The following is a 55,673-nucleotide window of genomic DNA, read 5'->3' as shown; positions in this document are numbered from 1 at the left end:
GCCATGAACAGGATAAAATGCGCGAGCAGATACAGCGCCGAGGCGACACCGGTCATGCGGCGGAGCATGGCCATGCGGTTCCAGCGCGTGAGTTGGCGCAGCGGCGTGACGCTGAGCGCGACCAGCAGGATGCGAACGCCCCAGGTGCCGGTCTGCAAGGTGAGTTCGGTGATCGGGCGCGGCCCCAGATCGTTGCTGCCGGTCCGCCACAGCAGCCACAGCGCCGGCAGCAGCAGCAGGCCAAGCACCACGGCCTTGAAGGGGACGAAGCGCCCGCCCTTGTCCTGCCAGGGCCAGCCACGGCTCCAGGACGAAACAGGTGCGCGGCCAGTGGTCGGAGCTGTGGCGGGACGTTCCAAACTGCGATCAGTCATGGTCGGTGATATAGCTCAAGATGTTGCGTCCTGTGGGAAACTTATCGTGAAGCGGCTGCCCTCGCCCAGCCGGCTGGACACCGCGATGGTACCGCCCAGCACCTGACTGACGAGATTGTAAACGATATGCAACCCCAGGCCGGTGCCACCGGTGCCGCGCCGGGTGGTGAAGAAGGGATCGAAGACGCGCGGCAGGTCCTCGGCTGCGATGCCGTTTCCGTTGTCGCGGAAATCCACGACGACGCGGCCCTCACGCGGCTTGCTGATCTGGATTTCCAGCAGGCCGGGCTGTTCGCGGCCCTCGAAGCCATGCTGTAACGCGTTCATCACCAGGTTGGTGACGATCTGGCCCAATGCACCCGGGCGGTTGCGGATCATCAGCTTGTCGCCGCCCTGGATCACAACCTTGTGCGGCGTGTGGCGCAGGGCCGGCGCGAGACTGAGCATGATCTCCTGCAGATATTCGCCAATGTCGAAATCGCGCAACTCGTCGGTGGTCTGGTCAGCCGACACCTGCTTGAAGGCCTGAATCAGGCGGGCCGCGCGGGTCAGGTTGCCCTGCATGATGCGCGTGGCTTCCGTGGCGGTTTCGAGGAAATCCTCCATGTCGCTGCGCTTGAGCTGACCCTCCTTGAAGCGCGCCGTCAGCTGCTCGACTTCTTCGGACAAATGCGAGGCCGCCGAGACACCGATACCCAGCGGCGTGGAGATTTCGTGGCTCATGCCGGCCACCAGCGACCCCAGCGACGCCATTTTTTCGGCCAGGATCAGGCTGGCCTGCGCGCCACGCAGTTCGGCCAGCGCGCGTTCGGCTTCTTCCTTGGCGCGACGCAGCTCGTCTTCCATGCGGCGGCGCGCCGTAATGTTGGTGCGCACCACGACAAGATCGCCCGACGGCGTCAGACGTTCGTGCACTAGGAACCATTCGCCGGCCACGGTGCGAACCTCGATCATCCGTTCGGGGATATGGCGGCGCTCCTGGCTGACAGTCTCGGTATTGCCGGCCTCACGTTCGTCATGCACGAAGATATTCTGCTGGACGCTGCGCTCGAGCAGTTCGGCAAAGGATTTGCCTATGGCCTGTTCCGCCGACAGTCCATAGAGCTCGGCAAACCGGCTTGAGCAGATCGAGATACGGTCGCTGGCGTCATAGATGGCAAAGCCATCGCCCGCCACTTCCACAGCATGCCGCAGGCGACGATGCAGGGCATAGCGCTCGGATGCATCGCTGATGGTGACGGCCACCGAGCGATCGGGCAGCCGATTCAGGGTGAATTCCAGCACATTGCCGGTAGCGGCGTGGCGTATAGCCGCCAGTTGTCCGGCGCCACGCAGCAGGCGGTCGATGTGGTATTTCACATCGCTGATCTCCATATCGCCGAAATCGCGACGGTCGATCATGAAACGGATCATCAGTTCATGGCTGTCGCCCGGATTGATCATGCCGGGCGGCAGCGCCAACAACTCGGCGGCGCGACGATTGATGGTATGGATCACACCGCCGGGATGAAACAAGATGACGCCGACCTGCAGCGCATCCAGCGCCCAGGCCTGGTATTCATTGCGCCGACGCCCTTCCAGCCGCGCCAGCGTCAGCGCCTCGGTGACCCGCCGCGCCTCTTCAGCCGCCATATAGTTGCGCCGGCGTTCCAGCTTGAACTGACGCATGCCGACAAAGCCGAGCCCGTTGCCGGCCAACACGAACAGCAGCATGACCACGATGCCTTCGGGCCGCATATGCAGCCAGCTCAGCCCCATCATAATCATGCCGATGGACAGATAGGCGGCGTTGAGGATCACCGCGCGTGAACTGATCGGCATCAGCAGGAAGAAAACCAGCAGATAGGCAAAGGTCAGTGGACCGGAATTGAGCGTCGTCGGCGGGCTGATGAGCCACGTCATGAAGGTCAGCGTGGTCAGCGAGGCCATGCCGAGGCCGCCGATGACATCCATCTGGACATGGCTGGCAGTCCGCCGGACCATGATCTGGTACCCGATACCAACGACCAGGGCGGTCATGCGGACGGCCAGAAGCTGCAGGAAAAGCTGGGTGGGGCCGGCGACCAGATAGTCGCGCACCGCCAGCAAGGCAAAGACGGTGGTGCCGGCGATGCCGCAAGCCTGCAGCATATGACGGACGGCTTCACGCCGCTGTTCACGGAACAGACGCTCGGCCCGGCGATCACGGAACTCGCCCGTCCAGTGGAAGAGCCGCTGCTCGTCCGGCGTTTGCAGCAATGATGAGAATGGCGTGTGCAGCATCAGCGCAATCGACCCCCGGCACATTATGACCACCATGGCCAGCGCCGGAAAGCCAGCCGGCAATTCTTGCCTAGTGCCGACGGCTTGGCCTGCAGCATACCCCCAGTGTTTTCAAATGGATAGCGGGAATTCGCTGGCCGGCACGGCCTTTGCTTCTACGGCGGTGAGAGACTCTATCCGATCCGGACCAGGAGGTCCCGCCATGTCGTTCAATGCGTTCAATACAGGCGTTCTGGGCATCACCGCCCAGGCCACTGCCATTGGCCATATCTCCGATAACGTCGCGAATGCCACGACCATCGGCTACAAGACCGTCAACACGCTGTTCTCCGACCTGGTGTTCAACAAGGTGGCGGGCGACAGCCCGGTGATCGACTCCAATCGCAACATGGGCGTGCTGGCGACCGCTGACTTCGCCAACCGCAAGCAGGGCACGCTGCTCAAGAGCACCAGCCTTTCCTCGGTTGCCATTACCGGCAACGGCTTTTTCCCGGTCTCGAAGCCGACAGGCTTTACCCAGGCAACCGAAACCGATCCCGAGACCGGGCTTCCCACCCGCTTCCAGGATCCTCAATTCAACGACCAGACCACCTTCTTCACCCGCGCTGGCGATTTCGTCATGGATTCATCCCGCCGGCTGGCGAATTCGTCCGGTTACTATCTGATGGCCGTCCCTCTTCAGCCTGGTGAAGTCACAACGATGGCCGAGGTTGAGGCCCGCGAACCGGAAGTTTTCCGTGTCGATACCTCTCCCATCGCGCCGGTGCCGACCTCGCTGGTCAATTACAAGATCAACCTGCCTGGCAATGCCCTGTCCGGCAGGCAGATCACCAACGGCATCGACCTCGTCGAGGCGGATCCGGACAATAACGGACGCGGCCTGCAGGTCACCTGGACCAAGACCTCCACGGACAACTGGAGCTTGACGATCAATAGCCCAGGCAGCACCCCTGCCTCATTCGGCCCGGTCAATGTGACCTTCGAAGCTAATGGCACCATTGACACCGTCACGAACACCGACCCCAACATCACCCCGCCAGCCCTCCCTCTGACCAATTTCGACCTCACATTTTCCCTGGACTTTGGATCGGGGCCTCAGCAACTCCGGCTGGATATGGGGCCGACACTCGCCTTCGAGCCGAATTCACCCTCCCAGGTCACGCAGTTCGGTGGTGAAACAAACGAGCCCACGAATTTCAACATCAGCCAGAATGGCCTCAAGGGCGGTGCATTCGATTACATCACCTTCGCCGAGGATGGTCAGATTATTGCCAACTACGCCAATGGCCGCAGCGCCACTCGTGGCGTTGTGCTGCTCGCGCAGTTCAACGAACCCGACCGCCTCGATCGCGTCGACGGCACGGCCTTTGTCCTCAGCGATGAAGAACTCTCTGGCCAGCTCAGGTATGGCGCACCCGGTCTGAACGGGGCCGGCGGCCTCACCGGCGGTGCCCTGGAACAGTCGACCGTCGATGTGGCCGAGCAGATGACCAAGCTGATCGTGGCGCAGCAGGCTTACGGCATGAACAGCCAGATCATCACGACGGCCGACCAGATGTGGTCCAAAGCCATCGACATGAAGCGCTGATCAGCCCGGCACGCAGCGAATCTGTTTGTCCGGTATGGTGTAACGGCAGGTCAGGTCGCGGCCCTTGTTGGGTTGCGCCACCTTGAAGATGTCGCCTTCCATGCGGCGCACGGCATAGCCGTTGGAGAATTGCAGCCAGCCGAAGCTGTCGAAATGAGACGTGATGCCGTTGGAGAAAACTAGCTCGCGGCGTCGCCCCTTCTTCACCGTATATTTCGCACCAAATTCCAGCGTACCGTCGGCGAATTCCTTGATCACCAGATCATTGCTGCACAGCGCCTGTTTCGGATCGTCAGTCAGACGGCAGGAAAAGCCCGGCGGCTGGGTCACTCCATTCTGAGTCACCGTAGGCTGGTCTACAGCCGGCGTGCTGATCAGGATCGCGAATATGGTGGCTTCCATCAGGTTCATGCGGCACTCCGAATCCGGACGAAGCCTAGCATAGGTTTTCCCGCCGATTCCGCGTAAAAAAACATCCGGTGAACAGGCCGCTGCAGTAGGCTTGTGACCATGCCATGGCCTTCCTCACGGCTACGGTTGCACCTGCCTCACCAGCCCCCACATGCCACCCACGGCGTTCAATCGCCGGGAAATCAGTGCGTAGATGGAGGATGCAATGCGTGTGAATGAAGCCATGAGCCGGGAAGTGCGGATCGCCTCTCCCAACCAGACCATTGCCGATGCGGCCCAGATCATGGCCGAAATGGATATCGGCAGCCTGCCTGTGGGCGAAGGTGACCGGCTGGTGGGAATGATCACCGATCGCGACATCGCCATCCGCGGCGTGGGTCGTGGCTGCGCGCCCGACACCAAGGTCAGCAGCGTGATGAGCAAGGATGTAAAATACTGTTTCGAGGATGAAGACCTGGCCCATGTCGCCAAGAACATGGGCGACATCCAAGTTCGCCGCCTGCCGGTGGTGAATCGTCAGAAACGCCTGGTTGGCATCGTCTCGCTGGCTGATGTCGCCACCGAGGCGCAGCCGCGCCACTCCGTGGAAACGCTGCGCAAGGTCTCAGAGCCGGGCGGCGCGCATGGCCAGAGCGTTTCCGGCATGCGTTGAAACCTGATCCTGCTCTGATCGCATGATCAGGGCAGCCCGAACGGATCGGATCAGGTTTGAATAATCAGGGCGTGAAGTAATTCTGGATGCGCTGGTTGACCGTGGCGTCGCTGCAGACGTAACGCGCCGCGACCACGCCATCGACCACGCGCAGGATTTCAGCATCGGCGACGAAATCCAGGCTGATCAGGCTGCCTCGGATTTCGACGCCGATGCGCAGCTTTTCACCCACGGAAATCTTTTCCAGCAGCGTCGGCGGACAGGGCCCAAACAAGATGCCGACCGGACTCCAGTTCTTCAGCGGCAGACGCAGCGCCCGCACGATCACCGCATCCTTGGCCGTGCCGACGCCACGCTGGGCAATGCGCTGGCCGCTGGGCCTCACCACCGTGGACAACTGATTGCGATACTGCTCGAGCAGGCGCGTCTTGCGCGGTTCCGGGATATCGGCCTGCATCAGGGCCTTGGAAATCTCGGCCGACAGCATGGCGAAATCGTCCTTGCTCGACAGCGGCCCGATGAACTGCGTCTTGAACTCGCGGTGTTCCATGTAATGGCTGATGATGCCCTGCAGCTCGAAGCGGGCATTGCCTTCCTCGATCTCGCGATAGAGCCGCAGCAGGGTCAGCAGCTTGCGCGACAGTTCGGCATCGCGGCCGATCAGCGGATTCAGCAGCTCGGGCGTGGCGAAACGGGTGAAGCGCCGGGTCAGGCTGCCCGCGACATTTTCATCCACGGCCAGCATCGGCAGCGCCGTGATGCGCTCCTTCAGATTGAGCAGCGCCACCCATTCGTCATAGACGTCATGACTGTACAGCGACAGCGTGCCGCCCAGCATTTCGGCCAGACGTTCGCGCACGGCGGCCTGACAGCGCTCCAGGCTGCCGCCAGCCAGGCCGGTACGCAGCCGCGGCAAAGCTGCCGGCACCTCGCCCGGATTCACCTCGGCGCCCGCCAGCCACAGGCAGAGCTCGATCATGCGGCGGCGATTGGCGTTGCCGAACAGCGCCGTCGCAGCCGGCTTGAGACGCAGGATTTCCGACAGCGTCTGGTCAGCCATGGTATGGGCTTCGCTGCCGGCATCGCTCTCGATCAGATCGAGGCAGAGCCCGGCCTTGGCCTGCCAGTCCGCATCCGCCGACAGCAGGCTGGCCAGCACCACGCCGCCCAGCACCCATGCATTCAGGCTGGTGCCGTTGAACAGTCCCGTCTGCAGCGCCTGCGGCAGCGCAATGCCCGCCGGCAGCATGGCAGCCTGCTTCTCGACCCGCTTCATGGCGGCTTCGGCCATGGCGGTCAGCTCGCGCATCCGCTCGGCAACCGGACGTTTGGTATGTTGGCCCTGCAGCAGGGCGATGCGCTGGGCCAGTTCCTGGAACCGCGCGCCGTCGTTCAGCAGCACCTGATGCTGGGCCGGGCTGAACACCAGTTCGGTCGCCGTTATGCCGGCCCGCTCGAGATACGCCCGCGCGACCTGAAAAATCAGCTCGCGGGCCGGATCGCCATAAGTCTCGGCTTCGGTTTCACAAAACATGGGTTTTCAGGTGTTTTCACGAACTGGTGATGCTGGCTTAGCCCGCACCTGCCCCCTACGCAACCGTCTCCCCTGTTGCAATTGTAAATGCTACCCAAGCCTGCTTTGAACCGCTCAAAACACAAGTACACGCTGATCGCTGCCACCGGCATCGATGCCCCTGTGCGGGTCAGTCGCCGATCCATTCCTTCTTGTCTTCCTCGGGCATCAGATCGGTGGTGCTCCAGGAGAAGAAGATCAGGAAGGTCCAGTCGCGCCGGTTGGAGAAGGCATAGACGGGATCGAGCGACTGCACCATCAGGCCGGTCTTGGGGTCATAGGTGGTTGCCGCGAGTTTGACGACACCCTGCTGATAGCTGCGCTTGAAGATCGCGATCTCGGGTACCTCGAGGCCGACCACCGGCACCGGGACGGCCGGCGTGCCGAACAGGGTGCGGTCGCGATCCACCGAGAGCGCGCCCAGGCGCGGCTCGATGATCAGATCTGCCTTGCCCTTCTCGTCCATCAGGTCGCCGCCCTTGCGGGCCACGCGGTCGCGGATGGCGCTGATCAGGTATTTGCTGTCGATGCCCTCGACATAGCTGATGTCAATAAAGACCTTGGTGCCGGGCTGCATGTTGAAGGTCAGCTTATCGGCGGCGCGGTCTGACGCCGTCGAGAACAGCAGCTGTTCGCTGGCCGAGCGCGGCGGGTCGGTTTCGCGGCGCGAGGTGCAGCCGGCCAGGACCAGCAGCAGGGCGGTGCAGAGCACAAAGGGGCGGACGGTCATCGGGATTCCTCGTCTGGGGCGTAAGCTCAACGACGCAGATCGCGAATAATCCCGCAAAACTGTCAGAAAAAAGGCCGGGGTCAATCAACCCCGGCCTTGTTCCGTATGCTGTTTACAGCTTGATCACGAGGACTTACCCCGCCAGCTTCTTCTTCAGCAGCTCGTTGACCGCTGCCGGGTTGGCCCTGCCGCCCGAGAGTTTCATGGTCTGGCCGACGAAGAAGCCGAACAGCTTGTCCTTGCCCGAGCGATACTCGGCCACCTTGTCCTGATTGGCCGCCATCACCTCGTCGATCACCTTCTCGATTGCACCGGTATCGGTGACCTGCTTCATGCCCTTCTCTTCCACGATGGTGGCGGCATCCTTGCCGCTTTCCACCATGAGGGCGAAGACATCCTTGGCCAGACGGGTCGAGATGGTGTTGTCGGCGATCAGATCAATCAGGCCACCGAGCTTTTCAGCAGTGATGACGAAATCTTCCATCGACTGGCCCGACTTGTTGAGCAGGCCGAAATAATCGCCGATCACCCAGTTAGCAGCGAGCTTGCCGTCGCGCCCCTTGGCCACCTTCTCGTAGAAATCAGCCGACTCCTTCTCGGCCACCAGCACGGAGGCGTCATAGGGGCTGAGGCCCAGCTTCTCGATGAAGCGTGCCTTCTTCTCGTCGGGCAGTTCGGGCAGCGTGGCCTTGATGCCATCGACCCAGCTCTGCTCGAATTCCAGCGGCAGCAGGTCGGGATCGGGGAAGTAGCGATAGTCATGCGCTTCTTCCTTCGAGCGCATGCTGCGGGTCACGCCCTTGCCGGTATCGAACAGGCGGGTTTCCTGATCGATCTTGCCGCCATCTTCCAGCACTTCGATCTGGCGGCGAGCTTCGTATTCGATGGCCTGCTGCACGAAGCGCACGGAATTGACGTTCTTGATCTCGCAGCGCGTGCCTAGCGGACCGCCCGGCTTGCGCACGGACACGTTGACGTCGGCGCGCATCGAGCCTTCGTCCATGTTGCCGTCGCAGGTGCCAAGATAACGCACGATGGTGCGCAGCTTCTTCAGATAGAGGCCAGCCTCTTCCGAGTTCCGCATATCAGGCTCGGAAACGATTTCCATCAGTGCGACGCCGGAGCGGTTCAGGTCGATGAAGCTCTCGCGCGGGCTCTGGTCATGCAGGCTCTTACCCGCATCCTGTTCCAGATGCAGACGCGTGATGCCGATCTCACGGATCGAACCATCAGGCATGTCGAGCAGCAGCTTGCCTTCGCCCACGATCGGCTGCTTGAACTGGCTGATCTGATAGCCCTGCGGCAGATCGGCATAGAAGTAGTTCTTGCGGTCGAAGATCGAGTGCAGGTTGATCTGCGCCTTCAGGCCGAGGCCCGTGCGCACCGCCTGTTCGACGCAATACTTGTTGATCACCGGCAGCATGCCGGGCATTGCCGCATCGACGAGGCTGACCTGATGGTTCGGCTCGGCGCCAAAGGTGGTGTCGGCGCCGGAGAACAGCTTGGACTTGGACGAGACCTGGGCATGGACTTCCATGCCGATCACGATCTCCCACGGACCCGTGGCGCCCTGGATATAATCTTTCTCAGCCATCTTAGGACCTCCACCATGCAGTGGGCTTGGCGGTGAAATTCGCAGCCTTCTCGAGCGTGCGGCCGACGCGCAACAGCTGCGCCTCTTCGAACGGCTTGCCGATGAGCTGCAGGCCGAGCGGCAGGCCTTCGCTGTTCAGGCCGGCAGGCAGCGACATGCCGGGCAGACCAGCCAGGCTGGTCGGCACGGTGAACACGTCGTTCAGATACATGGTCACCGGATCATCCGACTTGGAACCGAGCGCGAAAGCCGCATTCGGTGCAGTCGGGGTGAGGATCGCATCGACACGCTGGAAGGCCTGGTCGAAATCCTTCTGGATCAGCGTGCGTACCTTCTGCGCCTTGGTGTAATAGGCGTCGTAATAGCCGGCCGACAGCACATACGTGCCGATCATGATGCGGCGCTGCACCTCGCGGCCAAAGCCTTCGCCGCGGGTATTCTCGTACATCTCGCTCAGGTCCTTGCCCGGCACGCGCAGGCCGTAACGCACGCCATCATAGCGGGCGAGATTCGACGAGGCTTCCGCCGGCGCAACGATGTAATAGGTCGCCAGTGCGTAATGGGTATGCGGCAGGCTGATATCCATGATCTCGGCACCGGCATCTTTCAGCCACTGCTTGCCCTGCTCCCATAGGGCCACGATCTCAGGGTTCATGCCATCCATGCGGTATTCACGCGGGATACCGATGCGCATGCCCTTCACGCCGCCTTCCAGATTGGCGGCATAGTCCGGCACCGGGCGATCGACCGAGGTGCTGTCCTTGGGATCGAAGCCGGCCATGGCCTGCAGCATCAATGCTGAATCGCGAACGGTGCGGGTCATCGGGCCGGCCTGGTCCAGCGACGAGGCGAAAGCGACGATGCCCCAGCGCGAAACGCGACCATAAGTCGGCTTGATGCCGGTGATGCCGCACAGCGCGGCCGGCTGGCGGATCGAGCCGCCGGTATCGGTGCCGGTTGCGCCGAGTGCGAAGCCGGCGGAGACGGCAGCCGCCGAACCGCCCGACGAACCGCCCGGCACCAGCTTGGTGCCGTCCTTCGCGCGCCAGGGATTCACGACCGGGCCGTAATAACTGGTCTCGTTCGACGAGCCCATGGCGAATTCATCGAGGTTCAGCTTGCCCAGCATCACCGCGCCCGCATTCCACAGGTTGGTGGTGGCGGTGGACTCATACTCAGGATGGAAGCCGTCGAGGATATGGCTGGCCGCCGTGGTCAGCACGCCCTTGGTGGCGAACAGGTCCTTGATGGCGAGCGGAATGCCCTCCAGCAGGCCGGCCTCGCCCTTGGCGCGCCGCGCATCGGCCGCCTTGGCCATCTCGCGCGCCTTGTCGGGCGTCTCGGTGATCATGGCGTTCAGCGGCTTGGCCGCCTGCATGGCACTGATGCAGGAATCCGTCAGCTCCAGGGACGTGAACTGCTTCTTGGCCAGCCCGTCCAGGGCATCGGCAATGGTCAGCGTGCTCGGGTCGATGGACATTATTCCACCACCTTCGGCACGGTGTAGAAGTCGCCCTGGCGCTGCGGGGCGTTCTTCAGCACGGCTTCCGGGTTGCCGCCATCGGTGACGGCATCTTCCCGGTGGCGCAGCTTCATCGGCGTCACTGAGGTCATCGGGGTGACGTTGTCAGTCGGAACCGCCTGCAGCTCTTCCACAAAGGACAGAATCTGGTTCAGCTCCGAGGCCAGCGCCTCGGCACGATCTGGGTCCATCCTGAGGCGGGCCAGCTTGGCGATCTTCGCCACGGCTGCTCTATCCAATGACATGCGCGGTCCGTTCGCTATAGTACCGGGGAGAATCCCCTTGAAATGGCGGCGGAAAGTATCATCCGGCATGTCCACCGGCAACCCTGCACCCCCGGCTGAAACCAGCCCGAAACCAGCCCCGTTCCGGCCCGCCGATGGCCCTATCCGTCTGGAATCCGGCCGCCGCTACCTCGGGCTCGACCTGGGCACCAAGACCATCGGCTTGGCGCTGTCGGATACCGGCCATCATATCGCCAGTCCCTATCTGACGCTGGCCCGGAAAAAATTCACCCAGGACGCCGCCGAGCTGGTCAAAATCGCCGCCAAGGAGAATGTCGGCGCCATGGTGCTGGGCCTGCCGGTCAACATGGACGGCACCGAAGGTCCGCGCTGCCAGGCCACCCGTGCTTTCGCCCGGAATATCTCTTTGCAGATTCCGGTGCCCATCGCGCTGTGGGACGAGCGCCTGAGCACCGTGGCCGTGCAACGCATGATGACCGAGGAAGCCGATCTGAGCCGGGCTCGCCGTGCCGAACTGGTCGACAAGCTGGCCGCCAGCTACATCCTGCAATCCTATCTGGATTGGGTCCGGCAACAGCCGGTCTGACCTAAACCACCAGATCGCTGAATTCGCGGTGGCGGCGCAGCCAGGCGCTGGCATAGCCGCAGAGCGGCAGCACCTTTTGTTGTTGTTGTCGCATCTGCTCCATCAGGCCCTGCATGAAACGGCCGGCAGCACCGGTGCCGCGCAACGCGACTGGCGCTTCCACATGGGTGATGGCAAGCACGTCGCCCTGCCGGCGATAATTCGCGAAGACGGTCTGGCCGTCGACATCGAGTTCGAAGCGGCAGCGGGCGGGATTGTCATGGACGGCGTTTTCCATACCAACAATGTGATACGGCCGCCGGAAATTTCAAGCCGGTTTATTCCATGCCCAGCAGGCGGTAGATCCGCTTCGTATACGTGCCGAAAGCTTCCGAGGCCTTCATCTCGAGCGTGCGCGGGAATGGCAGGTCGATGGTGAAGCAGTCCGCCATGCGTGCCGGGCCGGCGGTGAGCACCGCGCAGCGCGAGCCGAGGAAGACCGCTTCCTGGATGCTGTGGGTGACAAAGATGATGGTCTTGCGGCTCTCCTGCCAGATGCGCAGCATCTCCAGGTTCATCTTCTCGCGCGTCAGCGCATCCAGTGCACCGAAGGGCTCGTCCATCAGGATCAGCTTGGGGTCATGCACCAACGCGCGGGCGATGGCGGCGCGCTGCTGCATGCCGCCCGAAAGCTCGTAGGGATATTTGTTCTCGAAACCGGCCAGGCCGACCATGGCCAGCAGGCCGCGCGCGCGCTCCTTCGCGGCCTTGCGCGGCAGGCCGAGGATATCGGCCGGCAGCAGCACGTTGTCGAGGATGGTGCGCCATTTCAGCAGCAGCGCCTGCTGAAACACCATGCCGACATCGCGGCCGGGCGTGAATGGCGTGCCGCCGCCGATCTCCACCGTGCCGCCATCGTCGGCCGTGTGCAGGTCGGCCAGAATCTTCAGGACCGTCGTCTTGCCACAGCCGGACGGCCCGACCAGCGAGACAAGATCACCCTCCTCCACATCGAAGGTGACATCGGAGACGGCGATGAAATCCTTGCCGCGCCCGCGATAGGTCTTGCGGACATTCTGAAGATGAATGAGCGGCGCTTCTGTCATGCGAGCCACCGCGCCAGATTGGCCTTCACGAAGACATCGTCGGACAGATCGCCATGCTCCTTGCTGACGCGATCCAGCAGCGCGGCCTGACCGGGGCTCAAGCCCTCCTTCGGATCGAGACACCAGATACCCTCCAGCAGACCCTGGCGGCGCAGGATTTCATGGCAGCCGGCGATACAGCCGTGAAAATCGTTGGCCACGTCGAAGAAGGCCGCATTGCAGTCGGTGACGCGGGCATCCAGCCCCAGCAGGTCTGGCGTGACGCTGCCGGCCGCCACGGCCGCATGGGCCTTCTCCAGCAGCCTGACCGCCTGCTGGGTCCAGACCGACCAGTGACCGAGCAGGCCGCCGACGAAGCGCAGGTTCACAGTCTCGTCGCCGCGCTTCACCGTGAAGGGAATGGTGAGGTCGAGTACAATATGATCGTCATTACCGGTATAGAGCGAGATGCGCTTCTCGGCGCGAGCCGCCGCCACGCCGCGCATCACGTCCAGCGTGCGATAGCGATGGAAGGGCGCGACCTTGATGGCGATCACGTTGTCGATGGAAGCAAAGCGACGCCAGAACTCGGCATCCAGCACCACGCCGCCGACAGCGGGCTGCAGGTAGAACCCGACCAGCGGGATTTCGGCGGCCACCGCCTCGCAATGGGCGATGATGGCATCGACGCCGGCGTCTTTCATGGCAGCCAGGCTGAGCAGGCCGGCATGATAGCCGAGCTTTACGGCAGTCTGCGCTTCCTTCACGGCCTGCACGGTCTTGCCAGCCAGGCCACCGACCATGACCAGCGGACGATCGGTCCAGGCTTTGGCGTCTTCCATGGCGGCCGACAGCACCGGTTCATAGAGGCCAACGTCGCGAATGGCGAACTGCGTGGTATGCACGCCGACGGCCAGGCCGCCCACACCGGCATCGACATAATAGCGCGTCAGCACGCGCTGGCGCTTGCGATCGAAATCGCGATTGGCATCCAGCGCCAGCGGATGCGCCGGAATCACCGTGCCCTTGCGCAGGCTGCTGAGAACATCGGCCGGAAGCTTGGAATGATGCAAACCCATGATCTGTCCTCTTATCCGAATTGCGTCTAGCCGAATTCCGGGCCGGCAATGACGAAGCTGCGCGCCGGGTCACCATTGGGCGCAGTGCTGCCTAGTGCCATGCGACGGAAGTTACGCTGCACGATGAAGCCGCGCTGTTTGAGTTCATCGCTCAGGCCCGTCCAGCGATCCGGCACATCGAGGAAAACCGGGCCGATGGCGCGGTCCAGTGCGGCGGTCATCAGCTTCAGTGCGTCTGCTTCATTGCCGGCAGCCAGCGGTCCGATCTGGGTGGCGAGCCGTCCGTTGCGTGCAATCACGAAGCCGTCGTCCCTGCGCAGCGCCATCACCGGCATGCGGTTTGTGAACGAGTGCAGCAGCACATCGCGCTCGGCGCCGAAAGACTCCGTATCAAGGCGCAGGCAGGCATCGAGATCGACGGCGGCGACCAGGCCGTCTTTCAGGCTGCCGTGCCCCTGCCAGCGTGTGATGCCGAAGATCGGCGTGAAGCCGAGCGGCAGATAGACTTTCTCGCCAGCCGGCGTCGCATCCAGATAGGGCGTGCGACCGGCGCGCTGCAATTCGGCGATGCAATGCTGTAGTAGTTTGCTGCCCAGGCCCTGCTGGCGGTGGCTGGCGGTCACCAGCACCATGCTGATCCAGGCGAAGCGGCCATAGGGCAGGATCGCGGCGGTGGCGATAACCTTGCCGTTTGTCTCGCGGATAGCGAAGACGCGGCCCTGGTTGAAGAAGATGCGCCAGTCAGCCTCTGTCTGGTTCCAGCCGGCTTCAGCCGACAGGCCGAGCGCCGCCGGGATGGCGGCCTCTTCAAGACGATCGATATCGAGCGTCCTAGTATGTGCCATCACGCACCTCGAAATGCGTCGGCTTGCCCAGGCTGCGGCCGCTGCGCGACACCCAGTCGGCGATCCAGTCCATCATGCTGGCCAGCGGAATGCGCGGATAGCCGAACAGCCGCGCGGCCTCGGCCGCATTGTTCAGCCATGCCGTCGGCGCTTCCTGGCCGGTGATGACGGCCTTTTTGCCGAAGCGCTGCGCGAAGCTCTCGGCCAGCCAGCGCACGGCGATGGTCTCGGGCCCGGTGACGTTCAGCGGCGCGGTCGGCACGGTGGCGGCCTTCAGGCAACGCAGCGCCTGCGCATTGGCATCGCCCTGCCAGATCACATTGACATGGCCCATGGTCACATCAACCGGCTCGCCATTCAGCACCAGCCTGGCGATGTCATGCAGTACACCGTAGCGCGCATCGATGGCGTAATTCAGGCGGAACAGCCGGCCCGGGGTTTTGTGGACCTGCGAAAAATGCTCGAACATGCGCTCGCGGCCGATGCAGGACATCGCATATTCACCAGGTGGATTGGGCGCCATCTCCTCGGTGGCACCCTGGCTGTCGACGGGCACGAAGGGATAAACGCAACCGGTCGAGAAGGCGACGATGCGTGCCGCCTTGAAATGCTCGGCTACCAGTGCGGGCACATGCGCATTCATTGCCCAGGTCAGTGCCTGATTGCCGCTGGCCCCGAACTTGCGGCCAGCCATGAAGATGACATTGGCAGCCGCCGGCAGTCTGGCGATGGCGTCGCGATCCATCAGCTCGGCGGTAATGGTTTCGACGCCATGGCTTTCCAGGCCTTCGCGCAGGCCCTTCTCGCTGAAACGGGCGACGCCGATCACGCGCTTGTTCGGTGCGGCGCGCTTGGCCAGACGCGCCATGGTCGGGCCCATCTTGCCGCCGACGCCCAGGATCATGATGTCGCCATCGACCGCTTCCAGATCGGCGGCCAGTGCGCGGCTGGGCCGCGTCATGAATTCTTCCAGCGCCGCCTCGTCGGCAAAGCCCTTGGGCAGCGCGCTGTCGTCCAGCCAGGTCTCGGTCTTGCCGTGCTTGGTCATGACGTAATCCTCGCATCCTTGCGGATCAGCAGATGTTCGAGCAGCAGCACCAGCAGATAGAGCGCGATGCCGAGCAGGGTGATGACGATGACGGCCATGAACATGGCCGGGGTATCCAGTGAGGCCTGCACCTGGATCATCAGGTAGCCGAGCCCCTTGTCGGACGAGATGAACTCACCCACCACCGCGCCGGCGACAGCCAGGATCGCGGCAACCTTCATGCCGGAGAAGATGTAGGGCAACGAGCCGGGAAGCTGGATGTAGATGAAGGTCTGCCAGCGCGAGCCTTTCAGCGACTTCACCAGATCGAGCAGGTCGGGCTCCACTTCCTTCAGGCCGCGCACCGTGGTGAGCAGGATCGGGAAGAAGCACAGCGACAGCGTGATCAGGATGTTGGTCCCGATGCCGTAGGAAAACCACACGATGATCAGCGGGCCGAGCGCCACCTTGGGAATCATGTTCAGCGTGATGAACAGCGGGAAGACCAGCAGCGTGAGCACGCGCGACCAGGTGAACATCAGCGCCAGCACCACACCGGCAACGACGGACACGAGATAGCCGCCATAGATTTCGGCGGCAGTGACGGCGGTGTTGGAGAGCCAGCTGTAATTGGTTTTGGACAGCGTGGCGAAAATGGCACTGGGCGCGGGCAGGATAAAGGCCGGCAGCTTGGTCGCCCGCACCAGTACTTCCCAGAGGATCACGGCGACCACATGGATCGCGGCAATGGTCAGCCAGCGCAGCCAATGGCTGCTTTTCGGCTTGTCCTCAGGCTGCGCGTTCGGCTCGCTGGCGGCCATGCTCACTCCCCTGTCCCTGACTCGGAAGACTAGCGGGCCTTTTTGATACAATCAACCAAATAGTTGATTGATTAATGTCAAGATCGCAGCGCGCTCATGGCGAAGGCAATGACATGCCGGCGGCGCTCGGCCACGGCTTTGGGCGTATCGAGAGGGCGTCCGAAAATGGCCGATAACGTACGATTATTGGAGAAGAAGAAGTAGGACAGCCCCGCAATCGAGATATAGAGCTGCACCGGCTCAAGGTCACGGCGGAATACGCCCTCCTCGGCCCCGCGCTCCAGGGTTTCCTTCAGCAGGGTGACCAGCGGCGAATGCATCTCCTCCAGTCGTTCGGAGCCACGGATATGCCGTGCCTCCTGGCGGTTTTCGTCATTGAGGAGCGCAAGGAATTCCGGATGCTCGGCCAGATAGTCGAACGAGAATCCGATCAGCCGCTCCATCGCCGCCTGCGGTGGCAGGTCGCCCAGATGCAGCGCCTTCTCGCGTTCGCGGATCTCCGCATAAACCAGCTCCAGCGCGGCTCCGTAGAGTTCATCCTTGCTGCCGAAGTAGTGATAGACCAACTGCTTGTTGACGCCCGCGCGCTGCGCGATCTCGTCGATGCGCGCGCCAGCCAGACCCTTGGCGGCGAATTCCCCCACGGCGGCCTTGAGCAGCGCAGCCTTGGTCGCCACCGGGTCGCGGCGACGCTCGGTTACGCTGTCTTCCCTGGCCTGAACCGGTTCCTGCATACCCATTATCTTATCATCCAACTGGTTGATTAATTATTGAACGTCTTTTGCCGTATGGCTAGAGTTTCTTTCAGCCGGCCCGACCGGAGGCGAATCACAATACGGAGGGGAACCATCATGACAGTCCGTGGACTTCTTGCCATTGCGGTGACAGCGGCCTTGGCCCTGCCTGTGGCCGATGCCAGCGCCCAGGCCAAGGAAAAGGTCAACCTGCTGCTGAACTGGGTGCCGACCGCCGACCACTCCCCCTACTACTACGCCAAGGCGCAGGGCTGGTACGACCAGGCCGGCCTGGATGTCAGCATCGAAAGCGGCAAGGGTTCGGGCGTCTCGGCCCAGCGCGTGGGCGCGGCCAATACCGAATTCGCCATCGCCGACATGGCCACCGCACTGGTCGCCAAGAGCAAGGGCGCCGATCTGGCCGCGGTGATGACCGTCTATGCCAACTCGCCGCAGGGCTTCTACTGGCTCAAAAGCTCCGGGATCACCGGCGCCAAGGATTTCCCCGGCAAGAAGCTGGGCAATCCGCCGGGCGATGCCTCGCGCGTCATGTGGCCGGCCTTTGCCAAGCAGGCCGGCATCGGTGCCGACAGCGTCACCTTCGTCAACATCACGCCGCAAGCCAAGGTCGCATCGCTGAAAGCCAAGGCGATCGACATCACCAGCGACTTCTACAACGAGCATGACCTGAAGGTGCGCGAGTTCGGCGCGGATCTGGGTTTCCTCGCCTGGCGCGACATGGGCCTGAACCTCTACGGCAACTCGATCATCGTCAGCGGCGCTTACATGACCAAGAGCCCCGACAAGGTGGCGAAGTTCGTCTCGGTCTCGCAGAAAGCCTTCGCCGCCTGCGTCACCGATGTCAGCCCCTGCCTGAAAGCACTGATGGCCAGTGTCAGCGGACTTGATGAAGCCAATCAGCGCGACCAGTGGAACCGCATCAAGGAATTGATGACCGATCCGACCACCACCGGCGTGGCTCTTGGCGCCTTCGATGCCCAGCGCATGCAGAGCGACTACCAGATGGTGAAGACCTACTTCGGCATGGAGCATGACTTCGACGTGACCAAGCTCTATACCAATGACTATCTCGATAAGTCTGTTAAGATGACGAAATGAGGCGCAGCCCCAGTCACGCGGGGATGCGAACTGGCGCGGGGCAAAAAACCCCGCGCTTTTTTTTGCGCCCGCGAGATCGCGCATAAGCTTTCCGTAAACATGACTGCCTTGCACATTACGCATGTTGCCGTATGCGGATTAGCTGTTAGGCTTGCGGAAACCGGCGATACAGCCGGGTTTCTTGCCGTTTCTCAAGGCCCGCCATGACCGACATCGCCCTCCCCGGCCAGCAACCTTCCATTTCCCAGAAAGATTCTCGGCGCGACGTCAAGGTGATGGCGCTGATCGGCATCGCGCATGGCTGCAGCCATTTCTTCCAGCTGGTGCTGCCGCCGCTGTTTCCCTTCCTGAAAGAAGACTTCGCCGTCAGCTATACCGAGCTTGGCCTTGTCATGACGCTGTTCTACGTCACCTCGGGCGTGCTGCAGACGCCGGCCGGCTTCCTGGTCGATCGCGTGGGCGCGCGCAGCGTGCTGATCAGCGGCTTGGCCATCTTCTGCACGGCGATCCTGCTGTATGGCCTGGTGCCGAGCTACTGGATGCTGCTTCCCGTTGCTGTCATCGCCGGCATCGGGAACAGCGTGTTCCACCCTGCCGATTTCTCGATCCTCAACGCTTCCGTCGACCAGAAACGCCTCGGCCGCGCCTACGGCACCCACACGCTGGGCGGCAATCTGGGCTGGGGTCTGGCACCGATCCTGATGGCTGGTGGCGCAGCGGCCTTCGGCTGGCGCGCCGCGCCAATCATCGCAGCTCTGGTCGGCTACGCCATCCTGGCCGCCGTGCTGCTGAATCGCGACCTGATCAAGGAAGACGCCGGCGCTGCCCGCCGCGCCGCCGCCAAGGCCGGCGAGAAGACCGAAGCGCTTGGTCCCCTGCTCAGCCTGCCGGTGGTGATGTGCTTCGGCTATTTCCTGCTGCTGTCCTTTGCGCTGATTGGCACCCAGAACTTCCTGCCGGCAACGCTGGCTGCCCTCTATGGCACCGACCTGACGCTGGCCACCACAACGCTGACCGGCTTCCTGCTCGGCGCATCCGGCGGCGTGATGGTCGGCGGCTGGGTCGCCGATAAGGGCGTGAAACTGGAAGCCATTGTGATCACCGGCCTGCTGGGCGCAGCCGCCCTGATGCTGGTGGTCGCCAATCTGAACCTGCCGGCCGCGGCACTGGTCGCTGCCATTGCCGGCGCCGGCTTCCTGCAGGGCTTCACCACGCCGTCGCGCGACCTTATCGTGCGCGGCGCGGCCCCCAAGGGTGCTTCAGGCCGCGTCTTCGGTTTCGTTTATTCAGGTCTGGATGCCGGCTCGGCGATAGCACCGCTGGTGATCGGCATCCTGCTCGATCACGGCCATGCCGACCGCGTGCTGTGGTTCGTCGCCGGCATGCTGGCGCTCACGACGTTGACCGCCGTGGCAATCCGCCAGAGCTCAACCAAGAAAGCCCAGGCCGTGATGGCCGAGTGATCAGGACGCCTTCAGCGTCTGGGCCGTGAAGGTCTTGCTGATCACCTGCCAGCGGCCATCCAGCTTGATCAGGCTCAGATAATCCGTGAAAACGCGCGGCAGGATCGCACAGTTCAGCTTGACCAGCGCCGTATTCGGCCCGGTCATGTCCACCGACAGGATGCGATCATGTTCGCGGCCCTGACCGTTGGCCTTCGGTGACGGGCGCCCCTCCACCATCGTGCACCATTCATCGCGCGGCATATTCACCAGCTTTCCATCGGCGGCAACGGCGAACAGGCTGGAGGCCGGATGGAAGGATTGTTTCAGTTTCGCGGTGTCGCCTTCATACAGGCCATCCAGATAAATCTGGACGACGGCGAGAATATCATTGACCTGTGGATTGCTCATGGCGGGCTCCCTTTTGCGCCAGCAGAGCAGCGGCCGCCCCGACCGTCAAGCGATGCATTGTCCCCACACATTTCGACTTCACAGCCGACGCCGGGCGGGCAAGGATACAGCAACGGGGGACGCCATGAGAATCACCTGGAACACGCTGACACAGACTGACGAGGCCGACCGGCTGGCCGGGGCCTGGATCGAGATCGACGGTTGGATCGCCGCAGAGGCCGGGACAGAGACCAGTCACTTCGCCCTGACCGAGGAACCGGCCTGCTGCGCCGATCACCTGCCCCGCAGCGTTCAGGCCCGCATCGAAGTCTTCACCGACGAAACCGTGCACTCCGGCGGCCATGCCGTGCGACTGGCCGGCCGCTGGACGGTGCTGGAGGATGACGCCATGGGCTGGCGTTACCAGATGCATGAAGCGCGGCTGCTGCCGGCGGCGCGCACATCGCCGGGCTTCAGCCGCCGAGCCGTTCTGGCTGGCGGCGCAGCGCTCGGCCTATCGGCCTGGATGCCCGAAGCCTCGGCTGCACCCAGCGAAGCTGCCGTCGTTGCCGCGCGCCAGATGCTGGACGATGCCATCACCATCGACATCCACAGCCATACCGGCTCGATCGGCGGCCTGAAGCGCATCCAGGAGCGCGCGCCCTTCACGCCCGTCGCCGAGCCGATGAAGGCCGGTCGCATGGCGGTGATCTGCCTCGCCATGGTGGCCGATACGCCGGCCACCCATGCCACCGAGGACAAGCGCATCCGGCCGTTCCGCAATCCGGAACCGGGCGAACTCTATACTTACGCGCAGCAGGCCTTCGGCCGCCTGCACGACATGGTGAAGGAACAGAAGCTCGGAATCATCACCGATGCCACCAGCCTGAAGGCAGCGCATCCGGATCGCCCGTCGGTGATCGTCTCGGCCGAAGGCGGCGACTTCACCGAAGGCCAGCCGGACCGCATCGATGAGGCATATGAGAAATGGAAGCTGCGGTTCCTGCAGCTGACGCATTACCGCGTCAATGAACTGGGCGACATCCAGACCGAGCCCACGGTGCATGGCGGCCTGACCGATGCCGGTGCAGCTATCATCCGGCGCTGCAACGAACGCGGCGTCATCGTCGATGTTGCGCATGGTACTTTTGATCTGGTCAAGCGCGCCGTGAGCGTCACCACCAAGCCGCTGGTGATCTCGCATACCTCGGTCACCATGCAGAACCGGGCCTTCACCCGCATGATTCTGCCCAATCATGCCCGGCTGGTGGCCAGCACCGGTGGCGTGATCGGCATCTGGCCGCCGACCACGATCTTCCCCGACATGGATGCCTATGCCGCCGGCATCGCCCAACTGGTCGACCTGACCAGCATTGACAATGTGGGCGTCGGAACCGACATGCAGGGCCTGCTGAGCCCATCGGCGCTGCCCAGCTATCGCAGGCTGCCGGAACTGGCCGCGGCCCTGCTGGCGCGCGGCTTCAAGCGCGACGACATGCTGAAACTGCTGGGTGGAAACTTCATGCGCGTGGCGCTGGCCACGCTGCGCTGACGACAGCCTTACGGCTGCCGGTGATACTTCAGCGGCAGCAGGTCGGCCGGATTGTAAGCCTTGAGGCCACCGTCTTCACCGGCCAGCAGCACACGCGAATCCGGCGCGAAATCGCGCAGCATCTCACGGCAGATGCCACAGGGTGCAACCACCTGGATCGCCTGGTTCTGCTCGGTCGGGCGCGGATGGCGCACCGAAATGATATCGGTGATCGGATCGTCGGCGCCGATCTGCGCCATGGCCTGACCGACGGCGACAGCTTCAGCGCAGACCGAGGCGCGGCCGACATAGGTATCCAGATGCAGGCCGGTAACGATTTTCCCCGAGCGCGTGCGCAGCGCGGCGGCGATGTGATGGCGGCCGACGGCATAGCGCTTGCGGATCAGCGCCGAAGCGGCTTCCAGCAATGCCTGGTCGTCGGGTGTCATGCTCAGCCCAGCTGCTGCAGTGCGTCGGCCAGTTTTTCGGCCAGCGACGATTGCGTGGCGCGACGTTCGTGCTGTTCGTCCACCACGGCCTGCGGGGCGCGCGACATGAAGGTGGCGTCGGCCAGCTTGGCGTCGATCTTGGCGATCTCGGCCAAAGCCTTCTCACGCTCCTTGCCCAGGCGCTGTTTTTCCTTGGCGATGTCGATCACGTCGGCCAACGGCAGCACGAAGGTCGCCTCGTCGACCACGATGCGGGCAGAGCCCTGCGGCGCGGCAGTGTTCTCGGAGATGGTTTCGATGCGGGCCAGGCGCTTGATTGGATCGGCATGGCGAGCCAGACGCGCCGCCGTCTCGGCCGAACCGCCGTTGGCGATCATGGTGATCTTGGCAGCAGCCGGCACGTTCAGCGCCGCGCGGGCCGCGCGCACGCCGTCGATCAGGCGGATCAGCCAGTCGATCTCGGCCGATGCCGTCTTGTCTTCGGGTCGCGCTCCATCCTTGGGCCAGTCACGCAGCATCAGGAATCCGTCAGGCGCACCGTAGAGTTTTTCCCATAGCTCTTCGGTGACGAAGGGCATGATCGGATGCAGCAGATGGATCAGTTGGCGCAGCACATAGGCGCAGGTTGCCTGCGTCTCGGCCTTCAATGCGGCATCTTCACCGGTCAGCGCCGGCTTGATCAGCTCAAGATACCAGTCGCAGAAGGTGCCCCAGGTGAAGTGATAGAGCGCCCCAGCGGCCTCGTTGAACTTGTACGCATCGAGCGCGGCTTCGACATCGCGAGCCGCCTTTCCCAACTCGCCCAGCACCCATTTGTTGACGGTGCCTTTGATGGACTCGACCTGAAAATCGGCCGGCAGCGCGCAGCCGTTCATTTCGGCGAAGCGCGCGGCATTCCACAGCTTGGTGGCGAAGTTACGGTATCCCTCGACGCGCTGCTCCGACATCTTCACGTCGCGCCCCTGCGCAGCAAAGATGGTGAGCGCGAAGCGCAGTGCATCGGCGCCGTATTTGCCGATGATGTCCAGCGGGTCCATGACATTGCCCTTGGACTTGGACATCTTCTGGCCCTTTTCGTCGCGGACCAGGGCATGGATGTAGACGGTATGGAACGGTGCCTGCTTGGTGAAATGCAGGCCCATCATGATCATCCGGGCGACCCAGAAGAAGATGATGTCGAAGCCGGTCACCAGCACGTCGGTCGGGTAATGCGACTTCAGCACCGGCGTCTGTTCCGGCCAGCCCAGCGTCGAGAACGGCCACAGCGCCGACGAGAACCAGGTGTCGAGCACGTCTTCGTCGCGCTTGAGCGTGGCGACATGGCCATAATGCTTGTTGGCGGCCTCCTGGGCTTCAGCCTCGTCATAAGCGACGAAGACCTCGCCATCCGGGCCGTACCAGGCTGGAATCTGGTGGCCCCACCAGAGCTGGCGCGAGATGCACCACGGCTGGATGTTACGCATCCATTCAAAGTAGGTCTTTTCCCAGCTCTTGGGCACGAACTGGATGTCGCCCTTCTCCACCGCTTCGATGGCGGGCTTGGCCAGCACTTCGGCCTTCACATACCACTGCTCGGTCAGCCAGGGCTCGATCACCACCTGCGAGCGGTCGCCATGCGGCACCATATGAGTGTTGGGCTCGATCTTCTCGACCAGACCCAGCTCTTCCATTTCGGCGACGATCTGCTTGCGTGCCTTGAAGCGCTCCATGCCGCGATATTTCTCGGGCACGGCATCATTCAGTTCGGCATGCATGTCGAAGATGTTGATCATCTCCAGACTGTGGCGTTTACCGACCTCGAAGTCGTTGAAGTCATGCGCCGGCGTGATCTTCACCGCGCCTGAGCCCTTCTCGGGATCGGAGTATTCGTCGGCAACGATGGGAATACGGCGGCCGACCAGCGGCAGGATGGCAAACTTGCCGATTAGATCCTTGTAGCGCTCGTCTTCCGGATGCACGGCAATGCCGGTATCGCCCAGCATCGTCTCCGGGCGCGTAGTCGCCACCGTGATGAAGGTGTCGGCCATGCCCTCGATGGGGTAGCGGAAGTACCAGAGATGCGACTTTACCTCATGCTGTTCGACCTCCAGGTCGGAGATCGCAGTCAGCAGCTTGGGGTCCCAGTTGACCAGGCGCTGGTCCTTGTAGATCAGGCCGTCGCGATAGAGCTCGACGAAGACCTTGCGTACGGCGGCCGACAGGCCCTCGTCCATGGTGAAGCGCTCGCGGCTCCAGTCCAGGCTTTCACCCAGACGGCGCTGCTGCCCGGTGATCATGCCGCCGGACTCTGCTTTCCAGTCCCAGACACGCGCGACGAAAGTCTCGCGGCCCATCTGGTGACGGTTCATCTGCTTCTCGGCCAGCTGGCGCTCCACCACCATCTGGGTGGCGATGCCAGCATGGTCGGTGCCCGGCTGCCACAAGGCATCGCGGCCCAGCATGCGCTGGTAGCGGATCAGGATGTCCTGCAGGGTATGATTGAGGGCGTGGCCCATATGCAGGCTGCCAGTCACATTCGGCGGCGGCAGCGCGATCGTGTAGGGCTTGCCCGTCTTCACGCCATGCTTGAATGCACCCGCGTCTTCCCAGGCCTTGTACAGGCGGTTCTCCACGTCCTGGGGCGAAAAGGTCTTGTCCAGCATGATCTCGGCAACTCGGGCGAAAGCTTGGGAAAGGGGCGCAAAATAAAGACGATCCGAGGGCGACAGTCCAGTCCCCTGGCCAGCCCCGCCATCAGTTCAGACAACGGGAAAATCCCGGTTTTAGAGGTGGTCCTGCTCTTCTTCCGCCTGGATGGTCAGGCGGGCGACCTCGCGCTCGACGATGCGCTGCACGATGGTGGCCAGATGGGCGTCCAGCCATTCCTTCAGCATCGGACGCAGCAGTTCCTTGACCAGTTCCTCAAGGGTGCGCTGGCTGTTGCCCATGGCCATGGCGCGGCTGCCGGCGACGGCACCCGACAGATGGCCCAGATGGGCGGCGGCGCGGGCGGCGATCGGCGGTGAAACCAGCCCTTCGACCTCGCCATGCACCACATCGGTGAGTTCGAAGATATCTTCGCGCGGCGCCGCCTGGGCGCGCGGCTGCGGCTGCTGCGGAGCAGCGCGGCGCGGCGGCGGAGGCGGCGGCGGTTCGTAGGCCGGTTCCGGTTCGAGCGCAGCCATCATGGCGGGCTCCGGCTCCGGTTCGGGCATCATCGGTTCGGGATCGAAAGCGGGTTCGGGCTCGGGCTCAGGTTCCGGCTCGGCCATCATGACCGGCTCCGGATCCATCATCGGTTCCGGCTCGGGCTCCGGTGCAGGCGCAGCAGCAGGCGCGGCGTCAGCCGGTGCGGCGGCCTGATCGGCCCCGTCCTCAGAAATGATCCGGCGAATGGAGGCAAGGATTTCCTCCATTGTCGGTTCATTTTGGCCAGCTTTGGGGTCGCTCATCCCGTGCCCGATACTATCTTTCTGCTACGCATTGCAGGCCATACCCTACCGGCCAAGGCTGACTAACCGGGGCCGAATCAATCGGGTCAATGGTATGCGTGGGAAAGATAACCGAACTGTTAACCTGGGTTAAGGGATATTTCCCCAAATTCCCGGTCCGATTATGTTTTTCTGCACGTCGCGCCCGATTCGCGGCTGTTTTTAACCATGAATTCGGGCGGCGACGCTCAGTCAGGGCGCTCAGTCGTCGGCGTTCAGACCGCCATCGGTGCCGAACCACTTGTCGCGAACGCGCTGGTAGTTCGTCTCCGGGTCGTAATAGTCGACAGCCAGGCTGAGCTGGCGGGCGCCAAGACGACCGACCGACGACAGCAGATTGAAACCGGCAACATATTCGTCACGACGGGCACGCACCTCGGCCACGCGGGCGTCGAGATATTCCTGCTCGGCATCCAGCACGTCGAGCGTGGTGCGCGAGCCGACCTCGGCCTCCTGCTGCACGCCTTCCAGCGCGATGCGCGAGGCATCGACCTGGGCACGACGCGCGGTGATGTTGGAGCGTGCAGTCGAGAGACCTTCCCAGGCCTGCACCACTGCCTGACGCACGGCGCGGCGCTGCTCTTCCACCTGGATGCGGCGCTGGTTATGGATCTGCTTGCGCTGACGCGTCTGGCTGTAGACCGCGCCGCCTTCATACAGCGGCATGGTCAGCTGCAGCGCGATCTTGGCGGTCTCGGCTTCCAGATTGGCGCGTGTGGTTTCGTCCGCCTTGGTCAGCGTGCCGTTGAGCGACACGGTCGGCAGCAGGGCACCGGAAACGGCACGCACGTCGTTCTTCGCGGCAACTTCACGGAAGCGCGCGCCGAGCAGGTCGGGATTCTCGTCATAGGAAATCGCGATCGCGTCCGCCTCGTTGGCCGGCAGTTGCGGCAGCGGCGGCGGCGCATTCAGCGTGCGAGGCATTTCGCCCATCACACGCGCCAGCACGGCGCGCGACGACACCAGCGCGCCTTCCGACGAGATGCGATCGGCCGTGGCGCGGCTCTGGCGCGATTCAGACTGCGCTACGTCGGTACGGGTGATTTCACCGACGCGGAAGCGTTCACGCACGGCGTCGAGCTGACGGCGCAGCACTTCCTCGTTATTGCGGTTGAGATCCAGCACGGCCTGGTTCTGCACCACATCCATATAAGCGGTGACGGCGTCCAGCAGCACGCGGCGCTCGGTGGCGGCCAGATCCTGACGGCCGGCCAGCACCAGCGCCTCGGCAGAGTCGGTTGCGGCCGTGGTGCGGCCGCCGCGATACAGTGGCTGCGACACGGTCAGCGACAGCGTGCGCGGATCAATGGTGTCGCTCGGCTGCGACGCTGTCGAAGGGCTGAATTCCTGACGCTGCTTGGCAGCCTCGCCGGTAACGCTGACCGTCGGGCGCCAGTTGGACAGCGCCTGCGGCACGCCTTCATCTGTGGCCCGCAGCGATGCACGCGCCGCCAGCAGGGTCGGGTTGTTGTTGTAGGCTGCGCTCAGCACCTCGTTCAGCGCCTGGGCGCTGGCGGGCTGCACGATGACCACACAGCTCGTGGCGACAGCGGTCGCCAGCAGAATGTTCTTGAAGCTCATGACGCGCATCCGTCCTTGCATTTCCAAAACTTTTTTCGCACCAGCGCGCCCCGATCGTGTTCCCAGAACTCTTTATTTTTTATAACCGCACGCGAATTCAATACGTCGCCATGCCGGGCTCGACCTGCGTGGCCCAAGCATGGATGCCGCCGGCGAGATTGGTCGCCTGCGTAAAGCCATTCTGCCGCAACCAGCCAGTCACCTGGCGACTGCGACCGCCATGATGGCACATGACCACCAGCGGCTTGTCCTTCGGCAACTCGGCCACCCGGGCGGGCACCTGCTGCATGGGGATGTTCAGCGTATCCGGCAGGGCCACGGTGGCAACCTCCCAGTCTTCGCGCACATCCAGAACCGTCACGTCATGGCCGGCCTTGCGCCAGTCCACGAGATCTGCCACGCCGATTTCCAGCGGCGCATCAGACATCAGAATACAAAACCGGCCGCGGCCTCGAAGCCCGGCAGTCCCGGCGTACCGGCATCGAACAGCACGCGCTGCGGGAACAGGTTGCCCGCGCGCTTGATGATCACGGCCTGGCCGATGGGGGCGCCAGCGGTGCGCACCACACCGATCAGGCAGCCGCCATCGGCAAGCTGCTGCAGCAGGGCAGCGGGAACCTCCGGCACGGCGCCGGCGATCAGAATGACATCGAAGGGCCCCTTACCCGCCGCACCATCCTTGAGCGAACCCTCGGTGACAGCGGCATTGGCGACCTGCATGGCCTGCAGGGTCCGGCTGGCCTGACCGACCAGGGCGGCATCGGAGTCGATACCGATGACCGAACCAGCCAGACGGGCAATCACGGCGACGTCGTAGCCGGTGGCAGCGCCAGCGACCAGCACCTTGTCGGTCGGCTCGATCTCGGCTTCCTGCAGCAGGCGGGCCAGCACCATCGGCTCCATCAGGCAGCGGCCCGGAGCAACGGTGACGTCCTCATCCATATAGGCCACGCCGCGATAGGCCTGCGGCACGAAATCCTCGCGCGGCACGCCGGCCATGGCAGCGATCAACTGCTCATCGATCACCTTGTTGGGACGGAGCTGGGTTAGCACCATCTGACGGCGGGCTTCGGCAAAGAGTTCGGCGGCGGCCATGAGGGTAATATCCGAGGCTGGGACGGAAGGTCCGGATACGACAAAAGACTGGCGTCGTTATAATGCTGCGGTGCCGTAAAAACAACGCTTCTATTATGGTTTAGCCGATCCCGGGGCCGCTGGCGGTGCCCGCCGTCACAGGTGTTTCATACCGGGCGGCGGGACAGGCAAAGCCTTGACCCCGCGGGGCCGGAACCCTTAGTAAAGGCCCTCTCTCCGAGGTCTGGTGGCGGAGTGGTGACGCAGCGGACTGCAAATCCGCGTACGCCGGTTCAATTCCGGCCCAGACCTCCATCATTTCCTTAACAATTCACCCCCGTCCCGTCCGGTCCCCCAGGATCGGCCGGACGTCACATGGCTATGCCCGCCCCGGCCCCTCCTCTATCTTAGGTCGAGGCGACTCGCGGCAGGAGGCGGCGATGAGAATTCTTGGCTACAGCAAGACCGAGAAAGTGGATCATCTGGTCAGCAAGGACATGCTGGACCGGGAGTCCCAACGCAAACTCCAGAAATTCCTGGAAGAGGTCGAGATGGCCATCTTCAGCGCCAATCGCGAGGTGCTGAAAAAAGCCGTGCCCGAACTGACCCGGGAATCCTTCATGGCCTTTGCCGTACGCGTGGCCGAAGCCCGCGCCCGCTATCTGAAGGTCGCGCTGGAAATGTCGGCCAAGACCAATCCAACGGCCGAAGACATCGCCCATCTCAAGGCAGCCCGCGAGGCCAATGACGAGCTGGTGCAGGCCTTTGAGGCGACCAAGCGCGTGATCGAGCGCGGCTACACCATCCTGGCGCGCTGACCCTTACGCGGCGCGGCCTTCGGCCCAGTCGCGTCCGTGCTGCAGCAGCCGCGGATCGATGCTCTCCTGCCCCAACTGCCGCAACAGCGTGGCAAGGTCGTAGTAGAAGCGCTCCTCCACGAACAGGCCATCACGGAATTTGACAAAGACGGTGAAGGGCAGTGTGAAGCCGCGGCCCGTCGGCGCCAGACCTAGGAAGCTGCCGGTATGGCGGCCGATATATTGCGGCTCAGCCACATAGGTCTCGTCATCGATCCAGTGCGCGCCGCCGTAGGGCGAACGCTCGACCACATTGCCGAAGGCTTCCCACCACTGCCGGTAATGGCGCTCGGCGCCGGCACGGCCGTGAAACACCTGACCGGTCGCCAGATCGCGAAAAACGCATTCCTCATGCACGGTGGCCAGCGTGGCCGCCATGTCATGGGCATTCTCGGCCATCAGGTGGCGCTGCAACATCAGACGATTGGGATGGGGGTTGGTCATGGCGATCTCCGGATGTCCTGTAACCAAGACGTGGGAGCCGGCTGCCTTGTGACATGGGCCTGAACCGGGCATGATTTCCACCACCCCTGCCCTAGATTGTCGCCATGTCCGCACAAAACGCTGCCCTGCCCGCTTCCATCGATGCCGTCGAGGCCCTGCTCAGCCGTGGCGACTATGTCGCCGACCGTTCGCTGGCCACCACGCTGTTCCTCGCCCTGAAGATGGGCCGGCCGCTCTTCCTGGAAGGCGAAGCCGGCGTCGGCAAGACCGAAATCGCCAAGGTGCTGGCCGCCACGTTGGGTCGCCGCCTTGTACGGCTGCAATGCTACGAGGGCCTCGATCTCTCCTCGGCCGTCTACGAATGGAACTACCCGCGCCAGATGCTGGAAATCCGGCTGGCCGAGGCCGCCGGGACTGGTGACAAGGACAAGCTGGGCCGCGACCTGTTCAGCCCTGACTTTCTGATCGAACGGCCGCTGCTGCAGGCGCTGAAGCCTGACGCCGCCGGTGCGCCGGTGCTGCTGATCGATGAACTCGACCGCACCGATGAACCGTTTGAAGCCTATCTGTTGGAAGTGCTGTCCGACTTCCAGATCACCATCCCCGAGATCGGCCCGATCAAGGCCGCCGAGCCGCCGATCGTCATCATCACGTCCAACCGCACGCGCGAAATCCATGACGCGCTCAAACGGCGCTGCCTGTATTACTGGGTCGATTATCCCAGCGCCGAGCGCGAGCTCAGCATCCTGCAGCGCAAGGTGCCGGGCGCACCGGAACGACTGAGCCGCGAGATCGTCGGCTTCGTGCAGCACCTGCGCGAAACCGAACTGTTCAAGCTGCCCGGCGTGGCCGAAACCATCGACTGGACCCGCGCGCTCGCCTTCCTCGACAAGGTCAGCCTCGATCCAGATACCATCGACAACACGCTGGGCGTGCTGCTGAAGTATCAGGACGACATCGCCAAGATGAAGGGCTCGGAAGCCGCCACTATCCTGCGCCAGGTGCAGCAGGACATGGCAGCGTTGGGCGTTTAGGCATGACACTGCTGCCCGATCATACTTCGGGTGAGCGTCACGAGGGCGGCGCCTTCGCCGAGAATATCGTGCATTTCGTGCGCCTGCTGCGCGCCTCGGGCCTGCCGCTCGGCCCGGGCAAATCCCTTGATGCCGTGCGCGCGGTGGAAACCGCCGGCATCCGGCGGCGTGATGATCTTTACTGGACACTGTTCTCGGTGCTGGTGAACCGGCGCGACCAACGCGAGCTGTTCGACCAGGCTTTCCATATCTTCTGGCGCGATCCGAAGATTCTGGAGCGCATGATGGCTCTGCTGCTGCCCGAGGCCGAAGGCACGGCTGAACCCAAGAAGAATACCGTGTCGCAGCGCTTGCGTCAGGCCCTGCTGCCCGGCCGCGGCGAAAGCAAAGCCTCGCAGGAACCGAAAGACGTCGATATCGACGCCACGCTGACCTTCTCGGCCGACGAACTGCTGCAGAAGAAGGACTTCGCCGACATGTCGGCCGAGGAGCTGGAAATCGCCAAGGCTGCGCTCAAGCATATCGAATGGCCGTTCCGGCCAGCGAAGACGCGTCGCCTGAAACCCGATGACCGCGGCCATCGCATCGACCTGCGCGCCAGCATCCAAGCCAGCCTGCGTACCGGCGGTACCATCATTCCGCTGAAGCGTAAAAGCCCGGGCGAACGTCCGCCGCCGCTGGTGGTGCTGTGCGACATCTCGGGCTCGATGAGCCAGTACAGCCGCATGTTCCTGCATTTCATGCATACCCTGAGCAACGACCGCAGCCGCGTGCACAGCTTCCTGTTCGGCACGCGGCTCACCAATATCAGCCGCCTGCTGCGGCAGCGCGATGTCGACAAGGCGCTCAATGCCGTCAGTGAACGCGTGCCCGACTGGTCGGGCGGCACCCGCATCGGCGCAACACTGGCCGAGTTCAACCGACTGTGGTCGCGACGCGTGCTGGGTCAGGGCGCCGTCGTGCTGCTGTTGACCGATGGTCTGGATCGTGACGGTGGCGCGGGCTTGAGCCGAGAGATCGAACGGCTGCACAAATCCTGCCGCCGGCTGATCTGGCTCAATCCGCTGCTGCGCTGGGATGGTTTCGAGCCGAAAGCCGCGGGCATCCGCACCTTGTTGCCCCAGGTTGACGATTTCCGTCCGGTTCACAATCTTAGCTCCATTGCCGATCTGGCCGCCGCCCTGTCTCAAGACAGCGATGCCGGCAACCGGCTGAAGCAGAACCTGAGAAGGATGGCCGCATGACCAGCACCGATCTTTCCGCCACACTATCTGAAGACATCCTGGCCACCGCGCTGGGCTGGAAGCAGGCCGGCAAGGGCGTGGCGCTTGCCACCGTGGTCACCACCTGGGGTTCGGCACCGCGCCCCGTGGGCAGCCAGCTCGCCGTGGATGACCAGGGCAAGTTCATCGGCTCGGTCTCGGGCGGCTGCATCGAAGGCGCGGTCGTGACCGAGGCGCTGGACGCGATCGGCGACGGCAAGCCGCGTCTGCTGGATTTTGGCGTGTCGGATGCGCAGGCCTGGGAAGTCGGCCTCGCCTGCGGCGGCAAGATTCAGGTCTATGTGGAGCGGCTGGACGGATGAAACAGGACATCCTCACACAGCTGCAGGCCGACCGCGCCGAGAAGCGCCCCGTCGTGCTGGCCACCTTCCTAAAGACCGGCGAACAACGCCTGCTCTATCTGATGGGCAAGAAGGGTCTGAAGGATATCGATCCGCGCATCGGCGAAGCGGCACGCGCCGCCCTGCTGGAAGACAAACCGCGCACGATCGAGACCGAACAGGGCCCCCTTTTCCTCAATGTGTTCAATCCGCCGCTGCGCCTGATCCTGGTCGGCGCGGTGCATATCGCCCAGGCCCTGGTGCCCATGGCGCAGTTCACCGGCTATGCGGTTACCGTGATCGATCCGCGCAGCGCGTTTGGCTCGGTCGAGCGCTTTCCCGGTGTCACGCTGTCAAACGAATGGCCCGACGAGGCCATGGCCGAGATCAAACCCGACCTGCGCACAGCAGTCGTAACGCTCACCCATGATCCCAAGATCGACGATCCGGCGCTGATCGCGGCGCTGAAATCCGATGTCTTCTATATCGGTGCGCTGGGCAGCAAGAAAACCCATGCCTCGCGTATCGAACGCCTGACGGCTGCCGGTTTCGGACCGGATGATTTTGCCCGCATCCATGGGCCGGTCGGCCTGAGCATCGGCGCGAAATCGCCGGCCGAGATCGCCATTTCCATCCTGGCGCAGATGACTGCCGCCCTGCGTCAGACCAGCGCCCCCGCATCTTCATCGGCGGCGGCCTGACATGTTCTTTGGTCCCGTGCCGGTGCGCGAGGCGGCCGGCGGCATCCTTGGCCACAGTTTGAGTGCCGGCAGCGAACGCTTCCGCAAGGGCCGCCTGCTCAGCGCCGAGGATGTGGCCGCACTGGAAAAGGCCGGCCATGCCAGCATCTACATCGCCCGTCTCGATGACGGCGACATGCCCGAAGATGAAGCCGCGCGCCGCATCGCCACCGTGCTGGCCGGTCCGCAGACGCGCACCGCCGCCGCGTTCACCGGCCGCGCCAATCTCTATGCCGAAAACGCAGGCCTTGCCCGCATCGACACCGCGCGACTGGATGACCTGAACCAGCTCGACGAGGCATTGACGGTGGCAACCGTCGCCGATTACGAGCCGGTCGAGGCTGGCCAGATGCTGGCCACGGTGAAGATCATTCCCTTTGCCGCGCCGAAGACGGTGATTACCGCCGGCGAAGCGCTGCTCCGCGACGGCGCGCCGCTGGTGCAGGTCGCGCCTTTCCGCGCACAGAATTTCGGCCTGGTGATGACCCGCGTGGGCAGCACCAAGGACAGCGTGCTGACCAAGACCGAGCAGGCCGTGGCGCAGCGTCTGGCGCAATTCGGCAGCCGCATCGGCGGCACGACAATCGTCGATCATGATGCTGCCACCGTTGCCGCCGCGATTGCCGAGCTGAAGGCACAGGATTGTGCCCCCATACTGGTCTTCGGCGCCTCCGCCATCGTCGACCGGCTGGATGTCGTGCCGGCCGGGCTGGTGCGCGCCGGTGGCGCGGTTGTGCATTTCGGCATGCCGGTCGATCCGGGCAACCTGCTGATGCTGGGGCAGTTGCAGAGTGTCCCGGTGGTTGGAGTGCCGGGCTGTGCCCGGTCCCCCAAACTGAACGGCTTCGACTGGGTTCTGCAGCGTCTTTGCGCCGATCTGCCGATCGGCCGCCGCGATCTGATGCGCATGGGTGCCGGTGGCCTGCTGAAGGAAATCCCGACCCGTCCCATGCCCCGCGATCACGGGCCGCGCAGCCTCGACGCCGAGGCAACCCCGGTTGCCGCCGCGCCCCGGCGCCCCCGGATCGGCGCCCTGATCCTGGCCGCCGGCCTGTCGCGGCGTTTTGGCGAAGGTCACAAGCTGCTGGCCGATCTGGATAGCAAGCCGGTGGTCCGCCATGTGGTCGAGGCGATCCGGGCCTCGTCGGCTGACCCTGTGCTGCTGGTGACCGGCCATGAGGCCGACGCGGTTGCCCGGGCAGCGGGCAGCGGCGTGAAGATTATCCACAATCCCGCCTATGCCGATGGCCTGGCTTCGTCGCTGCGCGCCGGTCTGACCGCCCTGCCGCCCGGTCTGGATGGCGTTCTGGTCTGCCTGGGCGACATGCCCGATGTGCGGACGGAGACGCTGGAGGCCCTGATCTCGGCCTTCAATCCTGTCGAGGGCCGAGCGATCTGCCTGCCCGTTCTGAGCGGCAAACGCGGCAATCCGATGCTCTGGGGCCTGCAATTCATGCCCGATCTGCTGCGGCTGGATGGCGATACGGGCGCCCGCAGCCTGTTCCTGCCGCATGCGGAATGGGTCTGCGAGGTGCCTGTGGACGACCCGGGCATCCTTTTGGATTACGATACGCCGGCTGCGCTGGCATCTCGTGGGGTTACCGACTCTTAACCGCAAGTCATTGGCTTAAAGCCAATATTATACACAACTATGACATTAACTATGTCGTGCGGCTTTCTCCATTCCGGGGAATTTGCCATAGTGTGCGGGCTGCGGGGGGCATCTATACAGCTGTTATAGCCGTGTCTTTTGCCGCCCTCTCCACGACCGTTACCGGAGAAAGCGACAGTTTCTATGAGTGAAGCACTACAGAACCAGGCCTCGTCCGACGACGAGAAGATGTTCACCGATTTTGACCGCCTGGTACGCGGCAAGATTTTCGGTGGCCGCCTGGCCTCCGTCATCCAGTTCGTCAACCCGAAGACGTTCGAGCGCAACCGCGAGAGCTACAACATCGTTGTGCACTCGATCCGGTCCCTCATGTCGAAATACGAGGGCACGTTCTACACGCTGCACGACTATTCGATCGTGTTGTTCGTGCGCCTGTCCGAACGCTTCTTCGACCAGACCTTCGAAAAGCTGGTGCTGGAGATCGATGACATCCTGACCCGCAACAACGTCGCCATCGGCCTGACCCCTGAGGAAGCCGAGAACGCCGTCCGCTGGTATCGCTTCGACAGCCAGTTCGAAGACCTGCAGGAACTGATGGATGTCATCCAGCAGCGCTTCCGCGTCTTCTCCGAACGCCGCAAGCGCCTGCTGGCCAAGGCTGGCACCGCCCAGGGTCAGGGCGAAGGCCTGCCGCTGACGCCCGGCGCGCTGCAGCAGATCGACGACATCCTAAAGAAGGCAGACGTCTCGACCTTCATGAAGCGCCAGCCGGTGGCGCTGTGCTTCGGCAACCAGCCTCCCAAGCCGATCTTCCAGGAAATCTTCGTCGGCGTGAACGAATTGCGTCAGGCGATTGCGCCGAACGTGAACCTGCGCGGCGCGCGCTCGCTGTTCCATCACCTCACCCGCACGCTGGATACCCGCGTTTTCCGCGCCCTGCTTGATGGCTACGTCACCCGCAACAGCGGTCCGTTCAGCATCAACATGAATGTCAGCACCGTGCTGAGCGACACCTTCCGCGATTTCGACAGCCGCATCGGCAATATCGTGAAGAAGGAACAGATCATCATCGAGCTGCAGCGCTACGATGTGTTCTGGGACTACAACGAATACCTGCTGGCTTCGGAATTCCTGCATAACTCTGGCTATCGCATGCTGATCGACGGCATCACGCCCGACCTGCTGCAGCTGTTCGGCCGCAAGGAACTGAAAGCCGACTTCATCAAGCTGTTCTACTTCAAGGACCATCACGATCAGTGGATCGACAAGGACCTGGCCAGCAAGATTTCCGAAGCCGACGCCAACCGTGTGATCATGGCGCGTTGCGAGACCGAGGAAGCCATGAAGGCCGGCCTGGCCGCCGGTATCCGCCTCTTCCAGGGCTGGCATATCGACAACATGATCCGCGCCTCGCGCGAAGTCGTCAGCTGAAGCGCTCCGGCGCTTCAGCCCTTCTAACCGTCATATCGAGTAAGGAATCAGAGCATGTGGAACCGCTCCGGCCCGCGCCCCAACCAGACCGAGAACACCGTGACGGAAGTTGTCCGCGCCACCACACCCGCTCCGGCTGCAGCCACCGCTGCCGGCAAGAAGCCCGTCGCGCCCAAGGATAACGAGCGGATCGAGAAGATCCTGGCGAGCATCGCCATCGACACGTCGCAGACCTTCAATGCGATGCTGGATTCGTTGATGGGCGAACGCCCGATGACGAGCTATGAAAGCAATCAGACGCGCGACTTCATCGTCACCGTGTTTGACGACATCCGGCAAGAAAGCAACCGCGACGCCGTGATCCTGGCCCGCAAGTTTGCCGATATGTGCATGCGCGCCGCCGACCAGCTGAACGACAACCATCAGCGCACTGTCGCCCGCTGTGTGTCGGAGCTGTTCGAGCAGTTCGCCGCCAAGCTCGACCATCGCGAGCCGGCCAACTCCAACTGATCTGAGCCTGTTTAGGCCGCCGGCCGGTAGGCTTCCAGCTCGCGCAGGAAGCTGCTGGCGAGGCGCGCCGACTCCTCACCGGTCGCCGTCTTGAACAGGGCGGCATCCTCGCTGCCCAGCTTGGCCAGCGGACGGATCAGGCCATCGAAGAACATGTAGAATTCCCGATCACCGAAGGGCAGCGCCTGCCCTTCGAACGGCCGCTCGATATAGACATTCGACGACAGGCCCACCGCGGTGGGATCGTGCTGCATCACCTTCATGACCCAGTCACGCCGGCTTTCAAAGACGCGGAAGGCCCGCATCACGCGGGCAACGACCTTGAAGTACAGCTGCTTGGCGCGCGGATCGGCGTAGAAGGCCGCCCAGTCGAGAGACCCGCCGGCAGCCGTGCGCAGCTCTTCCGCCACTGTCGCCGCTTCATCCGCCATCACCTCAACCTCGTCGCCGAACAGCGAGCGGACAAAAAAGAAGTAATTGCCGATCAGGCGGCGGTCAAGCTTGTCTTCGGCGAACACCATATCCAGCGGATGCACCAGCAGGCGGCCGAAGGCATTGATGCGGGCACCACGACTTTCGTCCTCGGCGATCACCTTCATCAGGCCGTCGTAGGACGCACGATAGAAATGATCGTAATCGGCGGCTGTCTTCATCGCCTCGACAAGCTGGCGCAGCGTGTCGACGGTGAAAGGCGCCTTCTGGGCCTGCGTATCGGCGCCCTGAACCAGGGCGTCGAACAGCTTGTTGGCCATCTGTCGGAGGAAATCCGGACCGCGGAGAATCATCGGTGCTTGTCTGCTCTGGCCATCGAATCCATTCTGGGCTCGCCGCAGCTTAAAGGGGTGCCGACAGGGATGCGAGCCTATTCTTGGACGCAGCCGCCACCCCCGAGTCCCGGTATCCCGGCCATTAACCCTCGGTTGCGGGCATGGCCGCAGGGAGGCTACAGTCGCGCCCCGTCAACCGATTGTCCCCTCCCCGTCCATGAGCCTGATCCTCACGCTGTCCTGCCAAGACCGTCCCGGCATCGTCGCCGCCGTGTCCGGTTTCCTCGCCGCCCAGCGTTTCAACATTCGCGATTCCGCCCAGTTCGGCGATGGCGAGACCGGCCTGTTCTTCATGCGCGTGAGCGTCGAGGACCTGGATGCCGGCCCGGATGGCACCGGCCGTCCGCTGGAGCAGGTTCGCGCTGCCTTCGCGCCGGTGGCGGCACCCTTCGAGATGACCTGGGAGTTGCATGACGATCAGGCGCGGCCCCGGGTGCTGATCCTGGTGTCCAAGTTCGGCCATTGCCTGAACGACCTGCTCTACCGCTATTCCATCGATGCGCTGCCGGTGGAGATTCCGGCCATCGTCTCAAACCATCGCGACTGGTACCAGCGCGCCGCCAACCACGACATCCCCTATCACCACTGGCCGGTCACCGCCGCCAGCAAGGCGCGGCAGGAAAAGATGCTGCGCGACCTGATTGATCAGGAACGCATCGACCTGATCGTGCTCGCCCGCTACATGCAGGTGCTGTCACCCGACCTGTGCCGCGACTATGCCGGCCGCATCATCAACATCCATCATTCCTTCCTGCCCAGCTTCAAGGGCGCCAGGCCCTATCAACAGGCGCATGCGCGCGGCGTGAAGCTAATCGGCGCGACGGCGCATTACGTCACCCAGGACCTGGATGAAGGTCCGATCATCGAGCAGGAAGTGGCGCGCGTCGAGCACGGCTATTCGCCGGACCAGCTGGCGGCCGTGGGCCGCGATATCGAAAGCCTGGTGCTGGCACGTGCGGTGAAGTACCACGTCGAACGCCGAATTTTCCTGAACGGACACCGGACCGTGGTCTTCCGCGGCTGACGACTAGTTCGGAATCTGGCGCGGGGCCTGCTGTTCCTGGCGCACTTTGGGCATCGCGGCAGGCGCAGTCGCTTTCACGCCAAACGCCGCCAGTGTTTCCAGCATCACACTGTGATCATAGGGCTTGGCCAGCGCGCGGCTGAAACGGCTGCCCATGAATCCGGCCGTCACCACCTTCTCGTCATACCCGGTCGCCAGGATCATCGGGAAATACGGATCGGCCGTGCGCAATTCTCCGGCAACCTGATCGCCCCGGCCATCGGGCAGGCCGATATCGATGATCGCGGCGGCATACTTGCCAGCGGCCCATAACCGCCGCACATCGGCACAGGTACCCGCCTCATCGATCAGGAAGCCCGCATCCTCCAGATTGCCAGCCACCACGGCCCGCATCAGTGGATCATCCTCGACCAGCAGCAGGCGTGGCTGCGTCATGCCGGCGGCGATGCCGCGCTCGCGACCAAGGCTTTCAGTCACCACCAGAACCGAGGTTTCATCCGGCACCATGGCCGTTTCAGTTTCCTGCACTGGATCTTCTGCGGTGAAGGTCACGGTGATGCGGGTGCCGATCGAGGTCGGCTCGATAGTCAGGGCGCCGCCGATCTTCTCGATCATCGCCATGACGATCTTGCTGCCGATCCCCTTGCTCTTGCGCCAGGCCGCCTCGTCGATACCGATACCGTCATCCTCAACCTGCACCGCGATCAGGTCATTGTTGCGTTCGGCTTTCACCCGGATCGCACCGCCGCCATTGGGATAGGCATGCTTGAGCGCATTGATCACCAGTTCGGTGACCAGCAGGCCGACCGGAATGGCGAAATCGGTGCCGATGCGGGTCTGACTGGCCAGGAATTGCAGCGAGCTGCCGCCCTCATCCCCGGACTGGCGCAAATCCTCCACCAGGCTGAGCAGATAATCAGCCAGATCGACGTAGCGTACATCGGCCGAGCTGTAGAGGCGTTTGTGTACGCGCGCCACGGCGGCGACACGCTTGTAGGCATCCAGCAGAATCTGCGCTGCCCGCGTATCGGCCTGCGCCGCGCTCTGCACCTGCAACAGGCTGGCAACGAGCTGCAGGCTGTTGGAGACGCGATGGTTCACTTCATGGATCAGGACCGCGCGTTCATTGGCCAGGGCCTCGAACCGGTCGCGCGACTCCCGCAGCTCGGTCTCAGCCTTTTCGCGCAGGCGGCGCTGCTGACGAACCTCGATGGCCGAGGCGATGGCCGCCCGCAGCAGGGCAAGGAATTCCGGGCCGGCATCCTTGATTACGTAGTCGGTGGCGCCGGCCTTCAGGGCCGAGACCGCCACACGGCCTTCGGATTCACCCGTGACATACACCACGGGCGGCGGATCGGGCAGCGTGATAATGGCGGCCAGGGTTTCCAGGCCGGTCTGCTCCGGCATGTGATGATCCAGCGCCACCACATCGATGGCGCGGTTCTGCCGGATACGCGCGATCCCTTCGGCACCGCTGGTTACGGTCTCGACCTGATAGCCGTTGCGCTCGAAATCCTTCTGCACCAGCCGGCACAGGCCGGCATCGTCATCGATATAGAGCAGATATGGGCGGGGTGCTGTCATGGGATCAGGCTGTCTCTGGAACCTGCATCACCATGAAGAACAAGCCCAGCTGGCGGATGGCCTGGGCAAAATTCTCGTAGTTGACCGGCTTGGTGACATAGACGTTGCAACCCAGATCGTAGCAGCGCTGGATTTCCGTCTTGTCGTCGGTCGTGGTGAGCACCACCACCGGCGTGCGACGCAAGCCGGCATGGTCTTTGATCCGTTTCAGGATATCGACACCGGACATGTCTGGCAGGTTGAGATCGAGCAGCACCAGGAAGGCGCCGCCATGACCGCCGGTATCGCCATCGCCGATCCTGACCAGATACTCGATGGCCGGGCCACCGGAGGCGAAATGCACAATCTGGTTGCTGACGCCGGCGCGGCGGATGTTCTTCTCGATCAGCCGGGCATGACCTTCGTCATCCTCGACCATCACGATGGTGACTGCGTTCTGCTCACTCATCCGTCTTCCCCGAAAACCCGATACTCCGCCGATGCCAGCGGCACGGCGGAACAGATTGAAGGTGCGGTCTTTGTCGGCCCGTGCGATGTCGCGACGATTGTCCGCGACATGCAGCAGAACAGGCAGGCCGGGGTCCGGACGCAGAACTGCCGTTCCATTCCCCGATTTTTATTCCGCCCGCATTTTCGTGCATTGTCAACGAGATCGGCGGAAATTCGTTCCATGCCCGGCCGCAGGACGCGTCCCGCGCCAGAGGCCCGCCTATTCCAGGGCTTCGCTGCCCAGACTTTTGGCCAGCTTCTTCAACAGGCGGTTCAGGGTTGCCCGTTCGGCCGGCGACAGGCCGGCCACGATATTCTTCTCGTGCAGCGTCACCTTGGTCATCAGTTCGGTCAGCAGGGCCTCACCGGCCGGGCTGAGCGACAGCGCATACGTGCGGCGGTCGTTCGCGGTGCGGTGGCGCTGGATCAGGCCCTTCTTTTCCAGCTGGTCGAGTGCCGGAGTCAGCGTCGACTTGTCGACGCCCACACCACGACTGAGGTCGGTCTGGTTGATGCCCGGATTGGCCCGTAACAGCACCAGGAGACTGAAGCGACCGGGCGTCAGGCCGCCCATACGGGCCGCCAGCCCCCCACCCACCACCTGGATGAAGTTCTCGAACACCGCCACCTGGGCGATGCGCAGGTTATAGCCGTACAGGCCCGGCAGCGGCCCCCGATCGAGCTTGCGATCCAGCTTGCGACCGGGTTCGGCCTTGCGGGCAGTCTTGATGGTGGAAACGGGCTTGCGTGCCATCAGTCCATATGGCCTGGCAGATAGAGGGCAATGGCCGGGAACAGCACCAGCAGGGCCAGACGAATCAGGTCGACAAGAATGAACGGCATCACGCCCTTGTAAATCTCCCACAGAGGGATGTCACGGGCGATGGAGTTGATGACGAACACATTGATGCCGACCGGCGGCATCACCATGCCCAGCGTGGTGACCATGACGATGATGACGCCGAACCAGATCGGGTCGAAGCCCAGCTGCATCATCACCGGATAGATGATCGGCACTGTGACCAGGATGATCGCCAGCTCGTCCATCAGCGCACCCAGGATCAGGTACATGATCAGGATCAGCACCAGCACGCCATAAGGTCCGATCGGCAGCGCGGTGAGAAAATCGCTCACCTTCTGCGGCGTCTGGGTGATCACCAGGAAATAGCCGAACAGGAAGGCGCCAACCACGATGGTGAAAATCGAGCCGGCGGTGCGCACGGCTTCGACCAGGCTGGCCTTGATCTCCTCCCAACCGAGCCGGCCGCGCAGGATGCCGATGATCAGCGCACCGCAGGCGCCGCAGCCGGCGGCTTCCGTGGCGGTGAACACACCGCCATACATGCCACCGACAATGCCACCAAACAGCAGCACGGTGGCCCAGATGTCGCGCAGCGAGGCGATCTTCTCGGCAAGGCTGAACTTGGGCCCGCGCGGCAACAGTTCGGGCTTCAGCATGCCGATAAGCTGGATCACGATCATGTACAGCACGACCGCCAGCAGGCCGGGCAGGATACCCGAGATGAACAGCTTGCCGATATCCTGCTCGGTGAGGATGCCGTAGAGCGCGAAGATCACCGAGGGCGGGATCATGATCCCAAGCGTGCCGCCAGCCGCGATGATGCCGGTGGAAAAACCCGGGTGATAGCCGCAGCGCCGCATCTCGGGCAGCGCCACGCTGGTCATGGTGGCGGCTGTCGCTACCGAGGAGCCGTTGATGGCGGCAAAGCCGGCGCAGGCGGCAACTGTTGCCATGCCCAGCCCGCCGCGGCGATGACCGAGCCAGGCCTCACCGGCGCGGAACAGCTCGCGGCTCATGCCGGCGGCCGTGGCAAACGCGCCCATCAGGATGAACATCGGAATGACGGCCAGATCGTAATCAGTGGCAATGCGGATGGGAGACTGCGCCAGCAGGTTCATCGCCGGCTTCATGGCCGCCAGGATGCCGAAGCCGCCGACGCCGACGATGCCCATGGCGACGCCAACCGGAATGCGCAGCATCATCAGGATGAACAGGACGACAAAGCCGCCAACGGTGACGAAATCCTGATCCATGCTCAGGCTCCCTTGCCGTCGGCGGTGCCATGCACCAGCCGGATGAGCCGCATCAGCAGAAGAATGGTGGCCAGCGCAATGCCCAGGGCCGCCACGGCGTGGAAGGGCCAGACCGGCAGGCGCAGGTCGAAGGTCTGCTCGTTGCTGGCATAGACGCTCAGCACCTTGCTTTCCAGCATCCAGGCGAACAGCCCCATGAAGACCAGCGTGATCACGGTGGCGGTAATGTCGATTATGCGCTTGCCCCAGGCCGGCGCCATCTCCCAGAAACCGTCGACCTGGATATGGCGGTTGTGGAAGCCGGCCAGCGCAATGCCCCAGAACATCGCGGTGCCGAGCAGCAGACGGGAAATGTCATAGGCATCCGGCAGGCCGTAATTGAACAGCCAGCGCAGCATGACGGCGACAAAGGTCAGCATGGCGATCGCGCCCAGCAATACGCCGGCGATCAGCTCGACCTTGTTGACGAAGCGGTCCATGGGCAGTCCCCCCTGCCGAAACAAAAAACATGGCTGCGGCAGCCGGAGCCGCCGCAGCCATTATTCACGCGCCGGTCAGAAGGCGGCGGCGTTGCGCTTCTTCAACTCGGCCTTCAGCTCGGTCAGGGCCTGCTCGCCGTTGACGCCGGCTTTCTTGGCATCTTCATACCAGGCCTTGGTCATCTCGTCGGCCACCTTGCGCCAGGCCGCCATGTCGGCATCGCTCGGCTTCACGCCTTCATGACCCGGCAGCGCCAGCATCTTGGCTTTGCCGGCGGCTTCGGCATCCGACCACTTGGTGTTGACCTTCTCCGACCAGTCGGACGTGCAATGCTCGTCTAAGGCCTTCTTCTGGGCCGCCGACAGCTTGCCGTAAGTGGCCTTGTTCACCGCCAGCACGAAGTTGCTGATATAGAGCGGCGCGTCCATGTGGTACTTCACCACCTTGTCGATGCCGAAGATGAACAGGCTGTCCCACGGGAAGGTGATGGCATCGGCGACGCCGCGCTCCAGCGCCTCACGCGATTCCGGCGCCGTCACCTGCACATTGGTGCCGCCGGTCAGCGTCACCAGGCGCGCCACGGTGGCATTGCCCGGACGGATCTTCAGGCCCTTCACATCGTCGGGCTTGGTGATCTTGGTCTTGCCATGGAAGGTGCCTGGGTCATGAACGAAGGTCATGCAGACCTTCACATCCGCCATCTCCTTCTCGGCATATTTGCGATACCAGGAATCGATCGCCGCCGAACCGCTCTTGCCATTCGAGAACAGGAAAGGCAACTCGCTGCCGGCAATGACCGGGAAGCGGCCCGGCGTATAGCCCGGGTTCACATAGGTGATATCGGCCACGCCATCGCGCGCCATGTCATAGTGATCCTTCGCCTGGCCAAGCTGCTGCGCCGGGAAGATCTGGGTCTTCACGGTGCCATTGGTCGCCTTCTCCAGTGACGCACTCCATTCCTGCCATGCCGGATGCAGCGGATGCGCCGGCGGCAGCCAGTGACCCAGACGCAGCGTGACCGCTTTGTCCTGCGCGACAGCCGGAGTCGCAACCGGCAACGCCGCCGCCAGCCCGATTGCTGCGACTGCACAGGCATAGAAATGCTGTTTTAACGCCATTGTTTGTTTCCTCCGCTTGCAGGCAGCTCTCGTCCGGAGCCGTCCTTTTTTGTCTGCATAAAAATGCTAGCAGCCCCGCCCAGACGCTGTCCATCGGATTTTGTTGGATGCCAAACTAATTCCTTGACGATCCTGGGAGTGCGCGTCAGATTTCGCCCCAGTGGGAGGACAATGATGGAACGCTCTTTCGCGAAAGAGATTGAATCGCTGCGGTTGGGCGATGGCGACACCTTCCGGGGCGAAGGCATCCTCGCCGTCACCAAGGCGCTGCTGCAGTCGGGCGTTTCCTATGTCGGTGGCTATCAGGGCGCGCCGGTCTCGCATCTGGTCGACGTGCTGGTGCAGGCGCAGGATATCCTCGACGATCTCGGCATCCATCTGGAAACCTGCACTAATGAGGCTTCGGCCGCCGCCCTGCTCGGCGCCTCCATTCATTATCCCGCGCGCGGCTGCGTCACCTGGAAATCCATCGTCGGCACCAATGTGGCGTCTGACGCACTGAGCAATCTTTCTTCCGCCGGCGTCACTGGCGGTGCGCTGATCGTGATCGGCGAGGATTACGGCGAAGGCGCCAGCGTGATCCAGGAGCGCAGCCACGCCTATGCGATGAAATCGTCGATGTGGCTGCTCGATCCGCGCCCTGATCTGCCGACCATCACCAAAAGCGTGGAAGATGCCTTCGAGCTGTCGGAAATCTCCAATACCCCGGTGATGCTGGAACTGCGTATCCGCGCCTGCCATGTCACCGGCAGTTTCCCGGCCAAGACCAACCAGCATGCCAAAGTCTCGCGCAACAGCCGCCTGCCGGGGCCATCCGCGTTCAACTACGACAAACTGGCGCATCCGCCGGCCACCTTCATGCAGGAAAAGCTGAAACTGGAGCAGCGCCTGCCGGCTGCGCGCAAGTTTATCCTTGAGCGCGGCCTGAACGAGACCATGCCGGGTGACCTGTCGGAGATCGGCATCGTCGTGCAGGGCGGGCTCTACAATGCACTGAACCGCGCCCTGATGAATCTCGGCCTGGCCGATGCCTTTGGCAAAAGCCGCGTCCCGACGCTGGTGCTGAACGTCACCTATCCGCTGGTGCCCGAGCAGCTGACGCAGTTCTGCGCCGGCAAGCGCGCCGTGCTGATGGTCGAGGAAGGCTCGCCCGAATACATCGAGCAGGCGCTGCACATGGCCCTGCGCAAGGCCGACATCAACACCCGCGTGCACGGCAAGGGCATGCTGCCGGCGGCGGGCGAATACACCATCGAGACCCTGACCCGCGGCCTGCTGGCCTTCATCAAGACCGAACAGCCGCAGATCGATGTGAGCAGCAGCGAAACCGGTTTCGAGACCGCGCTGGACAACCGTCGCAACGCCCAGGCGCTGATCGGTCCGAACCTGCCGCTGCGGCCGCCGACCTTCTGCACCGGCTGCCCCGAGCGTCCGGTCTTCACCGCGATCAAGCTGGTCGAACGCCAGATCGGCAAGGTGCATGTCGCCGCCGATATCGGCTGCCATGCACTGGCGACGTTTGCACCATTCTCACTGGGCCATTCGATTCTCGGCTACGGCATGTCGCTGGCTTCGGCCGCCGGCGTCGGGCCGATGATGAACACGCGTTCACTCGCCATCATGGGGGATGGTGGTTTCTGGCATAACGGCGTGCTGTCCGGCGTCGCATCCGCGATGTTCAACCGGGGCGACGGCGTGCTGGTGATCATGCAGAATGGTTACACGTCCGCCACCGGCGTGCAGTATATCCCCTCCTCCGCTGGCAACCGCCTCGACGGCCTGGCCAGCGGCTCGGATATCGAAAGCACGCTGAAGGCGCTGGGCGTCAAGTGGGTGAAGCGCCTGCGCTCCTATGGTCTGAAGGACATGACTGCCAACCTGAAGGACGCCCTGACCACCGCCGGCAAGGGCCTGAAGGTAATCATCGCCGAAGGTGAATGCCAGCTCGCCCGCCAGCGCCGCCTGCGCAGCGACGAGGCCAAGGCGCTGAAGTCCGGCGAGCGCGTGGTGCGCACCCGATTCGGCATCGATGACAGCGTCTGCACCGGCGACCATTCCTGCATTCGGCTCAGTGGCTGCCCGTCACTAACCATCAAGCCCAACCCCGATCCGCTTCGCACCGACCCGGTCGCCAGCGTGATCAGCAGCTGCGTCGGCTGCGGCCATTGCGGCGAGGTTGCCCATGCCGCCGTACTCTGCCCCTCCTTCTACAAGACCGAGATCGTGCATAACCCCGGCTGGTGGGATCGCCTCAGCGACCGCCTGCACCGCACGGTGATCGGCTGGCTGAACGGCAAGCCGGCCGCAGCCGCACCGCAGATCGCAGCGGGAGAATAAGCATGGCCGCCACTCGTCCCCTCTGCATCCTGATCGCCGCCATGGGCGGCGAAGGCGGCGGCGTGCTGACCAACTGGATCGTCGAGACGGCTGAACGGCTGGGCTATCCGGTGCAGGCAACCTCGATCCCCGGCGTCGCCCAGCGCACCGGCGCCACCACCTATTACATCGAGCTGTGGCCCGAACAGACCATGCAGCAGCCGGTCATGTGCCTGAACCCAATGCCGAGCCAGGTTGACGTGATGATTGCCAGCGAGTTCGTCGAGGCCGGCCGCGCCATCGCCAACGGCTTTGTCTCACCCGATCGCACCCTGCTGATCGCTTCCACCCATCGCGTCTTCGCCGTGGCCGAGAAAAGCGCCATGGGCGATGGCCGCTACGACACCGGCAAGCTGTTCCGCGCCGCGCAGGATTTCGCGCAGCAGACCATCCTGTTCGACATGGACCAGGCGGCGAAGGACGCCGGCTCGATCCTCAACGCCGTACTGCTCGGCGCGCTCGCCGGCTCCGGTGTGCTGCCAATCCCGGCGCAGGCTTTCGAAGATGGCATCCGCACTGAAGGCAAGGCTGTGGAGAGCAATATCGCCGGCTTTCGCTTCGGCCTTTCGCATGGCCAGGGCGAACTGGCCGAACGTCAGGCCCGTGCCGCCGCACTTCCCCAGGTCAGCAGCGCTGGTGTACTGGCCGATCGTATCGGCCGCCTGCCCGAAGCCGCGCGCCGTCTGGCCACCGAAGGCGTGAAGCGCCTGATCGATTACCAGAGCGTGGCCTATGCCCAGCTCTATCTCGACCGCCTCGACGCCATTGCCAGGACCGGTGACGCACTGCTGACCAGTGAAGTCGCCCGCCATCTGGCCCTGCGCATGAGCTTCGAGGATGTCATCCGCGTGGCGCAGCTCAAGCTGAAGCCTGAACGCTTCGCCGCCATCGAGCGCGAGATGCGCGTGAAGGACGCCCAGCCCTATGCGGTGGCGGACTATGTGAAGCCCGGCATTGAGGAGATCGCCTCGCTGCTGCCGCCGGCACTGGCGAACTGGGTGATCGCCCTCAGCATCCGCAAAGGCTGGATCGAGACCGTGCATTTCGGCATGACCGTGCAGTCCAACCGCCTCGGTGGTTACCTGCGCTTCCGCCTGCTGGCAGCGTTGCGCGTCTGGCGCCCGCGCAGCTTCCGCTACGCAGAAGAGCAGCAGCGCATCGGCGACTGGCTCGACCTGATCCTGGCCGCCGCCGCCAAGGATGCCGCACTGGCGCGTGAGATCGCGGACTGCGCCCGGCTGATCAAGGGCTATGGCGATACCTTCAAGCGCGGCGTGAACAACTTCACCATGATCCGCGAGCGCGTGATCCTGCCGGCGCTGGATGGCCGGCTGCCGAGCGCACGCGCCACCGAAGCTGTCGTGCAGGCGCGCACCGCCGCACTGGCCGATCCGGAGGGGCAGTCGCTTGGCAATACGCTGGCTGATTTCGAGGCCGGTCTGAAAGCGCTTCCCCAAGCAGCGGAATAACTGGCAGCAGAATGAAAAAGGGCGGCTGAGAAGCCGCCCTTTCCTGTTGATGCAACCGCCCTTACGTGGTCGGCGATGCGTATTTCACCGTGCAGCCATAGGGCCGCGAGGTGGCGACACTCACCGGCTTGCCCTGGACGATTTCGCTCAAGGCCGCATCGACGTAGTTCTTGGCGCCAGCCAGATCGTCGACACGGGTCGATGCCTTGTCATCGATGCCGCCGGCATAGGCCAGCTTGCCGTCTTTGCCGATCACATACATATGCGGCGTGACCTGCGCGCCATAGGCCCGCGCGATCTGGCTCTTGGGATCGAGCAGAACATTGGACGGCGCTGCGCCACGATCAGTGGTCAGCTTGTTGGCCTGGGCGGCATCGACATAGCCCTGTTCACCGACCGGCGACGACACGACGGTCAGCCAGACTACGTCCTGCGCGGTCCACTTCTTCTGCAGGGCCTGCATGTTATTGCCGGTGTAATGCTTCTTCACGAAGGGGCAGTCATGGTTGGTCCATTCCAGCACCACGGTCTTGCCCTTCAGGTCGGCGAGCGACACGGTCTTGCCGTTGGTGTCCTTGACATTGAAGGCCGGTGCCGGCTGTCCGATCTGAACGCCGCCATTGGCGGTGGCGAACTGCGGCAGGGCGAAAGCCGCCGCTCCGATCAGGCTGGCAGAGAGCAGAATACGACGCGTAACAGTCATGGCTTTACACTCCTTGTTGGGTTGGAGAGAGACGCACTTTTCTCAGACTGACCGCGAGACCCGATGCGGTCGATGGAATCAAGGTGCTCCAGCACGATGGCCGGAGTGAGAATCTGCGGCAGCACGACGCTCTGCCCGTTGGCATAATAGAGATAGAGCGGCACGCCGCTGCGGCCATTCTGTTCCAGGATGCTGGTGATCTCGGGGTCCTGGTTGGTCCAGTCGCCTTTCAGATAGGCGATGTTTCGGTCGCGGAAAGCAGTCTGCACGCTATCGGTGGCAAGCGCCGTGCGTTCGTTGACCATACAGGTGATGCACCAGGCGGCCGTCATGTTGACAAAGACCGGGCGTTTCTCGGCCAGCAGCGCATCCAGCTTCTGTCGACTGAAGCTTTCTACATTACCACCAGCCTGCACGACCTGCGCACCGGCCTGCACCGGATCGCGCGTCACGCCAGCCAGCGCCGCGCCGGTGGCGATGATGGCAATGGCCGCAAAAGCCGTGGCCCAGCGGCCACGCAGATTCCACGACCAGGCGGCCGCCGCCAGCAGCACCAGCCCAAGCATCGCCGCCAGCAATCCGGTCTGGCCGACCTGCTGGCTCAGCACCCAGATCAGCCAGGCGACAGTGGCATAAAGCGGGAATGCGAGGGCCTGCTTCACCCGCTCCATCCACAGGCCGGGGCGCGGCAAGCGTTCGGCCAGTTGCGGGATGACAGTGAGCGCGAGGAACGGCAGCGCCAGACCGAAACCGAGCGCGAGGAACACCGCAATGCCGATGATCGCCGGCTGCGTGAGCGCGAAGCCGACGGCAGCGCCCATGAACGGCGCCGTGCAGGGTGTGGCGACCACAGCCGCCAGGATACCGGTGAAGAACGAGCCCTGATAGCCGCCGCGTTGCGCCAGCCCCTCGCCGATCCCGGCAAAGCGTCCGCCGATATGGAACACACCTGAAAGACTGAGCCCCATGGCGAACAGCAGATAGGCCAGCAGCGCCACCACCAGCGGCATCTGCAACTGAAAGCCCCAACCGATCTGGGTGCCAGCCGAGCGCAGGCCAAGCAGGATGCCGGCCAGAGCAGCAAAGCTGAGCAACACGCCGAGCGTATAGGCGATGCCGTGGCGACGCATGCGCGCGCGCCCCTCACCTGCATGCCGCACCAGCGCCAGAATCTTTATCGACAGCACCGGGAAGACGCAGGGCATGAGGTTCAGCACGATGCCACCGAGCAGCGCCAACACGGCCGCCTGCAGGATCGTCAGCCAGTCGGCTGTCTGCGTCATCGGCGCAGATACGGGAATGCCGGCCAGTTCGAAGGCCTGGCGCTGCTGCGTGCCGCCGGTGTCTTCGGTCAGCACCAGCAGGCCGCCGCTCTGCTTGGGGAGTTCGGCAGCAGCATAGGTGCTGCGCTTCAACCGCAGCGACAGTTCATCGCGATCCACAGTCAGCGGCTGCGCGGCAGCATGCTCGATCAGCGTCTCGCTGTCGGGCAGGAAAACGGCTTTGCCGATCCGGTCCGCCTTCAGGCCCGGTGCTGCAACGCGCAGCACATAGCCATTCGCATCCGGTTCCAGCCGCGCCTGCCAGGGCGACGGCTGCGCCAGTTGCATGCGCGCTGCATCGAAGGCGGCCATCGTATCAGGATTGCGCGTGCCATTCCCGGCAGGCAGCGTCGTGGTCAGCATCGCCTCGCCCGGCACGCATTCCTTCTGGCAGACCAGCCAGTTCACATCCGCTTTCAACGGCACGTCGCCGCTCACCTGCGCGGGCGGCGTGATCTGCGTCAGCAGCAGGATCTCGCCCTCGTAGCCGTAGTTGACCAGATGGGCGACCGGAATCTGTTCGGGCACCGGCCAGACAATCGGCCCGGCCCTGTAACCCGGCGGCAGAGTCCATGCGATCTCGGTGGCCAGACCAGAGTCGCCCGGATTGCGCCAGTAGGTATGCCAGTGCGGCGCCATCTGCAGGCGCACGCCAACCCAGAAGGGTTCGCCGCCGCGCACATCCTGCGGCTCGGCGATCAGCGCCGCCTTGACCAGCTTGTTGCCGGGCAGCTCCGCCTGCGCGGACGGCGCAAGCAGAATGGCGGCAAGAACGGCCGGCAGGAGGCGGCGGAAAAATCCGGCGAAAGGCATGCCATAAAATTCCCGTAAAACGCCGCGCCGGGCAAGTGATATCGCCTCACAAGGGCGCGAGGCGCGACAGATTTATGACGGGATTCTGCCTAGAACTTCAGCGATACCGAGAAAGCGCCGAACTGGTCGCTGGCATCTTGGGTTTCATACTCGCGCGTGCGCAATACATGCGTGTAGGCGAGACGTACGCCCTCGATCACCACAGCGATACCGAACTGGGTATCGCCGACGAAATGCCGCTTCTCGACGCTGCGGCTGTCGGTAAAGGTATTGCCATCCAGGAAGATGTTGTGCGCCACCGCGCGGCCGTCAACGCCGCCGAACAGATACCAGCCGAAGCCGCCCGGCGCGCGCTCGAAATAGCCCGAACCCGGCAAGCTGGGCTGCACGCGCGGCGGGCCGAAATCGGTGGGCAGGTTCTGGCCGAAGCGCAACATCGCGCCGGTATTGGCATAGGTGTAGACGTTGCCCAGCGCCGCACCGACATGCGGCGTGGCATCGATGGCGAAGTCGGCCGGCAGCTTGAATTCCGGCGACTGCCAGCTCCGCTGGTAGGTGAGCTGCAGCGTCGGCTCGTTCTTGAGCTGCGTATCCCAGCCCTGCGCTTCGGGAGAGTTGACGATGGCGTGGACGAAATCCTGCGATTCATGCGCAAACGACAGCGGACCGACCACGCCGACACTGATCAGCATCTGGTCCAGCACGTTATCGGTGCGCGCCACGAGGCCCATGGAGCCATAGAGCCAGCCGGCATAGGGCCGGTCGCCCGGCGGCGGATTGCGCTGCAGCTTGTCGGACGCGGTGAACATGCTCTGGCCGAAGGCGTATTCGACGCGGATGTCGCTGTGCCAATCGAGCATCGGCACATAGGGCGTCGCATCGCGCAGCCAGGCGGGTTCGTCGCCCTTCGCCGTCATGTAGCTGAAGCGCGCGCCGCTCGTGTAGCGACGGTCGGTGTTGTAGAAAAGATCGTTCTCGATCACCAGGCTGTAGATGCCGCGATCCTCGGGCTTGGGCTGGGGCGGCGGCACTTCGCCCGCGGCGGCCGGCACCGCATCATTCTGCGGCAGGGTTGAAGGCTGGGTCTGGGCCTGGTCCTGCTGCGCGATGGCGGGCGCAGCAAGCAGCACAAGGCCCGCGAGGGCCAGCAGCAGGGAACGGACTGTCATGGAGGGATGTGGCACTGGTGTAAACGACAAGGGGGAACGGCCAGCCTGTCTTGCCCGCCGATTATGGCATGAACGGGGCAGAACAGGTTTCGTTACCATCCCGTCCCCCAATCAGTCATATCCCGGCTTGCTGCGCATACCCTTGACTGCCGCGCGCTTGCCCTTGGATTCCAGCCGCCGCTTCTTCGATCCCAGCGTCGGCCGCGTCGGCCGCCGTGCCTTGGGCACCACGGCCGCCTCACGGATCAGGCTCAGCAGGCGATCCAGCGCATCCTGCCGGTTGCGATCCTGGCTGCGATGCTGCTGGGCGATCAGGATCAGCACCCCATCATTGGTCAGACGGCTGCCGGCCAGCTTTTCCAGCCGCTCTTTCACGTCGTCGGACAGGCCCAGCGACTGCCGCACGTCGAACCGCAACTGCACGGCGGTCGAGACCTTGTTCACATTCTGCCCGCCGGGACCGGAGGCACGGATGAAGGTGGTCTCGATCTCGCGCGGATCGAGGCTGATGCGATGGGTGACCCGAATCATGGCGTCAGGCTACCGGGCCCTTTCGGGCTTTGACAGCGATGCCGCCGGTGCAATGCGGGCCTAGTCATGCCTTATCCATCCTTATTGCCCCCTTATTTGTCCTTATCGGAGGCTTATTGGTCGTTATTCGATGCTTATTCCGGCTTATCCGGGCTTATTTGCACATTTTCCCTTGCAAAGGGTCCATCAATATGAGAACATTATAGCAACTTCTATCTGGATTTGCAATCCGGATCATTCGTGCACATGCGATAGCATGCCGCAGGGCATAACTGTCCCAATTACGCCGCCGCTGGCTTATGTCCTCGGCATGGCTTTCGACCTTCGTGACGCCCTGCTGCGCAAGCAGGAATTTGAATCCGCCCGGCTCGACGATTTCGAGTTCCGGCTGCGTGGCCGTCGCGTGCGCCTGCTGGCCGAGTGGCTGCAGAGCCGCCTGCCCGATCCGGCCCTGATCGACCCTGCGGCCATAGCCGGCGCCACCGCCGAGAAGGACGATCACGAACTGCTGCGCGATATCGCCGATCTGGCGATACGGCACAGCATCGCCGCCAATGACGTGATGCATGTGTTCGAGCGCTGCGCCGTGATGGCACGCAAGCAACTGGTTGCCGAACGCGGCGACCCGACGCCGCACAGACTGGCTTAAACCTTCACCGCCTGCCGGGCCGGCGCGATCAGCGCCGTCAGCCGGCCAGCCTGGTGGCGGATATCCGAGATCGCCGAGCATTCCAGCAGCGCGCCACGCATCGGCGGGCCGAGCAGGAAGATACCAGGCACGATCCTGTCGTCCCGATCCAGCGCCTCGCCCTGCACTGTCGCGGCCAGTCCCGCCCCCATGCGATGCGGCGCTAGCAGGCCATGCTCCAGCAGCCGGTCGGTCAATCGCGCCTTCCAGTCATAGGGCGTGCGGCGCGGACCGGTGCAGTCGATCACCGTATCGGCCTGCATCTGCTGCAGCTCATCCGTCCCGCGTGGCCGCCATGTCACCATCGTGCCGCTGATGCGCAGCGCACGGCCCTTGTGGACGCGCAACCGGCCTTCGTCTTTCAATTGCTCCAGCAATGCCGCCGTGCTGGGCGGCATGCGGAAGCGATGCACGTCCCATGCGCTGCGCAGATGACGCTGGAAACGGCGCTTCTGGTCATCCGACAGTCCGATCCACAAATCGTTGGTCTGGTGCCGCAGACCTTCGAACACGGCTTGCCAGTCGTCTGGCGCAGCCGCAGAGACGGCATGCCGCAGGCGATGCAGCATGGCGCTCAGCGGCAGGTCGGCATCGGTCTTGTCCAGGCCGCAGGGCCTGGCCACATCGTTGCGCCGCGCTTGCGGCACCATACCGCGCCGTGACAGCACATGAAGCGGACCACGATGCCCGAGCCGGTGCAGCGACAGTACCGTGTCGGCCATGGTGAGGGCCGAGCCGAGGATCAGCACGCCGGCATCGGGCGCAATGGCGCGCAGGCGATCGAGCCGCCAGGGGTCGGTGATCAGACGAGCCGAGGCCAGGCCTTCGATCGGCGGCGCCGGCGCTTCACGCGCACCGACGGCAAGGATGACGACATCGAAATCCACCCGCACGCCATCGGCGGCAATCACACCCAGGCCTGCACTATCCCGCACGATATCGGTGACCGCGCTGCGGCGATGAATCACCGGCAGGTCGCCATGGGTCAGCGCTTTGGCCACATGGGCGACGATGTAACGGCCGAACAACCCGCGCGGCAGATAGCTGTCCGGACCGAAACTATCGGCCTCCGGCCAGCCGTGGTCTGCGCCATGCCGCCGCGCCCAGCGCCAGGCATGATCGGGATCGTCGACCACCAGGCTGGCGCGCGTCGCCACCACATTCAGCAGATGCCAGGGCGCGGCGGCGCCATAGGCAAGGCCGGGACCGATCTCTGCGGCCGGATCATAGACCGTGATCTCGGCAGCGGCGCCCTGGTCGAGCAGCGTGCAGAGCATGGCGGCGCCGCTCAGACCCCCGCCGATGATGGCGATGCGTTTCGCAACCACGCCTAAATCCTCGCGATAGGAATACTAAATTCTCCGGATGCCGGCCGAGGCCTACGGTCGCCCTGCCTGTGCACAGAAAATGGAGAATAACCGTGTCGTCCTTGAAATCCGTCCTTCTTGCCTCGACGCTGCTTGTCGCCGCCGCCATGCCGGCGGCCGCCGAAGTGTCCGAGGTCCGCTTCGCGCGCAACCTCGGCCTGGGCTACCTGCAGCTTTACGTCATGCAGGAAAAAGCCCTGGTCGAGAAACAGGCCGAGAATCTGGGGCTGAAAGGCCTGAAGACCAGCTACAAGCCGATCGGCAATCCCGGCGCCATCAATGACGCCTTGCTGTCTGGTTCTGTTGATTATGGTGCGGCGGGCGTGACGCCCTTCATCATCCTGTGGGACAAGACGCGCAGCAATGTGCAGGTGCGTGCCGTGGCGGCGCTGAACTCGCAGCCGGCCTTCCTCAACACCATCAATCCCAATGTAAAGTCGATCCGCGACTTCACCGAAAAGGACCGCATCGCCTTGCCGACCGTGAAGTTGTCGCTGCAGGCGATCCTGCTGCAGATGGCGGCCGAACAGACCTTCGGTCCGGGCCAGCAGAACAAGCTGGACGGCCTGACGGTCTCGCTGGCGCATCCCGATGGCACCGCGGCGCTGCTGACCGGCCGCACCGAGATCACGGCGCATTTCACCAGCCCGCCCTTCCAGTACCAGCAGCTTCAGGATTCCAAGGTGCATAAGGTGCTGAGCTCCTATGACATCACCAATGGTCCGGCATCCTTCAGCGCCATCTGGACCACCAGCAAATTCCGCAGCGACAATCCGAAGACCTATCAGGCCGTTCTAGCGGCGGTGGAAGAAGCCACAGCCTTCATCAAGGACAACCGCAAGGAAGCGGCCCAGATATTCAACAAGCTGGACATTTCGAAGCTGCCGGAAGAGTTCATCGAAGGCATTCTCGCCGACAAGGACATCATCTTCACAACGGCGCCGCAGAATGTGGAGAAGTTCTCCGACTTCATGAACCGCATCGGCAGCATCCAGGCCAAACCGAACTGGAAGGACCTGTTCTTCCCGGAAGTGCACAATCGTCCAGGCAGCTAACGCCTACCGCCGATCTCTGATAGCATGATGACAAAAAGACGGGGCCGGTCTCGCCAACCGGCCCCTTTCCTTTTGCTGCACCGGGACGGAGGGTGGGAATAACCCCGGCGCAACATGGGAAACCCTTTAGCTGCCCGGCTTGTAGATCTGGTCGAAGACGCCGCCGTCGCCGAAATGCGCCTTCTGGGTCTTGGCCCAGCCGCCGAACT

General features: G+C 63.5%; 54 protein-coding genes and 1 tRNA gene (1 of these 55 running past the window's edge). 20 read left to right on the top strand and 35 right to left on the bottom strand.

What is annotated here, in order from left to right:
* On the bottom strand, window positions 1-374 hold the 5' end (the start) of the coding sequence (locus AC1RRE_RS18105) for a protein-methionine-sulfoxide reductase heme-binding subunit MsrQ (RefSeq protein ID WP_492983084.1). Its footprint begins 538 nt before the window's first position; 374 of the gene's 912 nt are visible here — the first part of the coding sequence; the start codon lies at window positions 372-374; its stop codon lies off the left edge, out of view.
* A gap of 15 nt (window positions 375-389) precedes the next feature.
* Complete coding sequence (locus AC1RRE_RS18100) at window positions 390-2,636, bottom strand: PAS domain-containing sensor histidine kinase (RefSeq protein ID WP_492983082.1); 2,247 nt, start codon at window positions 2,634-2,636, stop codon at window positions 390-392.
* Window positions 2,637-2,838: 202 nt separating this feature from the next.
* Here AC1RRE_RS18100 and AC1RRE_RS18095 point away from each other — a divergent pair, with 202 nt between their 5' ends.
* Entirely contained in the window at window positions 2,839-4,224 is a 1,386-nt protein-coding gene (locus tag AC1RRE_RS18095; RefSeq protein WP_492983080.1) for a flagellar hook-basal body complex protein, read from the top strand.
* On the opposite strand, the gene AC1RRE_RS18090 is transcribed toward AC1RRE_RS18095, so the two are convergent.
* On the bottom strand, window positions 4,225-4,635 hold the full coding sequence (locus AC1RRE_RS18090; RefSeq protein ID WP_492983078.1) for a hypothetical protein: 411 nt from the start codon (window positions 4,633-4,635) through the stop codon (window positions 4,225-4,227).
* A 205-nt stretch (window positions 4,636-4,840) separates the two neighbouring features.
* Here AC1RRE_RS18090 and AC1RRE_RS18085 point away from each other — a divergent pair, with 205 nt between their 5' ends.
* Window positions 4,841-5,287, top strand: a complete 447-nt coding sequence (locus AC1RRE_RS18085) for a CBS domain-containing protein (RefSeq protein ID WP_492983076.1) — start codon at window positions 4,841-4,843, stop codon at window positions 5,285-5,287.
* A gap of 64 nt (window positions 5,288-5,351) precedes the next feature.
* Here the strand turns inward: AC1RRE_RS18085 and AC1RRE_RS18080 are convergent, their stop codons facing one another.
* The 5 genes from AC1RRE_RS18080 to gatC all read right to left on the bottom strand — a co-directional run bounded on the left by AC1RRE_RS18080 (window position 5,352) and on the right by gatC (window position 10,951).
* Window positions 5,352-6,821 carry a hypothetical protein gene (locus AC1RRE_RS18080; RefSeq protein ID WP_492983074.1) on the bottom strand — a complete coding sequence of 490 codons (1,470 nt, stop codon included), beginning with the start codon at window positions 6,819-6,821 and terminating at the stop codon, window positions 5,352-5,354.
* 169 nt (window positions 6,822-6,990) lie between these two features.
* Entirely contained in the window at window positions 6,991-7,590 is a 600-nt protein-coding gene (locus tag AC1RRE_RS18075; protein WP_492983073.1) for a DUF6655 family protein, read from the bottom strand.
* A 133-nt stretch (window positions 7,591-7,723) separates the two neighbouring features.
* Entirely contained in the window at window positions 7,724-9,184 is a 1,461-nt protein-coding gene (gene gatB, locus AC1RRE_RS18070) for an Asp-tRNA(Asn)/Glu-tRNA(Gln) amidotransferase subunit GatB (protein ID WP_492983071.1), read from the bottom strand.
* A gap of 1 nt (window position 9,185) precedes the next feature.
* The gene (gene gatA / locus AC1RRE_RS18065; RefSeq protein WP_492983069.1) at window positions 9,186-10,664 is read right to left on the bottom strand and encodes an Asp-tRNA(Asn)/Glu-tRNA(Gln) amidotransferase subunit GatA; all 1,479 of its coding nucleotides are present in this window, start codon (window positions 10,662-10,664) and stop codon (window positions 9,186-9,188) included.
* Window positions 10,664-10,951 carry an Asp-tRNA(Asn)/Glu-tRNA(Gln) amidotransferase subunit GatC gene (gatC, locus tag AC1RRE_RS18060; protein WP_492983067.1) on the bottom strand — a complete coding sequence of 96 codons (288 nt, stop codon included), beginning with the start codon at window positions 10,949-10,951 and terminating at the stop codon, window positions 10,664-10,666. Before gatC ends, gatA begins: the two co-directional genes overlap by 1 nt.
* Before the next feature lie 67 nt (window positions 10,952-11,018).
* Between gatC and ruvX the strand changes: the two genes are divergently transcribed.
* Window positions 11,019-11,537 carry a Holliday junction resolvase RuvX gene (gene ruvX, locus AC1RRE_RS18055; protein WP_492983065.1) on the top strand — a complete coding sequence of 173 codons (519 nt, stop codon included), beginning with the start codon at window positions 11,019-11,021 and terminating at the stop codon, window positions 11,535-11,537.
* A 1-nt stretch (window position 11,538) separates the two neighbouring features.
* Here ruvX and AC1RRE_RS18050 read toward each other — a convergent pair whose 3' ends face one another.
* The 7 genes from AC1RRE_RS18050 to AC1RRE_RS18020 all read right to left on the bottom strand — a co-directional run bounded on the left by AC1RRE_RS18050 (window position 11,539) and on the right by AC1RRE_RS18020 (window position 17,107).
* Window positions 11,539-11,814 (bottom strand): GNAT family N-acetyltransferase, encoded by a 276-nt coding sequence (locus AC1RRE_RS18050; RefSeq protein ID WP_492983063.1) that lies wholly within the window; start codon window positions 11,812-11,814, stop codon window positions 11,539-11,541.
* Window positions 11,815-11,854: 40 nt separating this feature from the next.
* The gene (locus tag AC1RRE_RS18045) at window positions 11,855-12,622 is read right to left on the bottom strand and encodes an ABC transporter ATP-binding protein (RefSeq protein ID WP_492983061.1); all 768 of its coding nucleotides are present in this window, start codon (window positions 12,620-12,622) and stop codon (window positions 11,855-11,857) included.
* Window positions 12,619-13,680 (bottom strand): dihydrodipicolinate synthase family protein, encoded by a 1,062-nt coding sequence (locus tag AC1RRE_RS18040; protein ID WP_492983059.1) that lies wholly within the window; start codon window positions 13,678-13,680, stop codon window positions 12,619-12,621. Before AC1RRE_RS18040 ends, AC1RRE_RS18045 begins: the two co-directional genes overlap by 4 nt.
* A gap of 26 nt (window positions 13,681-13,706) precedes the next feature.
* On the bottom strand, window positions 13,707-14,525 hold the full coding sequence (locus AC1RRE_RS18035; RefSeq protein ID WP_492983057.1) for a GNAT family N-acetyltransferase: 819 nt from the start codon (window positions 14,523-14,525) through the stop codon (window positions 13,707-13,709).
* Entirely contained in the window at window positions 14,512-15,573 is a 1,062-nt protein-coding gene (locus AC1RRE_RS18030) for an NAD-dependent epimerase/dehydratase family protein (RefSeq protein WP_492983055.1), read from the bottom strand. Before AC1RRE_RS18030 ends, AC1RRE_RS18035 begins: the two co-directional genes overlap by 14 nt.
* A complete protein-coding gene (locus tag AC1RRE_RS18025; protein WP_492983053.1) occupies window positions 15,570-16,373 on the bottom strand; it encodes an ABC transporter permease in 804 nt (267 codons plus the stop codon). The genes AC1RRE_RS18030 and AC1RRE_RS18025 overlap by 4 nt, the downstream gene beginning before the upstream one ends.
* A 77-nt stretch (window positions 16,374-16,450) precedes the next feature.
* On the bottom strand, window positions 16,451-17,107 hold the full coding sequence (locus AC1RRE_RS18020; RefSeq protein ID WP_492983051.1) for a TetR/AcrR family transcriptional regulator: 657 nt from the start codon (window positions 17,105-17,107) through the stop codon (window positions 16,451-16,453).
* A 117-nt stretch (window positions 17,108-17,224) separates the two neighbouring features.
* Between AC1RRE_RS18020 and AC1RRE_RS18015 the strand changes: the two genes are divergently transcribed.
* On the top strand, window positions 17,225-18,226 hold the full coding sequence (locus tag AC1RRE_RS18015; protein ID WP_492983049.1) for an ABC transporter substrate-binding protein: 1,002 nt from the start codon (window positions 17,225-17,227) through the stop codon (window positions 18,224-18,226).
* A 203-nt stretch (window positions 18,227-18,429) separates the two neighbouring features.
* The gene (locus AC1RRE_RS18010; protein WP_492983047.1) at window positions 18,430-19,689 is read left to right on the top strand and encodes an MFS transporter; all 1,260 of its coding nucleotides are present in this window, start codon (window positions 18,430-18,432) and stop codon (window positions 19,687-19,689) included.
* Here AC1RRE_RS18010 and AC1RRE_RS18005 read toward each other — a convergent pair whose 3' ends face one another.
* Window positions 19,690-20,079: a nuclear transport factor 2 family protein gene (locus AC1RRE_RS18005; RefSeq protein WP_492983045.1), complete on the bottom strand. Its 390-nt coding sequence runs from the start codon at window positions 20,077-20,079 to the stop codon at window positions 19,690-19,692.
* Window positions 20,080-20,203: 124 nt separating this feature from the next.
* On the opposite strand from AC1RRE_RS18005, the gene AC1RRE_RS18000 reads away from it, so the two are divergent.
* Complete coding sequence (locus AC1RRE_RS18000; protein ID WP_492983043.1) at window positions 20,204-21,610, top strand: dipeptidase; 1,407 nt, start codon at window positions 20,204-20,206, stop codon at window positions 21,608-21,610.
* Between the two features lie 8 nt (window positions 21,611-21,618).
* On the opposite strand, the gene AC1RRE_RS17995 is transcribed toward AC1RRE_RS18000, so the two are convergent.
* The 6 genes from AC1RRE_RS17995 to AC1RRE_RS17970 all read right to left on the bottom strand — a co-directional run bounded on the left by AC1RRE_RS17995 (window position 21,619) and on the right by AC1RRE_RS17970 (window position 28,184).
* Window positions 21,619-22,038 carry a cytidine deaminase gene (locus AC1RRE_RS17995; RefSeq protein WP_492983041.1) on the bottom strand — a complete coding sequence of 140 codons (420 nt, stop codon included), beginning with the start codon at window positions 22,036-22,038 and terminating at the stop codon, window positions 21,619-21,621.
* Between the two features lie 2 nt (window positions 22,039-22,040).
* Entirely contained in the window at window positions 22,041-24,680 is a 2,640-nt protein-coding gene (locus AC1RRE_RS17990; protein WP_492983039.1) for a valine--tRNA ligase, read from the bottom strand.
* Window positions 24,681-24,800: 120 nt separating this feature from the next.
* On the bottom strand, window positions 24,801-25,433 hold the full coding sequence (locus AC1RRE_RS17985) for a DUF2497 domain-containing protein (RefSeq protein WP_492983037.1): 633 nt from the start codon (window positions 25,431-25,433) through the stop codon (window positions 24,801-24,803).
* 276 nt (window positions 25,434-25,709) lie between these two features.
* Window positions 25,710-27,089 (bottom strand): TolC family outer membrane protein, encoded by a 1,380-nt coding sequence (locus AC1RRE_RS17980; protein ID WP_492983035.1) that lies wholly within the window; start codon window positions 27,087-27,089, stop codon window positions 25,710-25,712.
* A gap of 97 nt (window positions 27,090-27,186) precedes the next feature.
* Entirely contained in the window at window positions 27,187-27,489 is a 303-nt protein-coding gene (locus tag AC1RRE_RS17975; protein WP_492983033.1) for a rhodanese-like domain-containing protein, read from the bottom strand.
* Window positions 27,490-27,515: 26 nt separating this feature from the next.
* The gene (locus tag AC1RRE_RS17970) at window positions 27,516-28,184 is read right to left on the bottom strand and encodes a protein-L-isoaspartate O-methyltransferase family protein (RefSeq protein WP_492983031.1); all 669 of its coding nucleotides are present in this window, start codon (window positions 28,182-28,184) and stop codon (window positions 27,516-27,518) included.
* Window positions 28,185-28,404: 220 nt separating this feature from the next.
* On the opposite strand from AC1RRE_RS17970, the gene AC1RRE_RS17965 reads away from it, so the two are divergent.
* Both AC1RRE_RS17965 and AC1RRE_RS17960 read left to right on the top strand, forming a co-directional pair.
* Window positions 28,405-28,478 (top strand) — tRNA-Cys (locus tag AC1RRE_RS17965).
* A gap of 125 nt (window positions 28,479-28,603) precedes the next feature.
* On the top strand, window positions 28,604-28,981 hold the full coding sequence (locus tag AC1RRE_RS17960; protein WP_492983029.1) for a hypothetical protein: 378 nt from the start codon (window positions 28,604-28,606) through the stop codon (window positions 28,979-28,981).
* A 3-nt stretch (window positions 28,982-28,984) separates the two neighbouring features.
* Here AC1RRE_RS17960 and AC1RRE_RS17955 read toward each other — a convergent pair whose 3' ends face one another.
* Window positions 28,985-29,464 (bottom strand): ester cyclase, encoded by a 480-nt coding sequence (locus tag AC1RRE_RS17955; RefSeq protein WP_492983027.1) that lies wholly within the window; start codon window positions 29,462-29,464, stop codon window positions 28,985-28,987.
* Between the two features lie 104 nt (window positions 29,465-29,568).
* Between AC1RRE_RS17955 and AC1RRE_RS17950 the strand changes: the two genes are divergently transcribed.
* The 7 genes from AC1RRE_RS17950 (at window position 29,569) to AC1RRE_RS17920 (ending at window position 36,394) form a co-directional block, all read left to right on the top strand.
* Window positions 29,569-30,498 carry an AAA family ATPase gene (locus AC1RRE_RS17950; RefSeq protein ID WP_492983025.1) on the top strand — a complete coding sequence of 310 codons (930 nt, stop codon included), beginning with the start codon at window positions 29,569-29,571 and terminating at the stop codon, window positions 30,496-30,498.
* Between the two features lie 2 nt (window positions 30,499-30,500).
* Window positions 30,501-31,742, top strand: coding sequence for a vWA domain-containing protein (locus AC1RRE_RS17945; protein ID WP_492983023.1), 1,242 nt, complete (start codon window positions 30,501-30,503; stop codon window positions 31,740-31,742).
* Window positions 31,739-32,083: an XdhC family protein gene (locus AC1RRE_RS17940; RefSeq protein ID WP_492983021.1), complete on the top strand. Its 345-nt coding sequence runs from the start codon at window positions 31,739-31,741 to the stop codon at window positions 32,081-32,083. The genes AC1RRE_RS17945 and AC1RRE_RS17940 overlap by 4 nt, the downstream gene beginning before the upstream one ends.
* Window positions 32,080-32,802, top strand: a complete 723-nt coding sequence (locus tag AC1RRE_RS17935) for an XdhC family protein (RefSeq protein WP_492983019.1) — start codon at window positions 32,080-32,082, stop codon at window positions 32,800-32,802. The genes AC1RRE_RS17940 and AC1RRE_RS17935 overlap by 4 nt, the downstream gene beginning before the upstream one ends.
* 1 nt (window position 32,803) lies before the next feature.
* Window positions 32,804-34,453 carry an NTP transferase domain-containing protein gene (locus AC1RRE_RS17930; RefSeq protein ID WP_492983017.1) on the top strand — a complete coding sequence of 550 codons (1,650 nt, stop codon included), beginning with the start codon at window positions 32,804-32,806 and terminating at the stop codon, window positions 34,451-34,453.
* 183 nt (window positions 34,454-34,636) lie between these two features.
* Complete coding sequence (locus AC1RRE_RS17925) at window positions 34,637-35,884, top strand: EAL domain-containing protein (RefSeq protein ID WP_492983015.1); 1,248 nt, start codon at window positions 34,637-34,639, stop codon at window positions 35,882-35,884.
* Between the two features lie 54 nt (window positions 35,885-35,938).
* Window positions 35,939-36,394 (top strand): hypothetical protein, encoded by a 456-nt coding sequence (locus tag AC1RRE_RS17920; RefSeq protein ID WP_492983013.1) that lies wholly within the window; start codon window positions 35,939-35,941, stop codon window positions 36,392-36,394.
* 11 nt (window positions 36,395-36,405) lie between these two features.
* Here the strand turns inward: AC1RRE_RS17920 and AC1RRE_RS17915 are convergent, their stop codons facing one another.
* Window positions 36,406-37,146, bottom strand: a complete 741-nt coding sequence (locus tag AC1RRE_RS17915; protein ID WP_492983011.1) for a hypothetical protein — start codon at window positions 37,144-37,146, stop codon at window positions 36,406-36,408.
* Between the two features lie 232 nt (window positions 37,147-37,378).
* Between AC1RRE_RS17915 and purU the strand changes: the two genes are divergently transcribed.
* On the top strand, window positions 37,379-38,245 hold the full coding sequence (gene purU, locus AC1RRE_RS17910; RefSeq protein ID WP_492983009.1) for a formyltetrahydrofolate deformylase: 867 nt from the start codon (window positions 37,379-37,381) through the stop codon (window positions 38,243-38,245).
* Between the two features lie 3 nt (window positions 38,246-38,248).
* On the opposite strand, the gene AC1RRE_RS17905 is transcribed toward purU, so the two are convergent.
* The 6 genes from AC1RRE_RS17905 to AC1RRE_RS17880 form a co-directional block, all read right to left on the bottom strand.
* Window positions 38,249-39,829 carry a response regulator gene (locus tag AC1RRE_RS17905; RefSeq protein ID WP_492983007.1) on the bottom strand — a complete coding sequence of 527 codons (1,581 nt, stop codon included), beginning with the start codon at window positions 39,827-39,829 and terminating at the stop codon, window positions 38,249-38,251.
* Between the two features lie 4 nt (window positions 39,830-39,833).
* The gene (locus AC1RRE_RS17900) at window positions 39,834-40,277 is read right to left on the bottom strand and encodes a response regulator (RefSeq protein WP_492983005.1); all 444 of its coding nucleotides are present in this window, start codon (window positions 40,275-40,277) and stop codon (window positions 39,834-39,836) included.
* 261 nt (window positions 40,278-40,538) lie between these two features.
* On the bottom strand, window positions 40,539-41,072 hold the full coding sequence (locus tag AC1RRE_RS17895) for a MarR family winged helix-turn-helix transcriptional regulator (RefSeq protein ID WP_492983003.1): 534 nt from the start codon (window positions 41,070-41,072) through the stop codon (window positions 40,539-40,541).
* Window positions 41,072-42,373 (bottom strand): TRAP transporter large permease, encoded by a 1,302-nt coding sequence (locus AC1RRE_RS17890; RefSeq protein WP_492983001.1) that lies wholly within the window; start codon window positions 42,371-42,373, stop codon window positions 41,072-41,074. The genes AC1RRE_RS17895 and AC1RRE_RS17890 overlap by 1 nt, the downstream gene beginning before the upstream one ends.
* A 2-nt stretch (window positions 42,374-42,375) precedes the next feature.
* Window positions 42,376-42,852, bottom strand: coding sequence for a TRAP transporter small permease (locus AC1RRE_RS17885; protein ID WP_492982999.1), 477 nt, complete (start codon window positions 42,850-42,852; stop codon window positions 42,376-42,378).
* 75 nt (window positions 42,853-42,927) lie between these two features.
* A complete protein-coding gene (locus tag AC1RRE_RS17880) occupies window positions 42,928-43,971 on the bottom strand; it encodes a TRAP transporter substrate-binding protein (RefSeq protein WP_492982997.1) in 1,044 nt (347 codons plus the stop codon).
* A 174-nt stretch (window positions 43,972-44,145) separates the two neighbouring features.
* Between AC1RRE_RS17880 and AC1RRE_RS17875 the strand changes: the two genes are divergently transcribed.
* On the top strand, window positions 44,146-46,308 hold the full coding sequence (locus AC1RRE_RS17875) for a thiamine pyrophosphate-dependent enzyme (RefSeq protein ID WP_492982995.1): 2,163 nt from the start codon (window positions 44,146-44,148) through the stop codon (window positions 46,306-46,308).
* Between the two features lie 2 nt (window positions 46,309-46,310).
* Entirely contained in the window at window positions 46,311-47,816 is a 1,506-nt protein-coding gene (locus tag AC1RRE_RS17870) for an indolepyruvate oxidoreductase subunit beta family protein (protein WP_492982993.1), read from the top strand.
* 61 nt (window positions 47,817-47,877) lie between these two features.
* On the opposite strand, the gene AC1RRE_RS17865 is transcribed toward AC1RRE_RS17870, so the two are convergent.
* From AC1RRE_RS17865 to arfB, 4 genes are all read right to left on the bottom strand, one after another.
* Entirely contained in the window at window positions 47,878-48,519 is a 642-nt protein-coding gene (locus tag AC1RRE_RS17865) for a thioredoxin family protein (protein ID WP_492982991.1), read from the bottom strand.
* Window positions 48,516-50,654, bottom strand: a complete 2,139-nt coding sequence (locus tag AC1RRE_RS17860) for a protein-disulfide reductase DsbD family protein (protein WP_492982989.1) — start codon at window positions 50,652-50,654, stop codon at window positions 48,516-48,518. Before AC1RRE_RS17860 ends, AC1RRE_RS17865 begins: the two co-directional genes overlap by 4 nt.
* Before the next feature lie 89 nt (window positions 50,655-50,743).
* Window positions 50,744-51,823, bottom strand: a complete 1,080-nt coding sequence (locus AC1RRE_RS17855) for a lipid A deacylase LpxR family protein (protein ID WP_492982987.1) — start codon at window positions 51,821-51,823, stop codon at window positions 50,744-50,746.
* A 111-nt stretch (window positions 51,824-51,934) separates the two neighbouring features.
* Window positions 51,935-52,354: an alternative ribosome rescue aminoacyl-tRNA hydrolase ArfB gene (gene arfB / locus AC1RRE_RS17850; protein ID WP_492982985.1), complete on the bottom strand. Its 420-nt coding sequence runs from the start codon at window positions 52,352-52,354 to the stop codon at window positions 51,935-51,937.
* Between the two features lie 310 nt (window positions 52,355-52,664).
* Here arfB and AC1RRE_RS17845 point away from each other — a divergent pair, with 310 nt between their 5' ends.
* Window positions 52,665-53,003, top strand: coding sequence for a hypothetical protein (locus AC1RRE_RS17845; protein WP_492982983.1), 339 nt, complete (start codon window positions 52,665-52,667; stop codon window positions 53,001-53,003).
* On the opposite strand, the gene AC1RRE_RS17840 is transcribed toward AC1RRE_RS17845, so the two are convergent.
* Window positions 53,000-54,370 carry an FAD/NAD(P)-binding protein gene (locus AC1RRE_RS17840; protein ID WP_492982981.1) on the bottom strand — a complete coding sequence of 457 codons (1,371 nt, stop codon included), beginning with the start codon at window positions 54,368-54,370 and terminating at the stop codon, window positions 53,000-53,002. The two genes, AC1RRE_RS17845 and AC1RRE_RS17840, sit on opposite strands and share 4 nt — an antisense overlap.
* Window positions 54,371-54,462: 92 nt before the next feature.
* Between AC1RRE_RS17840 and AC1RRE_RS17835 the strand changes: the two genes are divergently transcribed.
* Window positions 54,463-55,464, top strand: a complete 1,002-nt coding sequence (locus AC1RRE_RS17835) for an ABC transporter substrate-binding protein (protein WP_492982979.1) — start codon at window positions 54,463-54,465, stop codon at window positions 55,462-55,464.
* Window positions 55,465-55,673 lie beyond the last annotated feature (209 nt).

The organism is Ferrovibrio sp. GW821-FHT12D07 (genome assembly GCF_058807275.1).
The sequence above is the reverse complement of the archived record's forward strand: the minus strand, read 5'-3'. Positions and strand labels throughout refer to the sequence as shown.

Bases quoted from the DNA above. Each gene is read 5' to 3' on its own strand.
- gatC (WP_492983067.1), bottom strand. From the start codon at position 10,951: ATGTCATTGGATAGAGCAGCCGTGGCGAAGATCGCCAAGCTGGCCCGC.
- gatB (WP_492983071.1), bottom strand. From the start codon at position 9,184: ATGGCTGAGAAAGATTATATCCAGGGCGCCACGGGTCCGTGGGAGATC.
- AC1RRE_RS17995 (WP_492983041.1), bottom strand. From the start codon at position 22,038: ATGACACCCGACGACCAGGCATTGCTGGAAGCCGCTTCGGCGCTGATC.
- AC1RRE_RS17945 (WP_492983023.1), top strand. From the start codon at position 30,501: ATGACACTGCTGCCCGATCATACTTCGGGTGAGCGTCACGAGGGCGGC.
- AC1RRE_RS17870 (WP_492982993.1), top strand. From the start codon at position 46,311: ATGGCCGCCACTCGTCCCCTCTGCATCCTGATCGCCGCCATGGGCGGC.
- AC1RRE_RS17950 (WP_492983025.1), top strand. From the start codon at position 29,569: ATGTCCGCACAAAACGCTGCCCTGCCCGCTTCCATCGATGCCGTCGAG.
- AC1RRE_RS17885 (WP_492982999.1), bottom strand. From the start codon at position 42,852: ATGGACCGCTTCGTCAACAAGGTCGAGCTGATCGCCGGCGTATTGCTG.
- AC1RRE_RS17990 (WP_492983039.1), bottom strand. From the start codon at position 24,680: ATGCTGGACAAGACCTTTTCGCCCCAGGACGTGGAGAACCGCCTGTAC.
- AC1RRE_RS18005 (WP_492983045.1), bottom strand. From the start codon at position 20,079: ATGAGCAATCCACAGGTCAATGATATTCTCGCCGTCGTCCAGATTTAT.
- gatA (WP_492983069.1), bottom strand. From the start codon at position 10,664: ATGTCCATCGACCCGAGCACGCTGACCATTGCCGATGCCCTGGACGGG.
- AC1RRE_RS17845 (WP_492982983.1), top strand. From the start codon at position 52,665: ATGGCTTTCGACCTTCGTGACGCCCTGCTGCGCAAGCAGGAATTTGAA.
- AC1RRE_RS17895 (WP_492983003.1), bottom strand. From the start codon at position 41,072: ATGGCACGCAAGCCCGTTTCCACCATCAAGACTGCCCGCAAGGCCGAA.
- AC1RRE_RS18050 (WP_492983063.1), bottom strand. From the start codon at position 11,814: ATGGAAAACGCCGTCCATGACAATCCCGCCCGCTGCCGCTTCGAACTC.
- AC1RRE_RS18045 (WP_492983061.1), bottom strand. From the start codon at position 12,622: ATGACAGAAGCGCCGCTCATTCATCTTCAGAATGTCCGCAAGACCTAT.
- AC1RRE_RS17905 (WP_492983007.1), bottom strand. From the start codon at position 39,829: ATGACAGCACCCCGCCCATATCTGCTCTATATCGATGACGATGCCGGC.
- AC1RRE_RS17935 (WP_492983019.1), top strand. From the start codon at position 32,080: ATGAAACAGGACATCCTCACACAGCTGCAGGCCGACCGCGCCGAGAAG.
- AC1RRE_RS17930 (WP_492983017.1), top strand. From the start codon at position 32,804: ATGTTCTTTGGTCCCGTGCCGGTGCGCGAGGCGGCCGGCGGCATCCTT.
- arfB (WP_492982985.1), bottom strand. From the start codon at position 52,354: ATGATTCGGGTCACCCATCGCATCAGCCTCGATCCGCGCGAGATCGAG.
- AC1RRE_RS18080 (WP_492983074.1), bottom strand. From the start codon at position 6,821: ATGTTTTGTGAAACCGAAGCCGAGACTTATGGCGATCCGGCCCGCGAG.
- AC1RRE_RS18040 (WP_492983059.1), bottom strand. From the start codon at position 13,680: ATGGGTTTGCATCATTCCAAGCTTCCGGCCGATGTTCTCAGCAGCCTG.
- AC1RRE_RS17960 (WP_492983029.1), top strand. From the start codon at position 28,604: ATGAGAATTCTTGGCTACAGCAAGACCGAGAAAGTGGATCATCTGGTC.
- AC1RRE_RS17920 (WP_492983013.1), top strand. From the start codon at position 35,939: ATGTGGAACCGCTCCGGCCCGCGCCCCAACCAGACCGAGAACACCGTG.
- AC1RRE_RS18030 (WP_492983055.1), bottom strand. From the start codon at position 15,573: ATGACCAAGCACGGCAAGACCGAGACCTGGCTGGACGACAGCGCGCTG.
- AC1RRE_RS17940 (WP_492983021.1), top strand. From the start codon at position 31,739: ATGACCAGCACCGATCTTTCCGCCACACTATCTGAAGACATCCTGGCC.
- AC1RRE_RS18090 (WP_492983078.1), bottom strand. From the start codon at position 4,635: ATGAACCTGATGGAAGCCACCATATTCGCGATCCTGATCAGCACGCCG.
- AC1RRE_RS17925 (WP_492983015.1), top strand. From the start codon at position 34,637: ATGAGTGAAGCACTACAGAACCAGGCCTCGTCCGACGACGAGAAGATG.
- AC1RRE_RS18075 (WP_492983073.1), bottom strand. From the start codon at position 7,590: ATGACCGTCCGCCCCTTTGTGCTCTGCACCGCCCTGCTGCTGGTCCTG.
- AC1RRE_RS18025 (WP_492983053.1), bottom strand. From the start codon at position 16,373: ATGGCCGCCAGCGAGCCGAACGCGCAGCCTGAGGACAAGCCGAAAAGC.
- AC1RRE_RS17980 (WP_492983035.1), bottom strand. From the start codon at position 27,089: ATGAGCTTCAAGAACATTCTGCTGGCGACCGCTGTCGCCACGAGCTGT.
- AC1RRE_RS17970 (WP_492983031.1), bottom strand. From the start codon at position 28,184: ATGGCCGCCGCCGAACTCTTTGCCGAAGCCCGCCGTCAGATGGTGCTA.
- purU (WP_492983009.1), top strand. From the start codon at position 37,379: ATGAGCCTGATCCTCACGCTGTCCTGCCAAGACCGTCCCGGCATCGTC.
- AC1RRE_RS17900 (WP_492983005.1), bottom strand. From the start codon at position 40,277: ATGAGTGAGCAGAACGCAGTCACCATCGTGATGGTCGAGGATGACGAA.
- AC1RRE_RS17865 (WP_492982991.1), bottom strand. From the start codon at position 48,519: ATGACTGTTACGCGTCGTATTCTGCTCTCTGCCAGCCTGATCGGAGCG.
- AC1RRE_RS17955 (WP_492983027.1), bottom strand. From the start codon at position 29,464: ATGACCAACCCCCATCCCAATCGTCTGATGTTGCAGCGCCACCTGATG.
- AC1RRE_RS18085 (WP_492983076.1), top strand. From the start codon at position 4,841: ATGCGTGTGAATGAAGCCATGAGCCGGGAAGTGCGGATCGCCTCTCCC.
- AC1RRE_RS17915 (WP_492983011.1), bottom strand. From the start codon at position 37,146: ATGGCCAACAAGCTGTTCGACGCCCTGGTTCAGGGCGCCGATACGCAG.
- ruvX (WP_492983065.1), top strand. From the start codon at position 11,019: ATGTCCACCGGCAACCCTGCACCCCCGGCTGAAACCAGCCCGAAACCA.
- AC1RRE_RS17985 (WP_492983037.1), bottom strand. From the start codon at position 25,433: ATGGAGGAAATCCTTGCCTCCATTCGCCGGATCATTTCTGAGGACGGG.
- AC1RRE_RS18000 (WP_492983043.1), top strand. From the start codon at position 20,204: ATGAGAATCACCTGGAACACGCTGACACAGACTGACGAGGCCGACCGG.
- AC1RRE_RS17860 (WP_492982989.1), bottom strand. From the start codon at position 50,654: ATGCCTTTCGCCGGATTTTTCCGCCGCCTCCTGCCGGCCGTTCTTGCC.
- AC1RRE_RS18095 (WP_492983080.1), top strand. From the start codon at position 2,839: ATGTCGTTCAATGCGTTCAATACAGGCGTTCTGGGCATCACCGCCCAG.
- AC1RRE_RS17875 (WP_492982995.1), top strand. From the start codon at position 44,146: ATGGAACGCTCTTTCGCGAAAGAGATTGAATCGCTGCGGTTGGGCGAT.
- AC1RRE_RS18020 (WP_492983051.1), bottom strand. From the start codon at position 17,107: ATGCAGGAACCGGTTCAGGCCAGGGAAGACAGCGTAACCGAGCGTCGC.
- AC1RRE_RS18015 (WP_492983049.1), top strand. From the start codon at position 17,225: ATGACAGTCCGTGGACTTCTTGCCATTGCGGTGACAGCGGCCTTGGCC.
- AC1RRE_RS17890 (WP_492983001.1), bottom strand. From the start codon at position 42,373: ATGGATCAGGATTTCGTCACCGTTGGCGGCTTTGTCGTCCTGTTCATC.
- AC1RRE_RS17880 (WP_492982997.1), bottom strand. From the start codon at position 43,971: ATGGCGTTAAAACAGCATTTCTATGCCTGTGCAGTCGCAGCAATCGGG.
- AC1RRE_RS17855 (WP_492982987.1), bottom strand. From the start codon at position 51,823: ATGACAGTCCGTTCCCTGCTGCTGGCCCTCGCGGGCCTTGTGCTGCTT.
- AC1RRE_RS18010 (WP_492983047.1), top strand. From the start codon at position 18,430: ATGACCGACATCGCCCTCCCCGGCCAGCAACCTTCCATTTCCCAGAAA.
- AC1RRE_RS18035 (WP_492983057.1), bottom strand. From the start codon at position 14,525: ATGGCACATACTAGGACGCTCGATATCGATCGTCTTGAAGAGGCCGCC.
- AC1RRE_RS18100 (WP_492983082.1), bottom strand. From the start codon at position 2,636: ATGCTGCACACGCCATTCTCATCATTGCTGCAAACGCCGGACGAGCAG.